The following is a 57,671-nucleotide window of genomic DNA, read 5'->3' as shown; positions in this document are numbered from 1 at the left end:
CCTGGCGGAGCCAGCGGATCGTCGACCGGCTGCGCGGAGTGCGCAGTGACGACCCGGACCCGTCGTTCGTCGAATGGTCGGCCAAGCTGCCGCTCGACGAAACGGCGGTGTGAGCCGTGAAGGACTTGGACATCGCTGTGGTGGGCGGCGGCATCATCGGCTGCCTGACCGCCCGGGAGGCCGTACGGCGGGCCCCCGGGGCATCGGTCGCCGTGCTGGAGGGGGACGCCGTCGGCTCCGGGGCCAGCCGCCGTTCGGCGGGGCTGCACTTCCCGCGCGGCGCCTCGGAGCGCGTACGCCGCATGTCGGCCTACAGCGAGCGGTTCTACGGCGGTCTGCGGGCGGCCGAACCCGGCCTGCCGGTCCATCCGGTCGGCCTCTCGGTGCTCGCGAAGGAGTCGGCGGGCGCCGAGATCCAGGAGCTCTACCTCGAAGGGGCCCGGCCCCGGCGCACGGACGCGCCGCCCGCCCCGCTGACCGTGCTGCCCGACGGGCACGCGGCGTGGACCTGTGACGGTGCCCAGTACGCGTACGTCGGCGCACTGGCCCAGGAGCTGGCGCGCGGCCTGCGCCCGGCGGTCTCGTTCCGCGAGGGCAACGGCGTCACCTCGCTGGAGCCGAAGGGGGACGGCTATCTGCTGGGCCTGGGCACCGGCGAGCGGTTGTACGCCGGTTCCGTGGTGATCGCGCCGGGGCCGTGGCTCGCCGCCCCGGCCTGGCGGTCGTACGTGGCTCCGCTGGGTGCCCGGGTGAAGAAGGTCGTCGCCCTCCACGTCGAGCAGGCGCCCGCCCCCGGGGACGGGGTGGTCGTCTTCCACGAGGAGGACGCGTTCCTGCTCCCGCTGCACGAACGGGGGCACTGGCTCTTCAGCTACACGTGCCAGGAGTGGGACGTCGACCCGGACCGGCTGTCCGGGGCGCTGACCGCCGGCGAACTCGCCGAGGCACGGGCGGCGCTGGCCTCGTGGGCGCCCGGAATGGCCGAACGGGCCGTCGGGGGGCGGGTGTTCTGCGACGCGTACAGCGAGAACCGGGAGCCGCTGGTCCGCGCGCTCGACCCGGACGGCGGGCTGGTGTTCGCCGGCGCGGCCAATGGCTCCGGTTACCGGCTCGGTCCCGCGATCGCCGCCGAGGCCGTCGATCTGCTCAGCGCCGCTCGCGGCGTTTTCCGCGCACAGGGGGACCAGGGGGATCACGCGTGATCATCAACACCTATTCGGCCGGAGAGCTGCACAGCGCCTTCGGCATCGAGATGAGTTCGATCGACGGGACGAGTGTCGGTACGGGCTGGGGGCGGGTCGTGCCCGGGGGGGCGTCGGACCCGCACCAGCACGACGAGACCGAGATGTTCGTCGTCGTGGCGGGCAGCGGGGAGATCGTGGCAGACGGCCGCCGCCACCCCGTACGGCCCGGCACCATCTGCCAGTTCGAGCCCTTCGAGACGCATGTCATCGAGAACACCGGCGACACCGACCTGCTCTTCTTCGACCTGTACTGGCGCGACCCGGACCTGGCGGCACGGGCCGCCGTGCCGGTTCCCACCCGCCGCCGGTTCCACGAGCGCCCGGTGTTCGTCTTCTCCACCCCGCCCACGCCCAACGGCGACCTGCACCTCGGCCACCTGTCCGGGCCGTACCTGGGCGCCGACGTGTTCGTACGCCACCAGCGGATGCGCGGGGTGGCGGCCTGGCACCTGACCGGCAGCGACGACTACCAGAGCTACGTGGCGGAGTGCGCGCGCCGCGAGGGCCGGGAGCCGGCCGACACGGCCGCGCACTACAGCGCCGAGATCGCCGAGACCCTGCGGCTGCTGGGCGTCGAGCCCGACCAGTACACCGTGACCGACCAGGACGAGGAGTACCGCGACGGGCTGCGCGGCTACTTCTCCCGGCTGGTGGACTCGGGAGGCGTACGGGCCCGCTCGACGCCCGCGCTCGTGGACGGCGAATCCGGCGACTACCTCTACGAGGTCGACGTGTCCGGCGGCTGCCCCGGCTGCGGTGCGGGCACCAACGGAAACATCTGCGAGGAGTGCGGCGAGCCGAACCTCTGCACCGACCTGACCGCCCCCCGCGCCCGCCGCTCCGACGCGCAGCCCCAACAGGAGGGCCTGACCCGGTTCGTGCTGCCCCTGCACGAGTACTCCAAGGAGGTCGCCGAGCACCACCGGCTCGGCCGCGTCCCGGCCCGGCTGCGGGAACTCGCGGACCGGGTCTTCGGGGGAGAGCGCCTCGACGTGCCGGTCAGCCACCCCGCCGCGTGGGGGGTGCCGCCGGCCGAGCAGGACGTGGACGGCCAGGTGATCTGGGTCTGGCCCGAGATGAGTTACGGATTCCTGCACGGCATCGAGCGGCTGGGCCGCCGGCTCGGGAAGGGCTGGCGGGCGGACGCCCCGGAGCAGGACTGGAAGGTGGTGCACTTCTTCGGCTACGACAACACCTTCTACCACGCGGTGCTCTACCCGGTCCTCTACCGGCTCGCGCACCCGCGGTGGAGCCCGGACATCGACTACCACGTCAACGAGTTCTATCTGCTGGACGGTTCCAAGTTCTCCACCAGCCGCCGCCACGCGGTCTGGGGCAAGGACATCCTCGCCCCGGAGACCGTCGACGCGGTGCGCTACTACCTGGCGCTGACCCGGCCCGAGACGGAGCGCACGAACTTCGAACCCGACGCGTACCGGGAGGCCGTCGAGACCGTACTCATCGGCGGCTGGGAGTCCTGGCTCGACGATCTGGGAACCCGGATCGACCGCGACTACGACGGGTGCGCCCCGGACGCGGGCGTGTGGACGCCGGAGCACACGGCGTTCCTGGACCGGCTGAACGCACGGCTGGCGGCGGTCTCCAACAGCCTGGGCCAGGACGGGTTCTCGCTGAACCGGGCTGCCGCGGCCCTGAGCGGGATCGTGGCGGACACCCGTGAGTTCGCGGCGGTCGAGTCCCGTACCGCCGGGATCGGCAACTGGAAGGACGAGGCCCGCACCGCGGTGGCCCTGGAACTGGCCGCGGCCCTGCTGCTGGCCCGCTGCGCGGCGCCCGTCATGCCGGGTTTCGCGGGCCGGCTGGCCGAAGCGCTCGGTGCGCCCGATCTGTCGCGGTGGCCGGGGACGACGGAGCTCGTGGCAGCGGGCACGACGGTCCGGCTGGCGGGGCGCAGGTACTTCAGCGCCCTTCCCGCGCAGCCCCGTCAGGCGCGGGACGCGTCCGAGGTGGCCGGTGACGACGGCGGGGCCGGACCGCTGGCCGGCTGGCTCGCCGACCGGGTGCGGGAGACCCTGCGGCTGCCGGACGGTGAACCGGTCGCGCACCGGACCCCGGCGGAGCTCGGGATGTCCTCGCTCCAGGCCGTCGCGCTCCAGTACCAGATCCTCGAACACACCGAGGTCGACCTGACCATGGACGAACTGCTGGGCGGCGGTGACGTGAACGCCCTGGCCGCGGTGCTGGCCGAGCGGGCACCGGAAGCCGACGCGGCGACGGCGGAGGTGTCGCGCATATGAGCAGCACGGAGGTACTGCGGGACATCGAGTCACGCGGTCTGAGCCTGACCGCCGAGGGCGAGAACCTGCGTCTGCAGGGCCCCAAGGAGCGGGTGGATCCCGGCCTGGTGGCCCGGATCAGGGAGCACAAGGCCGGGCTGCTGGCCCACCTGGCCGAGACGGCGGACACGGACGGCACCGCGTTCGCCCTCACCCCGCTCCAGCAGAGCTATCTGTTCGGGCGCAGCGACATCTTCGAGATCGGGAACGTCGGCAGCCACACCTTCCACGAGATCGAGGGCTGCTGGGACATCGACCGGCTGGAGGAGGCGCTGCGCGGCGTCGTCGCGCGGCACGGCGCCCTGCGTACGGCGTTCACCGCGTCGGGTGCCCAGGTCGAGCGGCCGGCGGCGCGGGTGGCCATCGGGCGGCTCGACCTGCGGTCACGGAACGCGGAGGAGGCCGCCGAGCAGCTGATCGCGCTGCGCGAGGAGCGCTCGCACCGCGTCCTGGCGGCGGACCTGGCCCCGCTCCTCGCGGTCGACGTGACCGTGCTCGACGACACGCGCATGGTGATGCACGTCGGCCATGACGGCCTGGTGATGGACGGGATCAGCATGTTCCTGTTCTTCCGCGCCTGGTGGACGCTGTACGAGGAGGGGCCGGACCCGGACGCTCCGGAGGAGACCCCGTTCCCCACCTATGTGGAGGCGCTGGAGAAGGCCCGGACCAGGGCGCCCGCCGAACGTTCGCGCCGCTACTGGGAACAGCGTCTGGACACGCTCCCCGGCTGCCCGGAACTGCCCCTGGCCGCCGATCCGGCGACCGTCGCACAGCCCCGGTTCATCCGGCGCGAGATCCGGCTCGACCCCACCGCCTGGGAACAGCTCCGCAAGCGGGCCGCCGCGGCGGGGGTGACCCCGTCCTGTCTGCTGCTGGCTGCGTACGGGGAGACGCTGGCGACCTGGGGGGCGGGGCCGCGCTTCACCGTGGTGACCACCGTCGCCAACCGGCCGCCGGTCCACCCCCGGATCGACCGGGCCATCGGCAACTACTCCGACACCCTGCTGGTCGAGCTGGACACCGACCGGTCCCGCCCCTTCGAGGACCGGGTGGCGGCCCTCGGCGGACAGCTGCGCCGCGACCTCGACCACCGTCACCACTCGGGCATCGACGTGATGCGCGAACTGGCCAGGCGCCGGGGCGGCACGGCGCGGGCCCGGATGCCGTTCACCTTCAACAGCGCGATCGACTACGTGGACGACGAGCTGGACGGCACGTACACGGAGGCCTTCGGCAAGCAGACGTACGCCGTGAGCCAGACCCCGCAGGTGTGGCTGAACGTCTTCGTGATGCAGCGGCACGGCGGGCTCGTCATCCAGCTCGACGGGGTCGAACAGCTCTTCCCGGACGCCCTGCTGACCGATCTGGCCGAGGGGTACCGGACCCTGCTCACCGCTCTGCTCGACCCGGAGAGCCGGCAGCGCCGGGACTTCGACCTGCTGCCGCCGGCCCAGCGGGCCCGACGTGCCGCGGCCAACGACACGGCCGGGCCGGTCCCGGACGGGTTCCTCCAGGACCGGTTCCTGGACCGGGCGGCCCAGAATCCGGACGCCCCCGCGATCATCACGGCGGACCGCACGATGAGTTACGGCGAGCTGCTCCGGCGGGCCACGCGGGCCGCGGTGTGGCTGCGGGAACAGGGCGTGGAACGCCAGGAACTCGTCGGACTCGTCATGACCCGCGGTCCCGAGCAGGTCATCGGGGTGCTCGCGACGGCGCTGGCCGGCGCGGCCTACCTGCCGGTCGACGCGTCGCTGCCCGAGGCCCGGCAGGAGTACATGCTGGACGACGGCCGGGTCCGTCACGTGCTGACCAACTCCGGTCACCGCCCGGCCGGGGGGCGTGCCGTCCTCGCGCTGGACGCCACCGCGGAGGCGGGCACCGGACCGGTGGAGCGCCTGGCCGCGCTGCCGGGCGCGCACCCCGACGACCTGGCCTATGTGATCTACACGTCGGGGACCACGGGGAAGCCCAAGGGCGTGATGGCCACGCACCGCGGGGTCCTCAACATCGTGGACGACTGCAACAGCCGGTTCTCCGTCACGGCGGCGGACCGCTTCTTCGGGATCAGCGCGTTCAACTTCGACCTGTCCGTGTACGACTTCTTCGGCGCCCTCGCCGTCGGCGCGGCCGTGGTGCTGCCCGATGCCGAGCACGCCGCGGACCCGCGGCACTGGCTGGCCCTGTGCGAACAGGCCCGCGTCAGCGTGTGGAACTCGGTGCCGGCCATCGCCTCCCTGCTGCAGGACCAGGCGGCCACCGACGGCGGCGCGGTGCCGGACTCCCTCCGGCTGGTCATGATGAGCGGCGACACGGTGCCCTCGGCACTGCCCGGCAAGCTCCGCGCGCTCTGGCCGGAGCTGGACGTGTACTCGCTGGGCGGAGCGACCGAGACCACGATCTGGAGCATCCTGCACCCGATCGACCCGGGCGCGGACCCGGGCGAGCCGGTCCCGTACGGGCGGCCCAGCCTCAACAACCGGGTGTACGTGCGCGACCGCGACGGGCTGGACGCCCCGGACGGGGTGGTCGGCGAGATCTGTTTCGCCGGCGTGGGCACGGTGCCCGGGTACTGGGGCGACGCGGAACGGACCGCCGAGCGGTTCGTCGACGACGCCCGCAGGGGCGAGCGGCTCTACCGCACCGGTGACCTCGGGCGCTTCCTGCCGGACGGGAACGTGGCGATCCTGGGCCGCAGCGACGACCAGTTCAAGGTCAACGGCTTCCGCATAGAGGCCGGGGAGGTGGAGACCCGACTCGTCGCACTCCCCGAGGTGGCGGAGGCATCCGTCGTACGCCACCGGGGCGACGGGGGCGACCGGCTGGTGGCCCACGCGGTTCCCTCGGGCGAGGACCGGCCGGGCATGGCACGGATCCGCGAGGCGCTGAGCGGCGAACTGCCCGGCTACATGATTCCGTCCGCGGTCGTCTGGCACGAGACCCTGCCGCTCACCGGGAACGGCAAGGTCGACCGGGGCAGGCTGGCCGCCGTCGCCCCCGCCGAGGCGGCCCCCGCCCTCGCGGGCGCGGCGGGCGCGGCACCCGGAAGCGAGACGGAGAAGGCGGTCGCCGCGATCTGGGCGGGTGTCCTGGAGACGGCGGACGTACCCGTCGGCACCCCGCTCTACGACCTGGGCGGCACCTCCATCGGAGCGGCCCGCATCTTCACCGCCATCCGCAAGCGGTTCGGCGTCACGTTGCAGCTGAACCGGCTTCCCGAGGTGGAGACGGTCCGGCTGATGGCGGCGCACATCGACGCGCACGCGCCGAAGGAGGCGGGCCGGTCATGAGCGACTCCGTGATCAACACGGTGGTGGGCGGACCGCCCGCCACCGGCCACCGCATCTCCTTCGCCCGGCTGGGCGGCTCCCGCACGATGGACCTGACCGAGCTCTACGCGATGTCCGGGCGGGTCGCCGCCCGGCTGCGGGAGCTGGGGGCAGGGCCGGGCGACCGGATCGGCATCCTGGCCGCCAACTGCCTGGAATGGGTGCTCCTGGACCTGGCCGCCCTCCGGATCAAGGCCGTCACGGCCGGATTCGAACCGGGCAAGTTCCTCGAACCGCAGGGCCTGATGGAGCAGTACGGCCTGACCCTGCTGTTCACCGACCGGGCACCGGAGCAGCCCGTGCCGGGGGTGCTGCCGCTCACCGAGGTCATGGAGGCGGCCGGCCGCGAGGACGTGGAGCAACCGCTTCCGGTCCGCTACGCGCCGGACGAGGTGACCACGGTCAAGTTCACCTCGGGGAGCACGGGCGTACCCAAGGGGCTGGCCGCCACGGTCGGCAGCATCGACTCCTCGATGAACGCGGTCCAGGAGATGTTCGACCACGGCAGGGACGACGACCTCTTCGTCTTCCTGCCGCTGTCCCTGCTTCAGCAGCGCTACTGGATCTACTCGGCGCTGTGCTTCGGGCACGACGTCACCGTCAGCACGTACGAGGCGGCGTTCGCGACCCTGGGCCGGTCGCGGCCGACCGTCGTCATGGGCGTCCCCGCCTTCTTCGAGGCGGCGAAGAAGCAGATCCAGCGCCACGCGGAACGTGCCGCCGGGCCGGACCCGCAGGAGGACCGGCGGGCCGCCGGCCGGAAGGTGTTCGGGGACCGGATCCGCTACATGTGGACCGGCTCCGCCCCGGCCGACCCCACGGTTCTGCGCTACCTCACCGAGTCCGGACTGCCCGTCTACGAGGGCTACGGGCTGAACGAGACGTGCATCGTCAGCAAGAACCACCCCGGTGCCCATCGCGAGGGCAGCGTGGGCCGGGTGCTGCGGGGCAAGGAGGTGCTGTTCGACGACGACGGCGTGGTGCTGGTGCGCAGCGACCATCCGGTCAACCACGCCTACGAGTTCGCCCGGCCCGGCGACTCCGAGCGCATCTTCGTCGGTGACGGCGTGGTGCGCACCGGCGACATCGGCCACATCGACGAGGACGGCTTCCTGTTCATCCAGGGCCGGGCCGACGACGTGATCGTGCTGGGCAACGGCAAGAAGGTGATCGTGCGCCCCGTCGAGGAACGGATGCGGGCCGCCGCCGCGATCGAGGAGTGCGTGGTGTTCTGCCCCGCGCAGACCCACCTGGTGGCGCTGGTCTCACCGGCCCGCGAACCGGCCGACCTGGACGCCATCGAGGACCAGCTCAACCGGGTCAACGCCGGGTCCACCCCCGACGAACGCATCAGCAGGGTCGTCGTCGCCGACGAGCGGCTGAGCATCGAGAACGGCCTGCTCACCTCGCAGTTCAAACCCAGACGCGCCCGGATCCTCGCCGCCTACGAGGCCCGGATCCACGACAACAAGGAGGGCATCCATGCCCAGTGACATCGAACAAGCGGCACGCCAGGGCCTCGCGGCCGTACTCGAGGACGGCCCCGCCGCAAAGGACTTCGCCCTCGACGGAGAACTCGCGGGGGAGTACGGACTCTCCTCGCTCAACAAGGTCCTCTTCCTGACCTCGCTCTGCGGCGATCTGGACATCGACCTGTCCCGGCTCACCGAGCGGGACGTGGCCGCCATGCAGACCCTGCGCCAGGTCGTCGACCTCCTCGCCCCCCACTTCGGAAAGGTCGCCTGATGAGCTGGACGGACGCGGCAGGACGGGTGCTGGAGAACGACCGGGTGCGGATGCGCCCCCTGGTCGCCACCGACCGGGAGTCGGTGCACGCCGTCGCCATGGACTCCTCCATCTGGCGTTACTTCGTCACGGCGGTCGAGTCCGAGGAGGACTTCGACACGTTCTACGAAGCGATGCTGGCCGACCAGGCGTCGGGCAAGCGCGTCGTCTTCCACATCACCGACAAGGACAGCGGCCGGTGCGCGGGGAGCATGAGCTTCGGCAACCTCTCCGAGGCGGACCTGCGTCTGGAGATCGGCTGGTCGTGGCTGGGCACCGACTTCCAGGGCAAGGGCGTCAACCGCTGGGCCAAGTACCTGCTCCTGGAGCACGCCTTCGAGCGGCTCGGCGCGGAGCGGGTGGAGTTCAAGACGGACCAGCGCAACAAGCAGGCCCGGCAGGGACTGCTGAACATCGGGGCCCGCGAGGAGGGCATCCTGCGCAGCTTCAACCCGATGCCCGACGGCACCCGCCGGGACGCGGTGTACTACAGCGTCCTGCGCGCCGAGTGGCCCGCGGTGAAGGCGGAGCTGGCGGCCCGGCCGAAGGTGGTCCGGGGCGCAGGGGTGTGACCGGGACCGACCTCGCGTACCTGCGACTCTCCGGCAGCCCGTACGCGATCGGCCGCGGCCACGGCGAGGCGCGCGCCCGTGAACTGCGGGCGTTCGTCGACGACTCGCTGTGCCGGCTGAACCTGCTGCTGCCCGAGCCGGTCACCCGGGCCGGGCTGGCCCCGGTCGTCGAGGCGTACGACCGGGAGATCACGGCAGCCGTGCCCCGGCTGGCCGAGGAGATCACCGGGCTCGCCGACGGCATCGGGATCGACCGGGACCTGGCGGTGCTGCTCCAGCTGCGCCGCGAGGTGCTGGGCTACCGGCGGATACCGACGGCCGGCGACTGCACCACGTACGCGATACCGGGACCGGCCGGGGTGCTGGCGCAGACGGTGGATCTCAACGGGAACCTCGACGATCTGATCAGTGTGCTCGACGTGACCCCGGAGGGCTCCGGCCGCCGGGTGCTGCTGCTGAGCTTCGCCGGGCTGCTCGGCTACCTCGGGGTGAACAGCGACGGCCTCGCCGTGGGGCTGAACCTGGTCCTCGGCGGCGACTGGCACCCCGGGGTGCCGCCGTACCTGGCCATCCGGCACGTGCTGGAGAGCGCGGGGACGGTCGACGAGGCGGTACGGGTCCTGGAAGGACTGCCGCTGGCCAGTTCGCGTTCGTTCACCCTGTGCGACGCGACGCAGGCGGTCTGGGTCGAGGCGCTGGACGGCGAGCTGCGGTGCGTGCGGGCCGAACGGAGCGTCCACACCAACCACTTCCTGCACGAGGACTTCCAACCGCGCGACGCGATCAACGTGTTCGCGGGCAACTCCTCGCGCCGGAGGCTGGAGGCCTGCCGGGCCGGCCTCGACGCACTGGGCGAAGGGGCGCCCGCGCAGGAGCACTTCGCGCTGCTCTCCGCCCCGCCCATCTGTGTCACCGGCACCGGGGACATCCGCCAGGAGCGGACGGTCGCCGCCGTCGTCCTGGTGCCCGGGCGGGGCGAGCTGTACATCCGGCCGGGCGATCCGTCGACGAACGCCACCCGGCGGTTCTCGATGACGGACGCGGACCCGGCCCCCGACGAGGAGAAGGAGGCTTTTGCCGCATGACGAAGAGCAAGACCGGCGCGGAGGCCGCGGTCTGGTCCACTTTCCGTGAGGCGCCGCTCGCCGCGAAGACCGTACTGGCGGGCATCTTCATCAGCCGCCTGGCCGGGTTCCTCAACATCTTCCTGGTGCTCTACCTGACGTCACAGGGGTACTCCTCCACACAGGCGTCGATCGCGCTGGGCGTCTACGGGGGCGGGGTGGTCCTCGGTGTGCTGATCGGCGGCACCCTCTCCGAACGCCTCGGTGCCCGTAACACCACCGTGGTCAGCATGGCGAGCTCCAGCCTGATGCTCGCCGGGCTGCTGTACCTGCCGAACTACGGGTCGATCCTGGTGGCGGTCGCCCTGGCCGGTCTGGCCGGGCAGATGTTCCGGCCGGCGGCCACGGCCCTGCTGTCGCAGCTGACCGACGACGACCGGCAGGTGATGATCTTCGCGATCTACCGGTTCGGGCTGAACCTCGGCGCCATGGCGGCACCGCTCATCGGCTACGCCCTGTACAACGCGGGGGGCGACAGCTACACCCTGCTGTTCTGGGGCGAGGCGTGCGCCGCGCTGGCGTACGCGGTCCTGGCCTGGACGACCCTCCCCGCCCGGGCCGCGTCCGGCGAGGCGGACGAGGAGGAACGCGGCAGCTACGCCGCCATGCTGGGCGACCGCCGCTACGTGTTCTACCTGATCGCGATCCTGGTGCACTCGGCCGTGTACGTGCAGTACCTGTCGACCCTGCCGCTCAACGTCACCGAGGCCGGGGTGTCGGTCTTCTGGTACACCCTGGCCGTCGCGCTCAACGGCTTCATGGTGATCGCCTTCGAACTGCCGCTGACCAAACGGACCCAGACCTGGCCCTTCCGGCTGACGATCGGCATCGCCTTCCTGACCCTGGCCGGCGGTGTGGCGTTCTACGGGCTGCCGATGGGACCGGCCGTCATCATGGCGGGCACCCTGATCTGGTCGCTGGGCGAGATCATCGGCGGGCCCGCGATCTTCGCCTACCCGGCGGTCTCGGCTCCGGCCCACCTGAAGAGCCGGTACATCGCCGGTTTCCACTTCGTGTTCGCGCTCGGCTCGGCCCTGGGCCCGATGGCCGGGGGCTGGCTCTTCGCGGAGCTGGGCCACCGGGTGTGGCCGGTACTGGCCCTGGGCTCCCTGATCGCCACCACCTTCGCCATGGTCGCCGTACGCAGCCCCAAGGGCGTGCCCGATCCGGCGGGCGAGAGCCGGAGCGAACCCGCGGCCGACGCGTCGGCCGCCTGATCCCGCACCGGGCGGCGGACGCCCGGAGAGCAGCACCGCACTCACTCCACTCACCGCACTCACAGCAGGAGTACTCATGCAGCAGGAGAAGCCCCAGGCGTTCATCCTCACCGGCGCGTTCTGGGTGGTGTGCCGCAACCCCCTCTACCTGACCGAGCTCGCCGACCGGGGCATCAAGATCCTGGTGATCACGGCGGCGATATGGCGGGAACAGGCCCTGGCCTGTATGAGCGAGGAGGGGCATCCGGCGGCGTCGATCCATGACATCGCGTTCGTCGACGGCGAGCTGAACGTCGAGGGCTCGTTCACCGCGGGCACGGTGTCGGCCACCCGCCGGTGGCAGGACACGTACACGATCGTCGGCGTCCACTCGGTGGGCGAGACGCTGGTGGAGCCCACCGGGCTGCTCGCCGACGCGCTGGACCTGCCGTCGCCCGGTCTGCGGGCCACCCGGGCCTGCCGCAGCAAGTACCTCCAGCGCTGGTACATGCCCGACCTCAGCCCGTGGTCGGTGGTCGTACCGGCCGCGGACCGCCCGACGTTCGACTGGTCGGTCGTGCCCTACCCGTGCGTGGTGAAGCCGGCCAGCCGGCACTCCAGCTCCGGAGTGGTGACCGTGCACGACGCGCAGGGGCTGCGCGAGCAGATCACGACCTACCCGGAGCACGAGATCATCCTGGTCGAGCAGAAGGTCATCGGCCAGGAGTACTCCGTGGAGACCCTGGTGCAGAACGGCAAGCCGGTGTTCGCCTCCGCCACCCGCAAGGAGACGACGGACTCCTACGCCCACACCTTCGTGGAGCTGGTGCACGCGGTGCCCTGCGAGGACCCCGGACCGACCGCCACGCTGCTCGCCGCCAACCAGCGCATGCTCGACCTGCTCGCCTTCGAGAACGGGATCGCCCACTCGGAATGGCGCATCGACGCGTCGGGCCGGGCCTTCCTGATGGAGGTCGCCGCCCGCACGCCGGGCGACGGCCTGATGGCGCTGTACCAGCAGGCGACCGGGCGGGCGGTGGAGCCCGAGATCGTCCGGGTCGCCCTCGGTGAGAGCGCCACGTACCCGGAGGCGCGGCGGTTCGCCCGCCAGGTGTACGTGGAGCACAAGCCCGGCACGCTCCAGGACGTCACGGTCGACTGGCCGGACGTCGAGGTGAGCTGGGTCGGCGAGAAGGGCCTGTGGCCGGAGATCGAGTCGGGTCCGGCGGACGCCCCGCCCGCCCTGCGCGCGGTCCTCGTGCTCAAGGACCGGGGAGCGAAGCTCTCCGAACTCGCCAGCTCCGACGACCGCGCGGTGGCCTTCTTCATCGACGCGGCGACGGCCGAGGAACTGGACACCCTGGAACAGCAGGTGCGGTCGGCCCTCACGGTCCGCACGGAGCCGCTGCCGGTCTGATCCCGCCCGTCCGCCCCCACCACTCCGGGGGCCGCCTCCCGAGGAGGCCCCCGGAGCGGTGGAGCCGCACCCGCACCGAGAGGGAGCGGCCGGTGCCGCCCCCGCACCGAGAGGGAACGGCCGGAACCGCACCCGCACCCGCACCGAGACGAGGAGCACGTGGTGACCACACTGCACGCGTACGAGACCGAGGTGACCTGGACCGGGAACCTCGGCGAGGGCACCAGCCACTATCTGGCGTACGAACGCGACCACGAGGTGACCGCCGCCGGACCGCCCCCGATCGCGGGGAGCGCGGACCCGGCGTTCCGCGGCGATCCGGAGCGCTGGAATCCGGAGCAGCTGCTGCTGGCCTCGCTCTCCCAGTGCCATCTGCTCTGGTACCTGCACCTGTGTTCCGTGAACGAGGTCGTGGTGACCGGGTACCGGGACCGGGCAGGGGCCGTCCTGTCGGAGGACGGGAGCGGTGGCCGGATGACCGAGGCGGTGCTGCGGCCGCGGGTCGAGGTCGCGGACGCCGGGATGGTGGAGAAGGCGATGGCCCTGCACGCGGACGCGAACCGGGCCTGCTTCATCGCCAACTCGGTGAACTTTCCCGTGCGGCACGAGCCGGCCGTGAGCGTGCGCGAGGCGGAGGATTCATGAGCGGGACCGGGACGACGCGGGCCGGCTCGGGTGAGAGCGCCGAGAGCGAGGTCGTCGACCTCTGTCGTGACCTGATCCGGATCGACACCAGCAACTACGGGGACCACTCGGGGCCGGGCGAGCGGGCGGCCGCCGAGTACATCGCGGAGAAGCTTTCCGAGGTCGGTCTGGAGCCGCGGATCTTCGAGTCCCACAAGGGGCGTGCGTCGACGGTGGCGCGGATCGAGGGTGAGGACTCCTCCAAGCCGGCTCTGCTGATCCACGGCCACACCGACGTCGTCCCGGCCAACGCCCATGACTGGACGCACCACCCCTTTTCCGGGGAGATCGCCGACGGGTGTGTGTGGGGCCGGGGTGCGGTCGACATGAAGGACATGGACGCGATGACCCTCGCGGTCGTCCGCGACCGGATGCGCAGCGGGCGCAAGCCCCCGCGCGACATCGTGCTCGCCTTCCTCGCGGATGAGGAGGCCGGCGGGACGTACGGTGCCCGCTACCTCGTCGACAAGCACCCTGACCTGTTCGAGGGCGTCACCGAGGCCATCGGGGAGACGGGCGGCTTCTCCTTCACCGTCGACGAACGGCTGCGGCTGTATCTGATCCAGACGGCCGAGAAGGGCATGCACTGGATGCGGCTGACCGTGGACGGCACGGCCGGGCACGGTTCGATGACCAACGACGACAATGCCGTCACCGAGCTGTGTGAAGCCGTAGGCCGGCTCGGCAGGCACACCTGGCCGGTGCGGGTGACCAAGACCGTGCGCTCGTTCCTGGACGAGCTGTCGGACGCGCTGGGCACCCCGCTCGACCCGGAGGACATGGACGCCACACTGGCCAAGCTGGGCGGCATCGCCAAGATGGTCGGCGCGACCCTGCGCAACTCCGCGGCCCCCACCATGCTCGGCGCGGGCTACAAGGTGAACGTGATCCCCGGGCAGGCGACCGCCCACGTCGACGGCCGCTTCCTGCCGGGGTACGAGGAGGAGTTCCTGGCCGACCTGGACCGGGTCCTCGGCCCGCGCGTGCGGCGCGAGATCCTGCACCGGGGCCGGGCCCTGGAGACCGGGTTCGACGGCCACCTCGTGGAGGCGATGCGCCTCGCCCTGATGGCGGAGGACCCGATCGCGCGCGCGGTCCCGTACATGCTGTCCGGCGGCACGGACGCCAAGTTCTTCGACGACCTGGGCATCCGCTGCTTCGGCTTCTCGCCGCTGCGGCTTCCGCCGGAGCTCGACTTCGCGGGTATGTTCCACGGTGTGGACGAGCGCGTTCCGGTGGAGGGTCTGAAGTTCGGGGTGCGGGTACTCGACCGCTTCATCGACGCCTGTTAGCTCACGCGTTCGGGGCAAAAGGTGTGATGTGGGCGCCGCACCGTAAAATTTGAGCCATGAGCACCACTTTGCGCCTCAGCGCCGTCATTCTGCCCGTCCGCCCCTGGCACGAGGGCGGACGCGCGCAGTGGCAGCGCGCCGAGGAACTGGGCCTGCACGCCGCGTACACGTACGACCACCTGGCCTGGCGGGCCTTCCGCGACCGGCCGTGGTTCGGCGCCCTCCCCACCCTGACGGCGGCCGCGTGTGCCACCTCGCGTCTGCGGCTGGGGACGCTCGTGACCTCGCCCAACTTCCGGCACCCGGTCACGCTGGCCAAGGAACTCATCTCGCTCGACGACATCTCGGGCGGCCGCATCACGCTGGGCATCGGGGCCGGTGGCAGCGGTTTCGACGCGACGACGCTCCGGCGGGGCGATGAGCCGCCGTGGACCCCGCGCGAGCGGGCGGACCGGTTCGGTGAGTTCCTGCCGCTGCTGGACGAACTGCTCCGCGAGCCGGCCGGGCTGACGCGTGAGGGCGAGTACTACGCGGCAACCGAGGCCCGGAACGTTCCGGGCTGCGCGCAGCTGCCGCGACTGCCCTTCGCCGTCGCGGCGACGGGGCCGCGCGGGCTCGGCCTCGCCGCACGGTACGGGCAGGCGTGGGTGACCACGGGGAATCCGAAGCTGTACGACACGGGCACTGCGGCGGAGTCGCTCGACGCGGTCCACGATCAGGTCGCCAGGCTGGGCAAGGCCTGTGCCGAGAACGACAGGGACGTGGACGATCTCGACAAGATCCTGCTCACCGGCTTCACGCCGGAGTTCAACCCGGACCTCACCGGCGACCGGGGCGGGCCGTTCGCATCCGTGGACGCGTTCGTGGACTTCGCGGGCAGGTATGCGGAGATCGGCTTCACCGAGATCGTGATCCACGCACCGGTGCCCGACGGCAGCCCGGCGTTCCCTGCTGCGGTGGCCGACGAGAAGCGCTTCGAGCAGATCATGACGCAGGGCCTGGCCCAGCTCGCGGCCTGAGGGCCGAGGGGCTGGAGGGCTGAGAGCTGAAGGGCTGAGGCCGGGGGCTGGGGCGGCGGGCCGGGATCGGCAGGGGTGATGGGCGGGCCGGGCGGCCGTGTCAGCCCGGCAGCCGGAGGAATTCCGGGGGTACGGCGGCGGTGAGCCAGACCCCGTTGGCGCTGACGTGGAAGACGTGTCCCGCCCGGTGCATGGCCCCGGCGTCCACGGACAGGACGACAGGACGGCCGCGCCGGGCCCCGACACGGGTCGCGGTCTCGCGATCGGGCGAGAGGTGGACGTGGTTGCGGTTCATCGGACGCAGCCCCTCACCGCGGATCGCGTCCAGGGACCGGCCGACCGTGCCGTGGTAGAGGAACGCGGGCGGGTCGGCGGGCGGTAGATCGAGGTCGACCTCGATGGTGTGCCCCTGGCTGGCCCGGATGCGGTCGCCCTCGACGGCGAAGCGCTGCTTGTCGTTGGCCGCGACGACATGGTCGAGCTCGTCACGGGTGAGCGGGAAGCGGTGGCGGGCGGCGGCCCGCAGCAGCTCGTCAATCGCCACCCAGCCGTAGGCGTCCAGCGTGAGACCGATCCGTTCGGGCTGATGCCGGAGATGTTTCGAGAGGTATTTGGACACCTTGACGGCGCGTCTTTCATCCATCCCGACAGCCTGCCCGTGGCACCCTCTGCGGCGCATCCGCATTTGGCTCTCATTCTCCTCCAGCAATTTCTGCCCACAGGTTTGATCCACAGCCAACTCGGGTTATCCACAGGCAATTTGACGATTCTGTGGACAACGGCTGTGCGTGTTAGTCGATTTGGCCAACTATAGGAGTGTTTGGGCGAGATGTGGTGAGTGCCTCCAATGTGCGTGTCTGCACCTCTCGTTCGACGGCAGCCGCGATGAAGGCTCCGGTGTTCGCCCGTCCAACCAGGCGCTGCACAGACCTGATCGTGTCCGTCGGGAGCGTGACGGGGGTGGTCGGGGGCGTGGGCGGCCGCGCGGTGCCCGGCCCTTCGACGGCGAGATGGTGTTCCAGGTGACGAGTCGCGAACGTCCGCATCGCACGGGCGAGTTCCGCGTCCACCGACTGCTGGGCCAGCGGTCGGAGCCGCCGGACCATGGACGCCGCCTCGGCCGCGTCCGCGTCGGTCGGCGGGTGGTGGCCGAGGTAGCGGGCGAAGACGTGCTCGGTGGTGAACTCCAGGAAGCGGCAGGCTATCTGCTCGACCTGACCGCGAAGTTCCCGCAGGTGCCCCGAAATCGCGCTCAGCGGGACACCCGCTGCGTGCAACTCGACGGCGACCGCGAGCTCCTGTGGGCTCGGCACCAGGAACTCGTCGTCACGGCCCGGGACGGGCTCGAGCACCCCCAACTCCAGCGCCTCGGTGACCGCCTCGTCGTCGGGGCGCCCGCCGAACCGCACGCGTAGTTCCGCTCGGGTGATGCGGTCGGCGCGCTCGTCCGTCCACGGGCCGTGCACCTCGGCGACGAGCCCGAGTACACCGCCGAGACCACGCCCCGAGTCCCAGGCCTCCAGCAACTCCTTGATGCTGGCCAGGGTGTAGCCCCGGTCCAGCAGGTCCGCGATCTGCCGGAGCCGGGCGAGATGGGTGTCCCGGTACACGTTGGCCCGGCCCCGTCGCTCCGGGGTGGGCAGCAGCCCGCGGTCCTGATAGGCGCGGATGGTGCGGACCGTCGCGCCGCTGGCGTGGGCGAGATCCTCGATCCGGTACTCGGCGGCTGCCCGGCCGCCCACCGGCTCGGCCGCGCTCACAGCGGTGGCTTCAGCCGGGCGACCACGCGCAGCGCTCCCGGGCTGATCCGGTGCAGGAACCGGGCGGTGTGGGACTCCGGCGTCACCGGAACGACGGCCTGGTTGCGCACGACCGCCTTGAGGATCGCGTCGGCGACCTTCTCCGGTGGATAGTTACGCATCCCGTACAGCTTGCCCGTCCGCTTCCGCAGCCGCTCCTCCTCCGCCGCGTCCGCCCCGGCGAAGCGCGCGGTCGCGGTGATGTTCGTCTTGACGATGCCCGGGCAGATGGCGCTGACCCCGATCGACTTCTCGGCGAGTTCGGCGCGCAGGCACTCGCTGAGCATGAGGACAGCGGCCTTCGACGTGCTGTACGCGGGCAGTGCGCGGGACGGCTGATATGCCGCCGCGGAAGCCGTGTTGACGATGTGGCCGCCCTGCCCGCGGTCTGCCATCTGCTTGCCGAAGAGCCGGCAGCCATGGATGACGCCCCACAGATTCACGTCGAGGACGCGCTTCCACTCCTCGGCGGTCGTGTCCAGGAAGGACCCGGAGAGCCCGATGCCGGCGTTGTTGACCAGCACGTCGACGATGCCGTACTCGGCGGCGACCTTCTCGGCGAGTTTCTCCATGGCCTGGGCGTCGCTGACGTCCACGGTTTCCGCCCAGGCGGCCGGGGCGCCGATCAGCCGGGCGAGCTCCGCCGTCCTGCTCGCCCCCTCCGCGTCCCGGTCCACCGCCACCACACGGGCGCCGGACTCGGCGAACGCGAAGGCGGTGGCCCGTCCGATCCCGGCGGCCGCGCCCGTCACCAGGACGAGCTGGCCGCCGAACCGGTCCGCGTACGCCCCCGTCGCCGCGGTGTCCCGCACCGGACCGCCGCCCAGCCGAGCCGCCTCGGTGACCGCGGCGAACTCGCCGATCCAGGAGGCCAGCTGGTCCGGCCTGGTGCGCGGGACCCAGTGCTTGGCGGGCAGCGAGCGCCGCGTCAACTGCGGCACCCAGGCGTCGAGTCCGTCGTAGAGCTGTTCCGAGAGGAATATGTCGCCGGTCGGAGTGATCAGCTGTACCGGTACGTGTGCGAACGCGTCGGTGCGCGGCCTGCGCAGCCGGGCACGGACGTTGTCCCGGTAGAGCCAGGCCCCGTGCGCCGCGTCGTCGGGCAGGGACGGTGTCGGGTAGTCGCCCGGGGGCACCTTCTCCAGCCGCTCCAGGATGCGGGGCCACCTCTTGCCGAGCGGCCCCCGCCAGGCGAGCTCCGGCAGCACCGGGGTGTGCAGCATGTACACGTACCAGGACTTGGCGCCCTGCCCCAGCAGTTGGCCGACCCGGCGCGGGGTGGGCCGGGACATCCGCTGCTTGATCCAGTGCCCGAAATGGTCCAGCGACGGGCCGGACATCGAGGTGAAGGAGGCGATCCGGCCCTTGGTGCGGCTGACCGTGGCGAACTCCCAGGCCTGCACCGAACCCCAGTCGTGCCCGACCACGTGCACCGGGTGGTCCGGGCTCACCGCGTCGGCCACGGCCAGGAAGTCGTCGGTCAGCTTCTCCAGCGTGAATCCGCCCCGCAGCGGTATGGGCGCCGTGGACCGGCCGTGACCGCGCACGTCGTACAGCACGACGTGCCACTGCTCGGCGAGCTGCCGGGCGACCTGCGTCCAGACCTCCTTGCTGTCCGGATACCCGTGCACCAGCACGATCGTGGGCAGTGCCGCGTCACCCAACTCGACGACACACAGGTCGATCCCGCCCGTGACCACCCGGCGCTCGCGCGCCCCCGGCAAATCTCGCAGGCTCATGCCGCCACCCTTTCCTCGGCCCAGCGCCGCACATGCGGCAGATCGTCGTCCAGCCCGAAGGCATTCTGCTCGGGATCCCGTGAGTCGGTGACCACCGGGATCTCCCCGAACTCCGCACCCGGGCCCCGGAATCCGATGCGGCTCGACCGTCCCGTACGTCCTTGACGCGGGGGAGGTCATGCCACCGTCCGTTCCCTGCCGTGTGCGGTACGTGCCCGTAACGTGACACTGATGAATGTGACAATGCCCGGCGGCTACGTCAAGGGGTGTTCCCGGCCTGTGGAAAACTCCGCCGACGGCCCGCCCGGACAACGCCGCCGCGACGCGTGGTCCTCCTTCAAGGGGTCCCCCTACGGGTCCGTACATCTGGAGTCTGACGGGAATCCAGCCGTCAGGTCTGACGACCGGTGTGGCGCGCACCACTACCGTCGATGACGTGACTGTCATTGCGACCGAAAGCCTGAGCAAGCGGTTCCCCCGGGTGACCGCGCTTGACCGGCTCTCCTTGGACATCGGCCCCGGTGTGACCGGGCTGGTGGGCGCCAACGGAGCCGGCAAGTCCACGTTGATCAAGATCCTGCTGGGTCTGTCCCCCGCGACCGAAGGCCGGGCCGCGGTGCTCGGGCTCGACGTGTCGACCAGCGGCGCCGCCATCCGGGAACGGGTCGGCTACATGCCCGAACACGACTGTCTGCCGCCAGACGTCTCGGCCACCGAGTTCGTCGTCCACATGGCGCGGATGTCCGGACTGCCGCCGACCGCGGCCCGTGAACGCACCGCGGACACCCTGCGGCACGTCGGGCTGTACGAGGAGCGCTACCGGCCCATCGGCGGCTACTCGACCGGGATGAAACAGCGGGTGAAGCTGGCCCAGGCGCTGGTCCACGACCCGCAGCTGGTCCTCCTCGACGAGCCGACCAACGGACTGGACCCGGTCGGCCGGGACGAGATGCTCGGCCTGATCCGCCGGATCCACACCGACTTCGGGATCTCGGTCCTCGTCACCTCGCACCTCCTGGGCGAACTGGAACGCACCTGCGACCACGTCGTCGTCATCGACGGCGGAGCGCTGCTGCGCTCCAGCTCCACCAGCGACTTCACCCAGACCACCACGACCCTCGCGGTCGAGGTCACCGACAGCGACACCCACCCCGACGGGACCGACGCCCTGCGCAAGGCCCTCACCGGAGCGGGGATCAAGCTGGTGGGGCTCGACGGGCTCGACGCCGAGGGCCTGCCCGGGGCGGGCCACATCCTGCTGATCGAGGCGACCGGCGAGGAGACGTACGACCTCGTCCGCGACAGCGTCGCCGGCCTCGGCCTCGGCCTCGTCCGGATGGAACAGCGCCGCCACCACATCGCCGAGGTCTTCCGTACCGAAGAGGCACCGGCAGCGCACCCCGAGGCGCTGACCGCGTCCGTGGCCGCGGGGGCCGTACAGCAGAAGGGGAGCGGTCGCGATGAGCACTGAGACCGGCGCCGCGACCGGGAGCGAGACCTCCCGGATCCACAACATCGGCTACCGCGCCTACGACGGCCCACGTCTCGGCCGCGCCTACGCCCGCCGCTCGCTCTACTCGCAGTCCCTGCGCGGTTCCTTCGGACTCGGCCGCTCGGCCAAGTCCAAGGTGCTGCCCATGCTGTTGTTCGGCGTGATGTGCCTGGTCGCGGCGATCATCGTGGCGGTGGCCATCAACATCCCCAACTCGACGAAGCTGCCGATCGAGTACACCTCGTACGCCGTCTATCTCCAGGCGGTCATCGGACTGTTCCTGGCCTCCCAGGCACCGCAGTCGGTGTCCAGGGACCTTCGCTTCAAGAGTGTGCCGCTGTATTTCTCCCGGCCGATCGAGCGGGGCGACTACGTCGCCGCCAAGTTCGCCGCCATGGTCTCCGCGCTCTTCGTCCTCACCGGGGCGCCGCTCGTGATCCTGTACGTGGGCGCGCTGCTGGGGAAGTTCGACTTCGCCGACCAGACCAAGTGGTTCGCCCAGGGGATGGTCTCGGTGGCCCTGCTGTCCGTGCTCTTCGCCGGTCTCGGCCTCGTGATGGCCGCCCTCACCCCGCGGCGCGGCTTCGGTGTCGCCGCGGTGATCGCCGTGCTGACGATCACGTACGGCGCGGTCAGCACGCTCCAGGGCATCGCCTGGTCCACCGGGTCCGGCGGCGCCGTGCCGTGGCTCGGGCTCTTCTCCCCGATCACGCTCATCGACGGTGTGCAGACCGCCTTCCTCGGAGCCACGTCCGCCTTCCCCGGAGGGGAAGGCCCTGGGGCCGGTGCCGGCGTGGTCTATCTGATCGTTGTTCTCGCGCTCGTCGCCGGCTCGTACGCCGTACTCATGCGCCGCTACCGGAGGGTCGGGCTGTGACCACCATCGAGATCGACCACACGTCCCGCTGGTTCGGCAACGTGGTCGCCGTCAACGACGTGAGCATGACCGTGGGTCCGGGGGTGACCGGTCTGCTCGGCCCCAACGGCGCCGGCAAGTCCACGCTGATCAACATGATGGCCGGATTCCTCGCCCCCTCGACGGGCACGGTCGCGCTCGACGGCAAGCCGATCTGGCGCAACGAGGCCGTCTACCGGCAGATCGGCATCGTGCCGGAGCGGGAGGGGATGTACGACTTCCTGACCGGTCGCGAGTTCGTCGTGGCCAACTCCGAACTGCACGGCCTCGGCGACGCCGAGGCGGCCGCCGCGCTGGCCACGGTCCAGATGGAGTACGCGCAGGACCGCAAGATCTCCACGTACAGCAAGGGCATGCGCCAGCGCGTGAAGATGGCGTCCGCCCTGGTCCACGACCCGTCCGTGCTGCTGCTCGACGAGCCGTTCAACGGGATGGACCCGCGCCAGCGGATGCAGCTGATGGAACTGCTGCGACGCATGGGGGCGGAGGGCCGCACGGTTCTCTTCTCCTCCCACATCCTCGAAGAGGTCGAGCAGCTCGCCTCGCACATCGAGGTGATCGTGGCGGGGCGGCACGCCGCGTCCGGTGACTTCCGGAAGATCCGCCGGCTGATGACGGACCGGCCGCACCGCTATCTCGTACGGTCCAGCGACGACCGCGCCCTCGCCGCCGCGCTCATCGCCGACCCGTCGACGGCCGGGATCGAGGTCGACCTGAGCGAGAACGCGCTGCGCATCCAGGCCGTCGATTTCGGACGCTTCACCACACTGCTGCCGAAGGTGGCACGCGATCAGGGCATTCGCCTTCTGACCGTTTCGCCGTCCGACGAGTCCCTCGAATCGGTCTTTTCCTATCTCGTAGCGGCCTGAGTAGTGGCCTGAAAGGAGCTGTGACGTCATGTACGACCCCACAGTCGCCCGGCTCACCTACCGGGCCCTGCTCGGCCGGCGCCGGGCCGCCATCCTCTTCGTCCTGCCCGCGCTCCTGATCGTCATCGCGGTGGCGGTGCGGATGTTCGCGGGCGCCGACGACCAGGTGGCCTCGGACGTGCTGGGCGGATTCGCCATCGCCACCATGGTCCCGCTGATCGGTGTGATCGCCGGGACCGGGGCGATCGGACCCGAGATCGACGACGGTTCGATCGTCTACCTGCTGGCCAAGCCGGTGACCCGGCCCACGATCATCTTCACCAAGCTGATCGTGGCCATCGCGGTGACGATGGTCTTCTCGGCGGTGCCGACCCTGATCGCGGGGCTGATCCTCAACGGCAACGGCCAGCAGATCGCGGTGGCGTACACGATCGCGGCGCTGGTCGCGTCGATCGCCTACAGCGCGCTGTTCCTGCTGCTGGGCACGGTCAGCCGCCACGCGGTGGTCCTCGGCCTCGTCTACGCGCTCGTGTGGGAGGCCCTCTTCGGCAGCCTCGTACCCGGTGCGCGCACGCTCAGCGTGCAGCAGTGGTCCCTCGCGCTGGCGGAGAAGACCGGCGGGGGTGGCGCGATCACCTCCGACGTCGGTCTTCCGGTCGCGACGGTGCTGCTGGTGGCGGTCACCGTGGTGGCCACCTGGTACGCCGGTCAGAAGCTGCGGACGCTGAAGCTCGCCGGCGAGGAGTGACCACGAGCTTCTGTCATGCGATGACCCCCGTCCGTCGGACGGGGATCATCGCATTCCGGACAATCGCATGCGTGACTGTACGGTTATCGGTTCGTTCTCCCCTGTGCGTGGAGGCAACTGGAATCTGTGGCGTCGTAGCTTTCGTGAAATCCGGATAGCCGATGCGACGGGGCGTCACCCCGTCGGTCGGTCCTTGAGTGAGTGGCAACCGTGAGCGTCCTCCGCCCCCTGAAGCCCGGGGAGAGGGCCGTCCGCATCCAGCTTTCATTCACGATCGGAAGGCATGCTCGTGCCCACGGAAGTCGCCCTACTCGAATCACGCGCCCTGCGCGTCGAACAGATGGGGCGCGTCGACGCCCTGGACAAGGTGAAGAGCCTTGTCATGCTCCCGGACGGAGTTCACGTTCGCACCGAGGACGTGGCCCGCTACTTCGAAGTATCCACAGGTGCCGTGAGGAGGCTGACGGACCGCCATCAGGGCGAGCTCACGCAGAATGGGATGCGCGTGCTTCGGGGATCTGACCTGCGAACATTCCATAGCGACATGCTGTCGCTATGGGGTAGTGAAGCCGCCGAAAGTTATCCACAGGCAGCGACTCAACTCCGCCTCTACACCCGCAGAACCGTCCTCAACGTCGCGATGCTTCTTCGCGACAGCGACATCGCGCGATGCGTCCGTACGTATCTCCTCGACGCCGAGCAGGATCTGCGCGCGGGATACGCCTCGCTCGAACACCGCGTCACCCGGGTCGAAAGCTGCCTGGCGGGAGTCGGCAGCGCCCTCCAGGAACTCGGGCCGGTCCTCAACCGGATGTCGCACCGGCTCGACAGCCTCGACCGCAGGATGGAGGACACGCATCAAGTGGTCGGTGCCATGAGCGTGCGGCTGGGCGGGGTGTCCGAGGACATCGCCCGGCTCGACGGACGCATGGACGATCTGGCGCGGAATCTCAAGGACCTGAGCCGCCGCAACAGGAACCGCTGACGCAGAAGCGCTGACGAGGAACCACTGACGAAGGCCCGTGCCCGGTGCCGCCCGTAAAGGAGTGGCACCGGGCGACGGGGGCACGGCACAGTAGGTGATACGGCACCCGCCGGGAACGGCACCACAGACCGGGAGAGGAGCGCGGCGATGACCTACAGTCCGAGTCCGTCGAGCTCCCAGCAGGGCGCTCCCGAGCCCGCGCCGGAGTAGTCAGCGACTGCTCCGCCGCGCCGCTACGGGCAGCAGGCCCGGGCGGCCGTCCTTGCGCATCGCGCGCGGCCGCCTCCCGGAGGATTGGCCGAGTGGTAAGGCAGCGGCTTGCTAAGCCGTCGTCGGGGTCAAGAACCCCGCGCGCGTTCGATCCGCGCATCCTCCGCCGCAGCCCCAGCACCCTGAGCCGGCCCGATCCGGACGAAAGACCCTAGAGCAGCTGCTCCAGCACCACGGCGATCCCGTCGTTCTCGTTCGACGCGGTGATCTCCTGAGCGACTGCCTTCAGATCCTCGTGCGCGTTGGCCATGGCCACACCGTGCCGCGCCCAGGCGAACATCGGGATGTCGTTCGGCATGTCACCGAAGGCGATCGTGTCCGCGGCCTTCACGCCCAGCCTGCGCGCGGCCAGCGAGAGGCCGGTGGCCTTGCTGAGTCCCAGCGGCAGGATCTCCACCACGCCCGGACCCGCCATGACCACGTCGACCAGGTTGCCGACCGCTGCCCGCGCGGCCTTCGCCAGCGCGTCGTCGTCCAGATCGGGGTGCTGTATGTAGACCTTGTTCAGCGGCGCCGACCACATCTCGGCCGGGTCCTGCACGAGGACGGACGGAAGCGGTCCCTCCTGAACGCGGTAGCCGGGGCCGACAAGTACTTCGCCATCGAGTCCGTCGCGGCTCGCGGCCAGCGCCAGCGGACCGACCTCGGCCTCGACCTTGGAGAGCGCGAGGCCGGCCAGCTGCCGGTCCAGCGTCAGCGACGTCAGCAGCTTGTGCTCGCCCGCGTGGTAGACCTGCGCACCCTGGCCGCAGACCGCCAGGCCCTCGTAGCCCAGGTCGTCCAGGATGTGCCGGGTCCAGGGGACGGCGCGGCCGGTGACGATGATGTGCGCCGCACCGGCCGCGGTGACCGCGGCCAGTGCCTCGCGCGTGCGCCCGGAGACCGTGTCGTCGTCACGCAGCAGCGTGCCGTCGAGGTCGGTCGCGACGAGCTTGTAGGGAAAGCTCACTTGGCGACCGGCTCCAGGACCTCGCGCCCGCCCAGGTACGGGCGGAGCACCTCGGGCACCCGCACCGAACCGTCGGCGAGCTGGTGGTTCTCCAGGATCGCCACGATGGTGCGCGGTACGGCGCACAGGGTGCCGTTCAGCGTGGACAGCGGCTGGAGCACCTTCTTGCCGTCACGGTTGTCCCGCATCCGGACGGACAGCCGGCGCGCCTGGAAGCTGTCGCAGTTGGACGCGGAGGTCAGCTCGCGGTACTTGCCCTGGGTCGGGATCCAGGCCTCGCAGTCGAACTTCCTGGAGGCCGAGGCGCCCAGGTCGCCGGTGGCGACGTCGATCACCTGGAAGGGCAGCCCGAGAGCGGTCAGCCACTGCTTCTCCCAGTCGAGGAGGCGCTGGTGCTCCGCCTCCGCTTCCGCCGGGTCGACGTACGAGAACATCTCGACCTTGTCGAACTGGTGGACCCGGAAGATGCCACGGGTGTCCTTGCCGTACGTACCCGCCTCGCGGCGGAAGCACGGGGAGAAGCCCGCGTAGCGCAGGGGCAGCTTGTCCGCGTCGATGATCTCGTCCATGTGGTACGCGGCGAGCGGTACCTCGGAGGTGCCGACCAGGTAGTAGTCGTCCTTCTCCAGGTGGTAGACGTTCTCCGCGGCCTGGCCGAGGAAGCCGGTGCCCTCCATGGCGCGCGGGCGGACCAGCGCGGGGGTGAGCATCGGGATGAAACCGGCCTCGGTGGCCTGGGCGATCGCCGCGTTGACCAGGGCGAGCTCCAGCAGCGCTCCGACGCCCGTCAGGTAGTAGAAGCGCGACCCGGACACCTTGGCCCCGCGCTCCATGTCGATCGCGCCCAGCGCCTCGCCGAGCTCCAGGTGGTCCTTGGGCTCGAAGCCCTCGGCGCCGAAGTCACGGATGGTGCCGTGCGTCTCCAGGACGACGAAGTCCTCCTCGCCGCCGACCGGGACGTCCGTGTGGACGATGTTGCCGAGCCGCAGCAGCAGGCTCCGGGTCTCCTCGTCGGCCTCGCCCTGCGCCGCGTCGGCCGCCTTGACGTCGGCCTTGAGCTGCTCGGCCTTCTTCAGGAGTTCGGCGCGCTCCTCCGGGGAGGCCTTGGGGATGAGCTTGCCGAGCGATTTCTGCTCGGAACGGAGCTCGTCGAACCGGACCCCGGACGACCTGCGCCGTTCGTCGGCGGAGAGAAGGGCGTCGACGAGGGCGACGTCCTCTCCACGGGCGCGCTGGGAGGCGCGAACACGGTCGGGGTCCTCACGAAGCAGGCGAAGGTCAATCACCCCTCCAGGCTACCGGTGTCGGCTTCGCTAGTTCGAACCGATATCGCCAAGCGTGTCACTTTGCCCGAATTGCCGGTATTGGTAATGCTGGGGGTGGAATCTGCGGCAGGTGGGGGCCCAGGGCTTCGAGAAAGAGGCCCTATTCCCCTAAAAGGGGCAGAAGGGTTATGTGCCTTGACGCATTGGCCTTGCCGGGGCGGGGAGTTGGTTGCCGCTTGTCCACAGGAACGGGTGGTCCGTCAAAGTTATCCACAGGCTGTGAGGAAGATCTGTGGACATGGAGGAGATCATTCCGAAAGCCGCATGCTGACATGTGGATTCGCGGTTCAAACCCCCTTCACACGCTCGTTCGGGTGGGAATTCCTCGCCCTAAAGAGTTGATCAATGGAATTGAGCTGACAACGGGCGACCCGCCGACCTGTGGGCGGATCTGGGAGAGGTGGGCAGATTTGTCGACCATGTCGCATTGCGGTGTCGACTTGTCCCCAGGTCGAGCCGTACGCCTGTGGATAACTTTTTTCTGATGACAATCGGCTGATCGCACCGGTTGGGCGGGCGCGGACAGGTGCGGGACAGCAGAGGAAGGCTCAGGACAGGCAGAGGAAGGCTCGGGACAGGCGTCCCTCGTCGGGGCCGATGTGGGCGGGGTGGTCAGGCCCGGCCGTCCTGATTCCGTGCCAGCCAGTCGTAGGCCGCGGTGAACTCGGCGTCCGACGTGCCCGCCCGCAGGGGCCGTACGTCCCCCGGCTCCACACCGGCCCGCGGATAGGAGCCGAGGAACCGTACGTTCGGGCAGATCCGCTTCAGGCCCATCAACGCCTCGCCGACCCGACGGTCGGAGATATGCCCTTCGGCGTCCAGCGCGAAGCAGTAGTTCCCGATCCCCGCACCCGTCGGCCGGGACTGGATCAGCATCAGGTTCACCCCGCGCACCGCGAACTCCTGCAGCAGTTCGAGCAGCGCACCGGGACGGTCGTCCCCGAGCCAGATGACCACGGAGGTCTTGTCCGCACCGGTCGGCGCCGCCGGCCGGGCCGGCCGGCCCACCAGCACGAAGCGGGTCTGGGCGTTCTCCGCGTCGTGGATCTCGGTCACCAGTGGTTCGAGGCCGTAGGTCGCCGCCGCGAACTCCCCGGCGAACGCGGCGTCGTACCGCCCCTCCTGCACGAGCCGGGCCCCGTCCGCGTTGGACGCCGCCGACTCCCATACGGCTTCGGGGAGATGGGCCGCCATCCAGTTCCGCACCTGCGGCTGCGCGGCCGGATGTGCGGTGACCGTCTTGACGTCGGACAGCTTGGTGCCGGGACGTACGAGCAGCGCGAAGGTGATGGAGAGCAGCACTTCGCGGTAGATCATCAGCGGTTCGCCGCTGGTCAGCTGGTCGAGCGTGGTGGTGATGCCGCCCTCGACGGAGTTCTCGATCGGTACGAGCGCCGCGGCCGCCGTGCCGTTGCGCACCGCGTCCAGTGCCGCCGGTACGGAGACCATCGGGACGAGTTCGCGGGTGGCGGCTTCCGGGAGCGTACGGAGGGCGACTTCGGTGAAGGTGCCCTCGGGGCCGAGATAGGCGTAGCGCGTGGCGGACATACCGTCACCCTAATGTGCCGGGTGCCGCTCGGAGGCCTCGTTCCCGGCCCCGCGACGGCTCCCGGCCCCATCCGCCCGGACTGCGGCGGGCGGCTCAGGATTCCAGCAGCCGCTGCCCCACGTACTCACCGGCGGCCGCACCGCCCGGAACCGCGAACAGTCCGCTCGCCTCGTGACGGAGGAACGGTGACAGGGCGTCGCCCCGGTCGAGTTTGCGCTGCACGGTGACGAAGCCGCGCAGCGGATCCGCCTGCCAGCAGATGAACAGCAGCCCGGCGTCCGGTGTGCCGTCCGACGAGATGCCGTCGTGGTACGAGAACGGGCGGCGCAGCATGGCGGCGCCGCTGTTGCGCTCGGGGGAGGAGATGCGGGCGTGGGCGTTGTCGGGGATCAACAGTTTGCCGTCGGGGCCCGCCTTGTCGAGGTCCATCGCGGTGGTCTCGGTGCCGCCGCTGAGCGGGGCGCCGTCCGACTTGCGCCGCCCGATGACCCGTTCCTGATGTTCCACCGGGAGCTTCTCCCAGTCGTCGAGCAGCATTCTGATCCGTCGGACGACCGCGTACGAACCGCCGGCCAGCCACTCGTAGGCGTCATCTCCGCCCGCCGGCACGAAGACGCGCTGGTCGAAGTCGCTGTCGGCCGGCTTCGGGTTGCCGGTGCCGTCGATCTGGCCCATGAGGTTGCGGGCCGTCAACGGCTTCGCGGTGGCGCCGGGGGTGCGGTTGAAGCCGTCCATCTGCCAGCGCACGGTGGCCGTCGAGGCGGCCTCCTTCTGTACGGCCCGCAGCGCGTGAAACGCGACGAGCGCGTCGTCGGCGCCGATCTGCACCCAGAGGTCCCCGTTGGACCGGCCGGCATCGAGGTGATCGGCGGAGAACGGCGGCAGTGCGTCGAGGCCGGGCGGACGGTGATCCGTCAGACCCGTCCGTGCGAAGAAGGTGGCGCCGAAGCCGAAGGTGATGGTCAGTGAGGACGGTCCGGCGTCCAGTGCGATGCCGGTGTCGTGCCCCGTGCCGCCGGTGGTGGGTTCGCCGGCCATCAGCCGCTGGGCCGCGGACGACCAGCGGCGCATCAGGGCCGCCGCCTCCTTGCGTCCGGCCCCGGGGGCCAGGTCGAAGGCGACGAGGTGGCCGCGGGCCTGAAGCGGAGTGGTGATCCCCGGTTGATGTTTCCCGTGAAACATCACCTCGGTGGAGCCGACCGCGGTGAGTGCGGCCGGCGCCTCGTCCCGGGTCGCGGCATATCCGGTTGCGCCGCCGGCCGCCCCGATGACGAGGCCCGTGGCACCGGCCGCTCCGGCGGTGCCGAGCAGCCGCCGCCGGGAGATCCCGCCGGCCGCCGGAGCGGCAGGGGCGTCGCCGCCGCCGCGTTTGCTCCTGCCGCGCGCACTGTTCGACGTGTCAGTGCTGTCTGTGTGGTGTCCGCTCACGATCCTGCTCAGCCGATCTTCACGTTCTTGTCGACGGTGGTCTGGTCGATGTCCGAGGTCCGCACGGTGACCGCGACGTTCCAGTCGCCCGCGATGGGGATCTGGACTCCGGTGGAGGTCCAGTGGCCCTCGGTCAGCCGGACGGGGACGGCCGGCAGGGGCCCGATGTCCTTGGACTTCAGGGTGAAGGCGAGCTTCACCTCGGGGACGTCCATGGCCTTGCCGTCGATGTCGTCGATCCAGAGGTGCACCACGTTGGCTCCGACGTGCCCGGGGTCCAGGTCCATACGGACCGTGCCCTTGCCCTTCGTGCCGCCGGTGTCGAAGGGGAGGGTGAGGTTGACGGGTCCGCTCGCCAGCGGCGCGGCCGCGGGTGCGGTCGAGCGCGCCGCCTCCTCCTCGGTGCGGCCCGGCTCGGTCGAGGTCAGGATGGTGGTCACCGCCAGCAGAACCACCGCGACGCCGACCTCGGCGAGTACGGAGCGGCGCAGGCCTGACCGGTCGGGGTCGGCGTCACGTATCCGCTTCTTCTCCGCGGTTGCCACGGCGACCTGCTGCCGGGCGAGCTGGGCGGCTCGCGCGGGATCCTCGGGGGCGGCCGCGTCCAACGGGGCTGCGCCGGTGCCTTCGGGGGCGGCTCGCGCGGGATCCTCGGGGGCGGCTGTCTCCGCAGTGGATGCGGCGGCGCCCTCCTCCCCTTCGTCCGCAGCCGGTCCGGTGGTCGTCGGGCCGGGCGCGGATGCGTCCGCGCCCCCACCCGTCGCCAGCCGGGCGGTCCACCGGCGCGAGATCCCGGCGATCCCGACGAGGACGGCGACGAGCCCCACCTTCACGAGCAGCAGCTGCCCGTAGCCGGTACCGGTCAGCGCGGACCACGAGCCGACCTGGCGCCAGGACTGGTAGATCCCGGTCGCGGTGAGCACGAGCACGCTGACGAACGCGATCCGCGAGAAGCGCCGGACCGCGGCGGCGGTGATGTCGGGGGTGCGGTACAGCGCGATCAGCAGGGCCGTGAGGCCGCCCAGCCAGGCCGCGACGGCCAGCAGGTGGAGCACGTCGACCGGCATCGCGATGCCCGGCTGGATCCCGGTCGAGGCGTGTTCGGCCAGCGCCCAGGTCCCGGCGATCCCGGCGGCGATGACCCCACCGCCGAGGGCGAGACCGAAGGTGAGGTCCTTCTTCTCGCGTTCGTCCTCGCGCTTCGCGTAAGCCCCGAACAGCACCGCGATGAACAGCGCACTGGCGCCGAGCAACAGCAGCCGGGAGACGAGCGCGGCGCCGGGCTTGGTGTCCAGGACCGCCTTCAGACCGTCGAGGTCGAAGGCGTCGCCGAGCTTCCCGGAACCGGTGTACGGGCTGCGCAGCAGGAGCATCGCGATCGTGGCCGCGGTGAGGGTCGTCCAGCCGCGGACGACGAGGCGCTGCAGCGGCCGGGAGCCCGCCCCGCGCTGCCAGCAGGCCAGCACGAACGCGGCGCCGCCCACGAGCACGATGAAGCCGGCGTACGCGGCGTAGCGGGCGATGCCGTAGAGCGTGCCGACCAGGCCGCCGCCGGCCTCGTTGTCAGGGAGCGCGACGGTGGTCTCGGAGGGCGCGCCGATGGAGAAGGTGAAGGCTCCGGAGACGGGGTGGCTGTCCGCGGAGACGGCCTGCCAGGCGACGGTGTATGTACCGTCCGGCAGTCCGGTGTGCAGGGAGACGCCGTACTTCACGGTGGAGCCGCTGTGCAGATCGCGCGGGGCGTCCTCGGTGTCCGCGCGCTTCCCGGCGGGGTCCAGGACCCGGATGGACCCCTCACCCATGGCAACCTGCTCGGAGAAGGTGAGCGTCACTGCCTCGGGCGCGGTGTCGACCACCGCCCCGTCCTGCGGATCGCTCCCGGTGAGCGCGGCATGCGCCGACGCGGGGCCCGCGACGGCCAGCAGCAGACCGAACACCACGCCGACCAAGGCGGCGAGGAGCCCGGCGACGGCGAGTGGCCGGCGCCGGGCGGATGCGGACGGGGAGGGTCCGAAGGGCGGGGCGGTGGCTGTCATGGTGTGTCAGTCCCTCACTGCTTCTTCGGGTTGTGGGTGGTCTCCTTCACGGGAAGGTCGACCTCGATGGGACCGGCCTTCTCGAAGTGCAGTCGCACGGACACCGTCTCGCCCTGCTTGGGCTGCTGCTTGAGTTTCATGAACATGATGTGGTTTCCACCGCGTTCCAGATCAAGCTCACCGCCCGCGGGTACGTCGAAGGACGAGACCATGCGCATGGCCTGGTTCTTCGTCTCGTGGATCGTGACGTCGTCCGAGAGCGGACTGGTGACCGAGGTGAGCCGGTCGGAGCTGCCGCCGTCGTTCCGTACGACGAGGAAGGCCGCGGCCATGTCGTTGATGGGCTGCGGCATGAACGCGCCCATCACCTTCAGCTCCGGTTCGCCGTCCGAGGAGGAGCACCCCGCCAGCGTCAGACCCGTGGAGAGGGCCAGGACGCCGGCGAGGGTGGTGCGGCGGTTCACGGGTTCTCCCCCTTGACGATCTTGGGGAGGTCCTTGGTGTAGTCCTCGGGCGTGGTGTCCTCGCTGTACAGCACGTACCCCTTGTCGGTCTTCGGGGAGAACGCGATGACCTGCGAGCCGTGCATCGAGACGACCGTGCCGTCCTTCTCCTTCTTCGGTGCGTCGATACCGATGCCGATCTGCCGGGCCCCCGCCTGGATGGTCGGGAAGTCACCGGTGAGGCCGATGAAGGAGGGGTCCTGGGACTTGAGCCACGTTCCCAGTGAGGCCGGGGTGTCCCGCTCCGGGTCCGTGGTGACGAAGACGACCTGGAGCCTGTCCTGATCGGCCTGGGGCAGGGACTTCTTGGCGATCGCGATGTTGCTCATGATGAGCGGGCAGACGTCGGGACAGTTGGTGTAGCCGAAGTAGATGAGCGTCGGCTTGCCCTTGGTCTGCTCGCGCAGGTCGTACTTCTTGCCGTGAGTGTCGGTCAGGACGAGATTCGGCTTCGTGAACGGCTGGTCGAGCACCGTCGCGGCCTGGGTCTTCGCCTCCACCGAGACGTCGGCGATCGGCTTCTTGCTGTCGTTGTCACTGCCGCCGCAGGCGGACAGGGTGAGTGCGGCCGCGGCGACGAGCGCCGCGGCCAGCACAGACTTCTTAACCATGGAGCACTGTTTCCTGATGGGTCGGTGTAACGGGTGGGACTCTGGGGTGATCAGGCGGTACGGCGACGGCCGGCCAGGACTCCGAAGGCGACGCCCGCGACACCGATGACGATGCCGACGATGCCGAGCACGCGGGCCGTGGTGTCACTGGAGGAGGAAGAGGCCGAAGCCGTGGTCTGCTCGTCCTTCGCGTGCTCGGCCGTGGCGTCCTTGTCGGCGGAGTCCGAGCCGGAGGCGGCGGTGGCGCCGTGCGCGTCACCGGTGGCCGCGGTCAGCTTGAGGACCGGGGCGGGGCTCTCGGGCTCCTCCGCGCCGTCCTTCTGCTCCTCGATCCAGCGCACGACCTCCTTGTTGTCGTACGTCTGGACGGCCTTGAAGACCAGCTGGTCGGCGTCCTCCGGGAGCTGCCCGACCGAGAGCGGGAACTGCTGGAAGCGGCCGGGCTCGATCTTGCTGCCGGCCGCGGTCCAGGTGACCTTGGAGACGGCCTCGTTGATCTTCTTGCCGTGCATGTCCAGCGGCTTGGCCAGCTTGCTCGTGGTGACCTTGATGTCCCAGCCGGGCACGGGCTGCGGCATGACGGACGCCAGCGGGTGGTCGGTCGGGAAGTTGACTTCGAGCTTCGTCGTCGACGCGTTGTCGCGCTCGTTGGGGACCTTGAAGTTGATGACGGCGTAACCGCCCTTGGCGGCCTCGCCCTGGGGCTGGACGCTGACGTGGGCGGAGGCCGTACCGGCGAGGATCAGCACGGTGGACGCGGCGACGCCGGCGGCGAGGGCGATGCGGGAAACGTTCATGTCAGGGATCACTCCACAGATGCACGAAGGAAGGTGCTCCGCCGCGCGGGTGCGCGACGGGACCGCGACACCTCCTCCTCACGAGTGGCTGCGCGCCAAGGACCCGTACCGGCACCGCTGGGGTGCGTGGCTTGGGTCGCGCGGGCAGTCGTGTGGAGGGTGTCGCGTCAGGCTGCGAGGGTGAATACGGGAGGCGGCCCGCGCCTGATCACCATGTGCTGCAAGGGATCCCCGGTCGCGGGCGCCGGCGCGTCCACGGCGGTACGGGGGATGCGCGGCCCGGCCGTCGGCCCGCCGGGGAGGCCGGCGCGCAGCGCGGCCACGAGGACGAGCGCGGCCCGCAACGCCCGCAGCCGGGCCCCGGCCGCCACCTGCTGGGCGCCGTGCAGCGACAGCCGGGCGAGGCGGAACAGGGCCACCTCGCCGCGTCGCAGCAGCCAGCCGGCGGCCAGCGCGGCCAGCAGGTGGCCGAGGACCATGGGAAGGTCCGGCAGCATCCCGGCAAGGCCTGCCGTGCCGTCGGAGGGGGCAGCCGCCAGGTGCTGATGGGCCTGTCCGGTCACCGTCGCCGGGTCGACGCCCGCGGTGGTGACGATGCGGTGGGCGTCGGCCGCGTTCAGCCGGTCGGGCCCGGCGCCGCAGACGAGGTGCGCCGCGAAGCGGATCAGCGCGTCCTCACCGGCCGGGCCCCGGGGCGAGGCGGAGGCGGTGTGCGTGCCCACGCCGAAGAGTGTGTGCAGGACGAGCTGTCCACCGGCCAGGGCGGCCGCGATGGACGGCAGCGAGCGCTCGCGTCCGGCGAGGGGAACCGCCACGGCGAGGATCCCGAGGAATCCCGCGAGCAGGGTCCACCAGGGAACGGTCGCGCAGGCGGCCAGCGCGTGCCCGGCTGCGGACAACGCGACGCAGACCGCGGCGAACACCGCGGCCCTCAGCAGCCGCATACCGGCTCCGGCGCGTCCCACAGACGTAGTCATGGCCGAGACATCATCCCACTGCGCCCCCCGTCTCCGTACGGCAGGTCCGGAAGGTCGTCTTCCGCCCGAATGGGTGGGAGCGGGGGCGTTCGAACCGGTTACCGGTGGGGCAGAACGGCTCTGTGAGCAGGGGATGCACAGGTGCGGTGAGCGAGGGAATCCGCCGAATGAGCGGTCTCACACGCCGTCCGTGCTTACAAACGGCCTCGGGCGGCAATACGTATCGGTAGTCGAGCCGCAGCCAGGAGGCTGGAGCATGAGCATCTGGTGGTCACTCCACTTGCGGCGCGAAGCTGCGAGCGTTCCGCTCGCCCGTCGGTTCCTGCTCGGCACGATGGAATCCGCGGGCGTGGACCCGGACATCTCCTTCGACCTGTCCCTCGCCCTGAGCGAGGCCTGTGCCAACGCCGTCGAGCACGGCGGGGCCCTTGGCGGTCCGGGCGATGCCACGGAGAACCGGGACGCCTGGGAGGAGCCGTCCGGCGCTGCCTGTGGGCAGTACCGGGTCACCGCGTATCTGGACGGCGAGAAATGCCGTATCGAAGTCGCCGATTCCGGACCGGGCTTCCCCGCCAGGCGCGTACTTCGCACCGCCGCACAGCAGCACGAGCCAGAGCAGTCGTACGAGTTCGATCAGCAGTCGAACGAATCCGGGCAGCAGTCGTACGAGTCCGGGCCGCCGTACGAACCCAAGCAGCAGCAGTACGACACCAAGCAGCAGCAGTACCCACCGCAGTACGCCGAACTCCCGTCGCTCACCGCCGAGGACGGGCGAGGGCTCTGCCTCATCGAGCAGCTCGCCGATCACGTCCACTTCGGCAACCGGCCGGGGCGCGGCGGCGCGGTGGTGCGCTTCGACAAGATCCTTAAATGGCGGGAGGGCGCCCTGCTCATGGTGTCCTGAGTAGGGCGCCCTCCGGCGCGTGGGACGGGGCGGACGGTCAGCCCTTGAGCCGGGCCATCCACGCCTCGACCTCGTCGGCCTGCCGCGGCAGCTTGTCCGAGAGGTTCCGGTTGCCGTCCTCGGTGACGAGGATGTCGTCCTCGATCCGGACGCCGATGCCGCGGTACTCCTCGGGAACGGTCAGGTCGTCGGCCTGGAAGTAGAGACCGGGCTCCACGGTGAGGCACACACCGGGCTCCAGCGTTCCGTCGACGTACGACTCCGTGCGCGCGGCGGCGCAGTCGTGGACGTCCATGCCGAGCATGTGCCCGGTGCCGTGCAGCGTCCAGCGGCGCTGCAGCCCCAGCTCCAGCACCTCGTCCACGGTCCGGTCACCGAACAGACCCCACGCGACGAGCTTCTCGGTGAGCACGCGCTGCGCGGCGTCGTGGAAGTCGCGGAAGCCGGCGCCGGGCTTCACCGCGGCGATGCCGGCTTCCTGCGCCTCGTACACCGCGTCGTAGACCTTCCGCTGCAGCGGCGTGAACGTGCCGTTGATGGGAAGCGTGCGGGTCACGTCGGCGGTGTAGAGGTCGTTGGTCTCCACGCCGGCGTCGAGCAGCAGCAGTTCGCCGGAGCGCACCGCGCCGTCGTTGCGCACCCAGTGCAGGGTGGTGGCGTGCGGGCCGGCGGCGCAGATCGAGCCGTAGCCGATGTCGTTGCCCTCGATGCGGGCGCGGAGGAAGAACGTTCCCTCGATGTAGCGCTCGCTCGTCGCCTCGGCCTTGTCGAGGACCTTGACGACGTCCTCGAAGCCCCGCGCGGTGATGTCGCAGGCCTTCGCCAGCTCGGCGATCTCGAAGGCGTCCTTGACCAGGCGTGCCTCGGAGAGGAAGACGCGCAGCTCCTCGTCGCGCTCCGCGGTGACCTTGTCGGTGAGCGCGGCCTCGATGCCGGCGTCGTGCCCGCGGACGTTGCGGACCGGGCCGGTGGCCTCGGTCAGTGCGGCGGGCAGCTCGCGGACGTCCTTGGCCGGGATGCCGAGCAGCGTCTCCGCCTCGGTCAGGGAGTGCCGGCGGCCGACCCACAGCTCGCCCTGGCCGTCGAGCCAGAACTCGCCGTTCTCCCGGTCGGAGCGCGGCAGCAGGTAGACGGTCGCCTCGTGGCCCTCGTCCTTCGGCTCCAGGACGAGAACGCCGTCCTGGGTCTGGTCGCCGGTGAGGTACGCGTACTCGGTGGAGGCGCGGAAGGCGTACTCGGTGTCGTTCGACCGGGTCTTCAGCCGGCCGGCCGGGATGACCAGCCGCTCGCCGGGAAAGCGCGCGGACAGTGCGGCGCGGCGGTCGGCGGTGTGCCCGGCCTGGGCGATCGGCTCCAGGCCGTGCAGCTCGGTGTCGGCCCAACCGGACTTCATGCTCGCGGCGAGCTCATCGGAGACGCCCGGGTACAGGCCGTTCTTCCGCTGCTTGACCGGCTCTGTCTCTTCGGTCTCCGGGTTCTCCGGGGTGAGCTCCTCAGACACGACTTGTCTCTCCTTGGTACGACACTGGGCCCCCTCCATCGTACGGGCGTACGGAAGGGGGCCCAGGGCCGGAAGACCTCTTACACAGGGTGGCCCGCCGCTACCGGCGGGTGCGGGGTGCGGCTCAGTCGAAGCGTGCGGCGAGCAGGACCACGTCCTCGGTGTCGGCGCCCCGGTCGATCCCGTCCGGCAGCACGGTGCGCACCACGTGGTCGGCGACCGACCCGGCGTCGTGGCGCAGCGCCTTCGGGACGCTCGCCGCCGCCGAGTGGAGCCGCGCGAACGCCCGGTCCATCGAGTCACCGGCGCGGCGCAGCAGACCGTCGGTGTACAGCAGGACCGTCTCGCCCGGAGCCGGGACGATCTCCACGCTCGGCGCCTCCCAGCAGGCCAGCATGCCCAGTGGGGCGGACAGGGTGGTTTCGACGAACTCGGTGCGCCGGTCGCCGACGATCAGCGGCGGGGTGTGCCCGGCGCCGGCCAGCAGGATCTTGCGACGGGCGGGCTCGCAGTAGGCGAAGAGCGCGGTCGCGGAACGGGCCGGCTCCGTCAGCCGCATCAGGAGTTCGAGATCGGAGAGCACGGCGACCGGGTCCTCGCCCTCCATCACCGCGTACGCCCGCAGGCCCGCGCGCAGCCGCCCCATGGCGGCCAGGGCGCTGGGCCCGGAGCCGCCGACCGAGCCCACGGCGAGACCGAGTGCTCCCTCCGGCAGGGCCAGCGCGTCGTACCAGTCGCTGCCGCCCTGCGGCGCGGCGTGATGGCGTACGGCCAGTTGTACGCCGGGGACGCGGGGCAGCCGGCTGGGCAGGAGCTCCTCGGCGATGGTGGCGACATCGGTCCTGGCACGCTCCAGTTCCAGCAGCCGGGCCAGGTGCTCGGAGGCGTACCCGGCGTAGAGCCCGATGAGATGGCGCTGGCGCTCCAGCGGCTCGGCGGGTTCGTCGTAGAGCCAGACCGCGGCCGCGAGCCGTCCGGTCCGCTCGGTGGTGATCGGCAGTGCGTAGCTGGCGGCGTAGCCCAGGCGGGCGGCGACCTCACGCCTGCGGGGGTCCAGGCTGGTGTCGCCGAGCAGATCGGGGGTGGTCAGCGGGCCGTCGGCGTTCGGCAGGCCCTCCAGGATGCGGCCGTAGGAGGTGGCACTCCGCGGCACCGTCTCGATCTGGCCGAGCTCCGCGTGGGCCAGTCCGAGACCGATGGTGCTGACGGGGCCCCGCAGGTCGGACGGTTCGAAGACGATCAGTCCGCGACGGGCGCCGACCAGCGCGGCCCCGGCGTCGAGCAGTTCGTGCAGGGCGTCGTCGAGGGTGCTGGTTCTGGCCAGCCGCTCGGTGAGCTCGTGCAGTGTGGTGAGGTCGGAGACCCAGCCCGCGAGGCGGTCCTGGATGAAGGCTCCGGGCGCGGCCGGTACCTCGGCGAGAGGCCCGGCAGTGTGCGCCGAAACCGGAACTGTGGGATCGATTCCAGCCACTTTCGGCAGGTGTGGGGCGCTCATGGTCGCCGGCTTTCCGACTGGATTGTTTCGTCGAATAGCATCGCAAACCCCCATGTCATTCTGCGCCGCTATCAGTGCATCCACATGTACACGCACAAGTAAGGCGATGTCCAGCATTGTCCCCACGGGATTTATGGTGTCCATGGGGCGAGTAACTTGGCCAAAAAATGCACCCTGCGGAACCCATTCGCGGTCGACTGGGTCTGCTCGACCGGGGGTTGCCCTCGGGCGAAGTCCCATGGGGAGCGTCATTCCGGGCATGCTGGGTACGTGAATCCGTAGATGGACCAGGGGTGGCTCCGACCGTCCCCGGAACCTGGCAGCGGGCCCGGACGTCCTCACCTGTGACGGCCACGCCCCACCCCCGAGTGGCGAGGTCGAACGACGGACGGCAGGCGCGGTACGCGCCCTGCACCTCGACACGTACTCGACTGGAACCGGCTCGATTCGGATCGGCACAGCTCACGCTCGGTACCGACGATCAACCCGTACCGCAGGTTTCAACGGGCATGTACACACAGTGAAGATCCGCACACGTGTTGTGACGCGCGCGTGGTGTGATGTGGACCCTCGGCGTTCAACGGAAAGGAACGAGCGCTCATGCGCGAGATCCTCGGAAGGCGACGCAGGCTCCGGTTCGGGCGCAGGGGCGGGACCGCCCGGCTCGACGCGGCCCTGACCTGCGCCACCGCCTGGCAGTGGCCCGTTCTCCCGGGGGCGGGCCTCCGGGTGGCCGGAGGCGGTGATGAGCGCGGCTGCGCCTGCCCCGACCCCGAGTGTGCGGTGCCTGGCGCACACCCCTTCGAGCCCGGGCTGCTCGCCGCGACCACCGACGCCCGGATGGTGCGCTGGTGGTGGACGAACCGGCCCACCGCACCGGTCCTGCTGGCCACGGGAGGGCGGGCGCCGTGCGCCCTGAGCCTGCCGGCCGTGGCGGGTGCCCGCGCACTGGCCGAGCTCGACCGGATGGGCATGCGGCTGGGCCCGGTGGTGGCGACCCCGACCCGGTGGTCGCTGCTCGTCGCTCCGTACACCCTCGAACGGCTCGGTGAACTGCTGCACGCCCAGGACTGGGTGCCCAGCTCGCTGCGATTCCACGGCGAGGGCGGCTATCTCGTCCTTCCGCCGTCCGAGATCGGCACGGGCCCGGTGCGCTGGGAGCGGGCGCCGGAGCGGAACACCCGGCCGGGCGCCGGTGGCGGAGCGCCGGTCCCGGCAGTGGCGTCGCCGTGGCTGCCGGACGTGGGGGCGGTTCTGGACGCGCTGGTCGAGGCGAGCAACAGCGCCCCGGACGGCGGAAGCCGGCTCGCGTACTGACGGGCGGACCGCCGGCCGGTGGGCTCGCCGGCCGGCCGGTGGGCGTGCGGGGGCTGTGGTGTCCGCCTCGCAGGACGAGGCGCTGTCCGCCTCACCGGGCGTTCGGTGGGCCGCTTCCGCTCTTGATCCGTATCTGTTCTCTTCGGGCCGCCTTCATTACCGAGCGCTGCCGGATTCCTCTCGGATTCCTGTCGTATCACTTCCGAGTGAGGTGATCGGTGGGGGGCGTTTCAGTCATTTCCTGGGGCCCGTTTCAGTCATGCAAAGTCTGCCGATGCAAAGCCCGCCGGTGGTCGACTTTCTGACGCGCTTTCCGGAAACCGTTCGAACCGTCTTCGAAGATCTCTTCGGGCGCTGCTTCGCGACGTAATCGAGGAAGGGGCCGGCCGGTGACTTCTGTCCGATACCGAGCGGTCCGGTGGGCGTGGGCGCCGTGGTCGGAGCCGCGTTCAACGGGACTGTGTGGGCAGCGGGTTGACGCCGGGCCACCGTTGCAGTCGTCTCAAGGCGTCGGAAGGCCGCAAGGACGAGGCGGGGCGGGCGGGGTTCCGAGGGGCGCGGCCCGGGTCCTGCGCAGGGGCTGTGCGCGGTGTGCGCGCCGTATCGCGCGCTGGGGTGAGCCGTGCCCGGACATGAGGATGCCCGATCGCTGGCGACGGGGGATGCACCAGCGACCGGGCTTCTAGAACGGTAACAAGAGATCTGCCGTTCGCAAATTCGATCTCGCGTATTCGGACAGCGATTTACCTGTCAGTACGGCGAGTTGTGACGGGCGTCACCGTACGGTCCGGGTGATGGTCACTGTCAGCTGAGGGTCACTTGGCGGTTGGTGAGCCCGCCACGTGCCCGGCGCTCCTCGGTGGTGAGCGGCGCGTCCGACGCGAGCGCGGTCGCGAGCCGCTCCGCGAACGCCACGGCGGGCTTCTCGCACTCGTCGGCGCCCATCGTGGTCGGCAGGTCCCAGACCGGGACCATCAGGCCGTGCGCACGGAAGGAGCCGACCAGCCTGGTCCCCTCGCCGAGTGACGAGGTACCGGCCGCGTGCAGCCGGGCGAGCGCGTCGAGGAGCCGCTCCTCTGGGTGCGGCATGACCCAGCGCAGGTGGTTCTTCTCGGGGGTCTCGCACCAGTAGGCGGCATCCACCCCGGCGAGCAGGACGGTCGGGAGCGCCGCGGCGTTGGCGCGCTCCAGGGAAGCGGAGACCTCCGCCGTGGCGTTCTCCGCGTCCGGCACCCAGAACTCGAAGCCCGAGTGAACGACGGGCTCGAACGGAGCCTCGGCGTCCAGGAGGTCCTGGAGCCGCGGCCCTTCGGCCGGTACGCGCCGGGCGGCGACGGGCGAGCCGGGCTCGGCCTCCAGCGCGCGCTGGAGCGTGTCGGCGAGGTCGCGGCCGAGGTCGCCGGAAGAGGTGTCGTTCTGCAGCGCGAGCAGGACCGAACCGTCGTCGCGGCGGAGAGCGGGCCACGCCATCGGGAGGACGGTCGCGAGCGTCACCGACGGCACGCCCTCGGGCAGTCCGCCCTTCAGCGTCAGTTCGACCGTGGCGGCGGGCACCAGCTCGCGCAGCGCGACCCAGTCGCATTCGCCGGCCAGCCCCTCGAAGGGGCGCTGGACGAGTTCGACCACGGCCTGGGCGGCGGCGCGGCCGTGGCAGGCCTTGTAACGGCGGCCCGAACCGCACGGGCAGGGCTCGCGAGCCCCGACCACCGGGATCTCGCGGTCGTCGAGCTGCTGCTTCCCGGCCTTGGTCTGAGGGCGCTTCTTCGCCATGGTGGGCTTTCTCCCGATTGCGACAGTGCGGTCTGGGCCGCGAGCCTAGCCGCCCCTGCACTTTCCGGGGGCACAGGCGGCACGGCGGGAAGCTTCCCAGGAGCCGCGCTGCCAGCAGTCAGCACTCCCCGGCAGTCAGCTCTCCCCGGCAGCACAGCGCTCCCCGGTAGTCGGCACTCTCGGCGGGCAGCTTCCTCGGCGCGGCTTGCCCGGGGCAGCACTCCCCGCGCGGGCGACCGCACTGTGCGGTCGGCTCAGCCCGCGTCGTCGAAGGCGTCGGCGAAGTCCAGCCCGTCGAGGCCCGCCGCACCCGCCAGTCCCGCGCAGCCACCCGGCAGCCCCGCCACTTCGGGGCCACCACCCGGCAGCCCCGCCACACCGCGAGCCCGTCCGTTGCCCCGTGCGTCAGGCCGTTCACCGGGACGGCCGTGCCCCTCGTTGACCAGGACCCAGACCGTGACCTCGCCGGACGAGTCGTCACGTACGCCCCACTCCTCGGCGAGGGCGCTGATGATGTTGAGCCCCCGACCGCCACGGGCGGTCACCGAGGGAGTGGCAGGAACCGGCCTGGTCGGGCCGCCTCCGTCCGTCACCTCGACGGTCAGTCCACCTGTTCTGTCGACGCGCCAGGCGGCGCGCACGTCGCCGTCCCCCACATCGGTGTGCCGGCCCAGTGGCCTGCCGTGCCGACAGGCATTGCTGAGCAGTTCGGAAAGGATCAATACAGCATCGTCGACGACCGCGTCCGACACCCCGTGGCTGCGCAACTGCTCACGCATCCGGTGTCGCGCCTGACCCACGCCCGCAGGGCCATGGGGAACGGCCATGCTCGACGACGTGGGCACTTCCTGTGCCACCACCAACGCCACCCCCGAGACCTCCTTTGCCCCACGCCACGGGTTGGATGCCCCCCTGGACTCGACCGGAAACCGGCCAATGGCCTGCGAGTGACGCACTCGTGACGATCGAGTACGCGCCGAATGCGCCGGTGTACTCCCTGTGATCGACCGTGAGAGGGGTCACGCACCCGTCGTGGACGGACCGGACCTAACCCCGCCCCAGCTGCGCCAGAACCTGTTTCGGGCGGTTCGTGATGATCGCCTCGACTCCCAGCCGGACGCAGAGCTCGACGTCGCCCGGCTCGTTGACCGTCCAGACGTGGGCCCGGTGACCGGCGCGGTGGAGGCGTTCGATGTACCCGGGGTGGCTGCGTACGATCCGCATCCCCGGCCCCGCGACCAGGGCACCGGCCGGCAGCCGCCCGTCGCGCAGCCGCGGCGAGACGAACTGCATCAGGTAGACGGTGGGCAGCTCCGGCGCGGCGTCCTGGATGCGATGGAGCGAGCGGGCCGAGAAGCTCATGACGCGGACCGGTGAGGGAGCGTCGGACGGCGGCACGTCGAGCTCGAAGCGCTTGAGCAGGTGCAGCAGCCGCTCCTCGACCTGGCCCGCCCAGCGCGTCGGGTGCTTGGTCTCGATGGCCAGCTGCAGAGGGCGTCCGGCGGCCCGCGTCTCGACGAGGAGCTCGAGGAGCCGTTCCAGGGTGAGTACGGAGGTGAGCTCGCCCGGCACCGGGTCCCAGTCCGGGGACTCCGCCTCCTCACGGTCCTTCCACGAGCCGAAGTCGAGGGCCGCGAGCTCGTTGAGCTCCAGGGCGGAGACGGCGCCGCGGCCGTTCGAGGTGCGGTTCACCCGGCGGTCGTGTACGCATACGAGATGGCCGTCAGCCGTGAGCCGTACGTCGCATTCGAGGGCGTCGGCGCCGTCCTCGATCGCCTTCCGGTACGCGGCCAGGGTGTGCTCGGGGGCGTCGTCGGACGCGCCCCGGTGCGCGATGACCTGGATGGGATGCTGGCTGGGGCGCTGCTGCCGTGCTTGGGTCACCCGCATCATGGTGTCACCGGGAGACCATGGACGCGCGCACCTTGGGGCGCGAGACCGTTTTGTCCGGTGTAAAGGCCCGTGCGCAGATGCACAGGTCCTGCTTACAGTGGCCTGACGTGCTGTGGGAAAAGCTGACTCCAGACACGTACACAGCGGATCTCTTGCCGAATCATGATGTGGAACCGAGGAGTAAAGAGCTGTGAGCACAGAGAACGAGGGCAACGAGGGCAACGCCGCCGAGGCCGGCCCGTCCGTTCCGTCCGCACCTCCAGTGCCGGCCGACGCTCCCCAGAAACTCCCTGAGAGCGCGCCCGCCGCCCCGTCGTACCCGGACGCGACGGCCACACAGCAGCAGCCGGCCTCTCCCGCCCAGGACCCGGCGACCACCCCCATGGCCCCGGTCCCGGCGGCCGCGCCGCAGTACGCGCCGCCGCCCCCGCCGCAGCCCGCCGCGGACGCCGGCTGGCCCCCGCCCCCGCCTGCTGTCCCGGCGTACGCCCACGGGGCGCACGGCGGTGGCCCGGCGTGGGGCCCGCCCGGCCAGATCCAGACACCCGACGCGCCGCGCAAGCGAGGTGCGGGCGGCCTGGTGGCCGCGGTGGTCGTGGCGGCGCTGGTCGCGGGCGGCGTCGGTGGAGCCCTCGGCTTCTGGGCCGCCGACAACAACGACTCGGGTTCGTCCGGTTCGACCACGGTCGCCGCGTCGGGCACCCCCCAGGACCTCAAGCGCGACCCGGGCACGGTCGCGGGCGTCGCGGCCAAGGCGCTCCCCAGCGTGGTCACGATCGACGCGCAGGGCGGTGACGGCGAGGGCGGCACGGGCACCGGTTTCGTGTACGACAAGGAAGGCCACATCCTCACGAACAACCACGTGGTGGCCTCCGCGGCGGACAACGGCCAGCTCACGGCGACGTTCTCCAACGGCAAGAAGTACGACGCCGAGGTGGTCGGCCGGGCCCAGGGCTACGACGTGGCGGTCCTGAAGCTCAAGAACCCGCCGCAGGGGCTCACCCCGCTGCCTCTGGGCAATTCGGACCAGGTCGCGGTGGGCGATTCCACGATCGCGATCGGCGCCCCGTTCGGCCTGTCCAACACGGTCACCACGGGCATCATCAGCGCCAAGAACCGACCGGTCGCGTCCGGCGACGGATCGGGCGGCAGCAACTCGTACATGAGCGCGCTGCAGACCGACGCCTCGATCAACCCGGGCAACTCGGGCGGTCCGCTGCTCAGCGCCAACGGCGCGGTCATCGGTATCAACTCGGCGATCCAGTCCGCCGGAAGCAGCGGCCAGAGCCAGGCCGGCTCCATCGGCCTCGGCTTCGCGATCCCGATCAACCAGGCGAAGAACGTCGCCCAGCAGCTGATCAAGACCGGCCAGCCGGTCTACCCGGTCATCGGCGCCACGGTGACGATGGACGAGAAGACCGGCGGCGCCGTCATCTCGGACCAGGGCGCGAGCGGCACGGAAGCGGTCACGAAGGACGGCCCCGCCGCCCGGGCCGGTCTGAAGGCGGGCGACGTGATCACGAAGTTCAACGACACCGTCGTCGACAGCGGCCCGACCCTGATCGGCGAGATCTGGACCCACAAGCCGGGCGACAAGGTCGAGCTGACCTACAAGCGCGACGGCAAGACGTCCACGGTGGAAGTCACCCTGGGCGAGCGCAAGGGCGACAGCTGACCGGCTAGGCTGTCCCCCGCGCCGACACCGGTCTCACCGGCGGTCGGTGCGGGGTGGGTTGCCCGAGCGGCCTAAGGGAACGGTCTTGAAAACCGTCGTGGCAGCGATGTCACCGTGGGTTCAAATCCCACACCCACCGCAGGCGAACGGCCCCTGACCAGTACGTTTGGTCAGGGGCCGTTGCCATGCCCGGTGCCTGCCGGTCACCGCTGTTCCCCCTGGTTTCCCTGGAAGAGGGCCGCTGGCTCGGCCCCGCCGAGGGGCGGGCCACCGTCCGCGACTGGTCGGCGCGCTCGCTCGTCGCCGTCTCCCCGCAGCTGAAGCGCGTCGCGCACGCAGACTCACTGGACGGGGGTGCTGCTCGATATTGTCAGATCTGATCGCGCTTCCTTGTGAAGCACGTTGAGCGCCTCTACCAAGGGAATCGGGCGGAGTTCGGCTACGCCGCTGGATGGGGCCCGGGTCGCGCTGAGCAACTCCCCGGTCCGCTGATTGACCGCGTGGGCGGCGGTGGCGGCCTTCTCGTTGCTCAGCAGAACGAAGGTCTCGAAGAGGATCGATCTCTTGTTCTCGCTCTCCTCCATCTCGTTCAACGCGTCCGTTGCGTCCATTCCCTGGTCGCGGGCCCGCCCGGCAGCCATGGCGGCCCTTTGGATTTCTTTGATGCACGTCAAGTATTCGATGTACGTGTCAAGCTTCCGCGCGTCCCATCGCGTGGCCATTTCCCGGCGGAACCTGGCCCGTTCAGCCACAGTGGTTGCGAAGTAGGAGGTCAGGGCGCCGATGAGGACGCCTGCCAAGGTGAAGATCTGGGTGGCCATGATTGACAACGTACCGTCGCGCGAGGCTGCGGTCCGGGGCATTGAAGAGGCCGCTCTCCGGCTCAGCGGGCACCATTGCGTCCGCGGGGCACGCAGCGGGCATGACAACGTTGATGATGGCCCCCTTGAGGCGCTCATGCCCTTCTGAGCTGCAGGGGAGGCCGCATGTCTTTCGCATGCCCGGGTGCCGAGGCCGTCGGGCGGGACTCGTCAGGCCGGCGGCTCGCAGCGGGTCGCTGTGAGCCGGGCGGCGGAGGTGATGGTGGCGCGGGCCTCGTGCTCGGGGAGGCCGGTGCGGACGGCGGCTCGGGTGAGGGCGTCGGCGAGGGCGTCGCCGAAGCCGTGTTCGTAGGCGCGGCAGGCCGCCCAGAAGAGCCGGGTGTTGCGCTGGCCCTCGTCCGCGGCAAGGACGAACTGCACGAGGCCGCGGCCTTGGTCCGGCCGGCCGTGCTGGTGGTGGCGGGGGCGGGCCGGGGGTGTCAGCAGGTGGAGGAGGGCACTTGGGCACGGCGCCGGCGGGAGGGTGCCGGTGCCGGGAACGAGGCGGTACGTGCCGTGGGCGGTGACCGAGCCCGGGCCGACCAGGTAGCCGCCGGCGCCGCGGATGTCGATGCCGGGGGCGAGGCGGCCGGCGGAGTTGGGCACGGACACGTCGGGAGGCCCCGAGAGCCAGAGGTGTCGGCCGCCGCTCGGGGTGAGGACCGTGACGGTCGGCGGGAGGGTGAACAGGTGCTGCAGGGCGAGCTGTTGCAGGGCCGCCACGGAGTCGGTCCGGCCGTGGGTGTCGATGTCGAGGTCGACGCCGATGAGGTGGTGCGGGGCGCGTCCGCAGGCGATGCCGTAACCGGTGGCCCAGGGGGCGGCGGCGAAGAGGGCGCGTACGGCGGTGGGGTCGGTGGTGGCGTCGTGGACGCCATGCCCGGGCAGGCCGCAGGCGCCCCGGCAGCCGGAGGGACGTGTCTCTCCATGGTGCGGGGAGCGCAGCGCGGGGAGCTTGGTGGCGGACAGCGGGATGACGGGGAGCCCGTGCTCGGCGGCGGAGAGCGCGTGGGCCAGGGCCAGGGTGGCGGTGCGCCGATCGGTGGTGGCCATGGTTCTATGTTCGTATGAATGTTCGAATAAGGGAAGAGGGGGTGTCCGGGTCCGGCGGCCGGGGGTGGTGGCGGAACGCTTCTTCTCCCGCAGGGCGGGGATCTCTTCGTGGAGGGCTGGCTGACCTGGGAGTTTGTGACATCTGCGGGTTTATCTTCGCTTCCTCATACTTGCGGGGGAATCGGAAAGCGTGGGTGGTTCGCCGGTACGGAGCTGGGCAACTTTGATCTCGCGACGTCGTGACCATCGCCGGGGCGGTCGGCCAACCAGCCCGGGTTTCTGCCCTACTTTCGGTTCCTGGAGGAATAGACATGGCAAGCATCCGTACCGCTCGTGCCTTCGCCGTCGTGGCCGCCCTGCCTCTCGCCGCCGTTCTCTTCAGCGGCGTGGCCCAGGCCGACAACGGCTCGTTCGCGAACGACGGCTCGAATGCGGGCGTGGCCACGATCAGCGGCAGCGGGGTCGGTGGGGACAACTTCGGGAATTCGTCCACCTCGCAGCAGCAGGCCACCGGCTCCGGGGCGTCGAACCAGAGCAACTCCGCCCAGGTGAACGGCTCCGCGTTCACGGACATCGACCAGTCCACCCACAACCTCGCGGTGAACTTCACCAACCTCTGGTGATCCGGGGCCTGCCGCGGCCCGGTCGGGGGGTCGGACCGCGGTCGGGGGGGATGACGGCCCGCGTGCCGCCACTGCGGTGGCGGGCGCGGGCCGCTCGTTCTCAAGGGTGGGGCGCTGTGAGGAAGCGGGGCGGGTCCGGTCGTCCGGCACCTTGACAGTCGAACAGGATCTGACGGACAGTCAGAAACCCTGATCCTCGTCCCCGTCCCGGGAGGCAGTCGACGTGCATCTGGCCCCGACCGAGCGCCAGCAGGAGCTGCGCGCCGAACTCCGCGCCTATTTCGGTGACGTGATGCCCGGGGGAGGCGGGCATACCGGACCCTCCCCCCAGGGTCAGGACGCACAGCGGCGGCTGTTGCGTCGTATCGGAGCCGACGGGATGCTCGGTCTCGGCTGGCCCGTCGAGTACGGGGGGCAGGGGCGCGGCGCGGACGAGCAGTTCGTCTTCTTCGACGAGGCCTACCGGGCAGGCGCCCCGGTCTCCATGGTCACTCTCAACACGGTCGGCCCCACGCTCATGAAGTACGGGACCGAGGCGCAGAAGGACTACTTCCTGCCGCGCATCCTGGCCGGCGAGCTCGTGTTCGCCATCGGCTACAGCGAGCCGGAAGCCGGGACCGACCTCGCCGCGCTGCGCACCAGGGCCGTACGTGACGGCGACTCCTGGGTCATCGACGGGCAGAAGATCTTCACGAGTAACGCGCAGAACGCGGACTGGATCTGGCTCGCCTGCCGTACGGATCCGGACGTACCCAAGCACCGGGGCATCTCGATCGTCCTCGTACCGACGGACGCGCCCGGCTTCTCCTGGACGCCGATCGAGACAGTGGGCGGCCTGACCACCACCGCCACGTACTACGACGGCGTGCGGGTGCCCGCGACCGCACTGGTCGGAGAGGAGAACGGCGGCTGGGGGCTGATCACCAATCAGCTCAACCATGAACGGGTGGCACTTGCCGCGATCGGCATGCAGGCCGAGGACTTCTACGAGGCGGCGCTCGCCTTCGCCCGCACCCCCGACGCTGTGACGGGGAGGCGGCCGGCGGAGGAGCCGTGGGTCCGTTCGAGGCTGGCCGAGGCGTATGCCCGCCTCGCGGCGACGCGCCTTCTCAACTGGCGTCTGGTGGGGGCCGTGGGGGCGGGAGCGCTGGCTCCGGGCGATGCGAGCGGCGTGAAGTTCGCGGGGACCGAAAGCGCCGTGGAGGTCTACCGGATGTGCCAGGAGGTCACGGGCGACGCCGGAACGGTCCGGGGCGGATCGCCCGGCGCCTTCGGGGACGGGGAGCTGGAACGGATGAACAGGGCGGCACAGATCAACACCTTCGGGGGCGGGGTGAGCGAGGTGCAGCGGGAGATCGTCGCGACGATGCGGCTCGGAATGAAGAGGGGGAAGCAGTGACCGCCGTCCCGGGTGCCCGGGACGAGCTGTACGAGCGGCTCAGGGGGTACGAGGGCCGGGCGGCCGCCACGGCGGGTGCCGGCAGGGACCTGGTCAACGAACCGATGATCAGGCACTGGTGCGAGGCGATGGGCGATACGCACGCCGCCTACCGCGGGCCGGATGCCGTCGCCCCGCCGACGATGCTCCAGGCATGGACGATGGGCGGGCTGTCGGGGCACACGGACCGGAGCGGTGCCTACGACGAGCTTTCCGGTCTCCTTGACGGAGCCGGGTACACCTCCGTGGTGGCGACCGACTGCGAGCAGGAGTATCTGCGTCCGCTGCGTCCCGGGGACCGGATCACCTTCGACGCGGTGATCGAGTCGGTGTCGGAACGCAAGACGACGAAGCTGGGGACGGGCTACTTCGTCACCACGCGGATGGACATCCGGGCGCAGGACGAACCCGCCGGGACGCACCGCTTCCGGATCCTCAAGTACCGCCCTGCGAACCCGAACCCGAACCCGAACCCGATGACGATGACGACACCGGAGGCGAAGCCGAGACCGGAGGCGAACGCGGAGTCCGGACCGGCGGCAGGGATCTCGCTGCGGTCCAGGCCTGTGGTCAACCGGGACAACGCCGGATTCTGGGAGGGAGTCGCCGCGCACCGCCTGCTGATCCAGCGCTGCACGGCGTGCGGCACCCTGCGCTTCCCCTGGCTGCCCGGATGCAACGCCTGCGGATCGTCCGAGTGGGACACGGCCGAGGCATCGGGCGAGGGCACCGTGTTCAGCCATGTCGTGATGCACCACCCGCGCTTCCCCGCGTTCAGCGAGAACGGCGAGGGAGGACCGTTCGCGGTGGCGCTGATCGAGCTCTCGGAGGGCGTCCGGATGGTCAGCAACGTCATCGGGGTGCCGTGCGACAAAGTGCGGGTGGGCATGCCGGTGTATCTGGAGTTCCTGCGTGCGGACCCCGAGTTGGTCCTGCCGGTCTTCCGGGGGAGTGAGGGCTGACGTGGATTTCACGCCGAACGAGGAACAGACCGCAGCGCAGGGTCTGGCCGCCCGGATCTTCGCGGACCTGTCGACGCATGACCGTCTGGTCGCGGCGGGCAGCGGTATGGACGCCGGGCTCTGGAAGGAACTGTGCGCGGCCGGTCTGCCCGGCGCGGTGGAGGAGACCGGTCTCCTCGGGCTGGTGCTGCTGGCGGAGGAGCAGGGGCGGACGACGGCACAGGTGCCGTTCGTGGCGAGCTGTGTGTACGGGCTCCTCGCCGTGGCCGAGCACGGTACGGACGAGCAGCGCGGGCGCCTGCTGCCGTCGTTCCGGGACGGTACGGCCGTGGCGGCGGGGGCCTTCCCGGCCCGCGCCACCGTGCGTGCGGAGGCGGGCGGACGGCTGAGCGGCGGTGTTCCGCTGGTGCCGTGGCTGCGTGACGCCACCCACGTCCTGGTCGCTGCGGCGGACCGGAGCCTGTGGATCGTACGGACCACGGACCCCGGGGTGGTGACCGAACCCGTCGAGACCACGGCCCCGTGGTCGGCCGGCCGGCTCGTGCTGGACGGGGCGTCCGCGGAGCGGCTGGGCGGCTCGGGGGCGTACGAGGAGGTGCTGGCCACCGCCCGGACGGCGTTCGCAGGAGTGCAGGCGGGTGTGTGCGCCGGTTCGCTGGCCCGTGCGGTCGAACACACCGGCACACGCGAGCAGTTCGGGCGCCCCCTCTCCACCAACCAGGCGGTGCTGCTGCGGGCGGCCGACGCGTACATGGACACCGAGGCGATACGCGTCACGGCGTACGAAGCGGCCTGGCGGCACGACGAGGGGCTGCCGTACGGGGAGCAGGCGCTGACCGCCGCGTGGTGGGCGTCCGAGGGCGGAAGCCGGGTCGTCCACGCGGGACAGCACCTGCACGGCGGTACGGGCGCCGACCTCGACCACCCCGTGCACCGCCACTTCCTCTGGGGCCGCCAGCTCGACGCCCATCTCGGCGGCAGCGGCACAGTGCTTCAGGAGCTCGGCGAACTGCTGGTGAAGGAGGGACCGGAGTGAAGACCGGTGAGGAACTGGCGCCGCTGGAGATCGCGGTGACCCGCACCCTGATCGTGGCGGGCGCGATCGCCTCCCGCGACTACCAGGACGTGCACCACGATGCCGAGCTGGCGCGGGAGAAGGGCTCCCCGGACATCTTCATGAACATCCTGACGACGAACGGCCTGGTCGGGCGGTACGTCACCGACCACTTCGGGCCCGCGGCCGTGCTCAGGAAGGTCGCCATCCGGCTCGGTGCCCCGAACTATCCCGGCGACACCATGGTGCTGAGCGGCACGGTCACCGCGGTGGGCGACGACGGGACGGCCGAGGTGTCGGTCGTCGGCGTCAACGGGATCGGCAGGCATGTGACCGGCACGGTGACCGTGCACGTGACGGGCATGGTGACCCCAGGCGTTCCGGAGGAGTCCGCATGAGCGTGCGCAGGGCCGATTCGCTCGGCGGCAGGGCGGCGGTGGCCGGGATCGGGGCGACCGAGTTCTCCAAGGACTCCGGCCGCAGCGAACTCAAACTGGCCGTCGAGGCGGTGCACGCGGCCCTCGACGACGCGGGGCTCGCGCCCGCGGACGTCGATGGACTGGTGACGTTCACCATGGACACCAGCCCCGAGATCACCGTCGCACAGGCGGCCGGCATCGGAGAGCTGTCGTTCTTCTCGCGCATCCACTACGGCGGCGGTGCGGCCTGCGCCACCGTCCAGCAGGCGGCCCTCGCGGTCGCCTGCGGGGTGGCGGACGTGGTCGTCTGCTACCGGGCGTTCAACGAGCGGTCGGGGCGCCGCTTCGGCTCCGGCGTGCAGCGGCGGGAGCCCACGGCCGAGGGGGCCGCGCTCGGGTGGAACCTGCCCTTCGGGCTGCTCACGCCCGCCTCCTGGGTGGCCATGGCGGCCCAGCGGTACCTGCACACGTACGGGCTGACACCGGAGGCATTCGGCCATGTCGCGGTCACCGACCGGCGCCATGCCGCCAGCAACCCGGCGGCGTACTTCTACGGCAAGCCGATCACCCTCGCCGACCACGCCGCCTCCCGGTGGATCGTCGAACCCCTGCGGCTGCTCGACTGCTGTCAGGAGACCGACGGAGGGCAGGCGATCGTCGTCACCAGCGCGGAACGGGCCCGGGACCTGCGGCAGCCGCCCGCGGTGATCGTGGCCGCCGCCCAGGGTGCCGGACGGGCGCAGGAGCAGATGACGAGCTTCTACCGCGACGATCTGACCGGGCTGCCGGAGATGGGCGTCGTCGCCCGCCAGCTGTGGCGCAACGCGCGGATGACCCCCTCCGACATCGATGTGGCGATCCTCTACGACCACTTCACCCCCTTCGTGCTGATGCAACTGGAGGAGTTCGGCTTCTGCGGTCCGGGTGAGGCCACGGATTTCGTGGCTGCCGACGCGCTGCCCCTGAACACCCACGGCGGCCAGCTGGGGGAGGCCTATCTGCACGGGATGAACGGCATCGCGGAGGCGGTCCGGCAGATCCGGGGGACGTCGGTGAACCAGATACCCGGAGCGGCCACGTCCCTGGTCACCGCCGGCACAGGGGTCCCGACCTCGGGCCTCGTGCTGGGCCGGGAGGGGTGAGCGGCGGGGTCCGCCCGGAGGGAGCGGGCCCGAGCCGGTTCGGCGCTCTGGGTGGCCGACCCTGAGTGCGGGAGGACGGCACCTCCACCTACAGGAGGTGGAGGCAGCCCCACCCCTACACCCTGAGGCGGACGCCGTTTCGGGACCTGGGGCCGATCCCGGCGGCGGCGCCCGCTCCTAGCGTGGGGTTATGACCACGCCAGTCTGCACGGGCGCCTCCAGGGGAGCCGCTGCCACCGCCCAGGCCGTCCCACGGAGCCATGCCGTCCCGCGCGCCCACGCCGCCCCGCGCACGCCGGCCCCCGCCCGGGCCCCGGCCGTCACCCGCGCCCCGGCCGCCGCGCGTACCCCGGCCGTCACCCGCACGGCGCCCGCCCCTGCGCGATCGCCGTACGGTGTGCGTGCGCCGTACGTCCCGTACCCGTCGTTCACGTCCTTCGTGAAGGCCCGCGGGCCGGTGCTGCTGCGTGCCGCCCGCTCGCTCACCGCGAACCCCAGCGACGCCGAGGACCTGCTGCAGACCGCGCTGACCAAGACGTACGTCGCCTGGGAGCGGATCGAGGACCACCGGGCGCTCGACGGCTATGTCCGCAGGGCCCTGCTGAACACCCGTACCTCGCAGTGGCGCAAGCGCAAGGTCGACGAGTTCGCCTGCGACGAGCTGCCCGAGCAGGAATCCGCACCCGGCCCCGACCCGGCCGAGCAGCAGTCGCTGCACGACGCCATGTGGCGGGCCGTGCTGAAGCTTCCCGACCGCCAGCGGGCCATGGTCGTCCTGCGCTACTACGAGGACCTCAGCGAGGCCCAGACCGCCGAGGTCCTCGGGGTGTCCGTCGGCACGGTCAAGAGCGCGGTGTCCCGGGCGCTCGGCAAACTCCGCCAGGACCCGGAGCTGACCCCCGTGCGGTGACGCGCCCCGATCGCGGTGAACGAACGCGCTGTCACTTGGCACGCGCACGACGTCTTGTCACGCGCACGACGTCTTGTCACGCACACGACGTCTGTCACGCACACGACGTCACTTGTCTGTCACGCACACGACGTCTGTCACGTGCAGGCCTCTGTCACCCACCCAGGTCGTGGAGCACGCACCGCCTGCCCGGCTGGTGTGAATTTGCCGGACGACACCGATTCGTACCCCCGGGAGTAGTGACATACCGAGCGGTATGTGCGCAGAATCAGCGGAACCTTACTGCCGCGTAGCGCCCACCGGGAGGACGCCGTGCTCAGCACCATGCAGGACGTACCGCTGACTGTCACCCGCATCCTGACCCATGGGATGACCATCCACGGGAAGTCGCAGGTCACGACCTGGACCGGAGAGCCCGAGCCGCACCGGCGCAGCTTCGCCGAGATCGGCCGGCGGGCCACCCAGCTCGCCCACGCCCTGCACGACGAGCTCGGCATCGACGGGGACCAGAGGGTCGCGACCCTCATGTGGAACAACGCCGAGCACGTGGAGGCGTATCTCGCCATCCCGTCGATGGGCGCCGTGCTCCACACCCTCAATCTCCGGCTCCCGGCCGAGCAGCTGGTCTGGATCGTCAAGCACGCCGACGACAAGGCCGTGCTCGTCAACGGTTCCCTGCTGCCGCTGCTCGCCCCGCTGCTCCCCCAGCTGACCTCGCTGGAGCACGTGGTCGTCTCGGGCCCCGGTGACCGTTCCGTCCTGGACGGCGCGGCGGTGCGGGTGCACGAGTACGAGGAACTGATCGCCGGCCGCCCCACCAGCTACGACTGGCCCGAGCTGGACGAACGCCAGGCCGCCGCCATGTGCTACACCTCCGGCACCACCGGGGACCCCAAGGGCGTCGTCTACTCCCACCGTTCGATCTACCTGCACTCCATGCAGGTCAACATGTCCGAGTCGATGGGCCTGACGGACAAGGACACCACCCTGGTGGTCGTTCCGCAGTTCCACGTCAACGCCTGGGGCCTGCCGCACGCCACGTTCATGTCGGGCGTCAACATGCTGATGCCCGACCGCTTCCTGCAGCCCGCCCCGCTCGCGGACATGATCGAGCGCGAGCGGCCGAGCCACGCCGCCGCCGTCCCCACGATCTGGCAGGGGCTGCTGGCCGAGGTCACGGCCAACCCCCGCGACCTCACGTCGATGGCCAACGTCACCATCGGCGGCGCCGCCTGCCCTCCCTCCCTCATGGAGGCGTACGACAAGCTCGGCGTCCGCCTCTGCCACGCCTGGGGCATGACGGAGACCTCGCCGCTCGGCACGATGGCCAACCCGCCCGCCGGGCTGACCGAGGAGCAGGAGTGGCCGTACCGCATCACGCAGGGCCGCTTCCCGGCCGGTGTCGAGGCGCGGCTGGTCGGCCCGGCCGGCGAGCACCTGCCGTGGGACGGCGATTCGGCCGGTGAGCTGGAGGTGCGCGGCGCCTGGATCGCCGGTGCGTACTACGGCGGTGCCGACGGCGAGGCGCTGCGGCCCGAGGACAAGTTCAGCGAGGACGGCTGGCTGAAGACCGGCGACGTCGGCGTGATCAGCCCCGACGGCTTCCTCACGCTGACGGACCGGGCCAAGGACGTCATCAAGTCCGGTGGTGAATGGATCTCCAGCGTCGAGCTGGAGAACGCGCTGATGGCGCACCCGGATGTGGCCGAGGCCGCGGTCGTGGCCGTTCCGGACGACAAGTGGGGCGAGCGTCCGCTCGCGACCGTCGTCCTCAAGGAGGGCGCCACCGCCGACTACGAGGCGCTGAAGGCGTTCCTCGCCGAGTCGGGCATCGCCAAGTGGCAGCTGCCGGAGCGCTGGTCGGTCATCGCGTCCGTACCGAAGACGAGCGTCGGGAAGTTCGACAAGAAGGTCATCCGCAAGCAGTACGCGGCGGGCGAGCTGGACATCACCCAGCTCTGAACCCCGCGCGGGGTAACGGCGAGGGCGGTACGGGATCACTCCCGTACCGCCCTCGCCGTCTTCGTGGCCCGCCGCGAGGCGGTCAGTTGGTGCCGATCTTCGCGAGCAGGTCGACGATGCGGGCCTGCACCTCGTCGCTCGTCGAGCGCTCGGCCAGGAAGAGGACCGTCTCGCCCGAGCTCAGCTTCGGCAGCTCGGAGCGGTTCATGTCGGCCGAGGTGTAGACGACCAGCGGGGTGCGGTTCAGCCGGCCGTTGGCGCGCAGCCAGTCGACGATCCCGGCGCGGCGGCGGCGTACCTGCATCAGGTCCATCACCACCAGGTTCGGCCGCATCCGGGTCGCGAGCGAGACCGCCTCGCTGTCCGTCGCGGCGCAGGCGACCTGCATGCCGCGCCGCTCCAGCGTCTGCGTCAGCGCGAGCGCGATCTCCTCGTGCTCCTCGATCAGCAGGACGCGGGGCGGATGCTGTTCGCTGTCGCGCGGGGCGAGGGCCTTCAGGAGCACGGCCGGGTCGGCACCGTACGCCGCCTCCCGCGACGCCTGCCCCAGACCGGCGGTCACCAGGACCGGCACCTCGGCCGCCACGGCCGCCTGGCGCAGCGACTGCAGGGCCTTGCGGGTGATGGGGCCGGTCAGCGGGTCCACGAAGAGCGCGGCGGGGAACGCCGCGATCTGCGCGTCCACCTCCTCGCGCGAATGCACGATCACCGGCCGGTAGCCGCGGTCGCTCAGGGCCTGCTGGGTGGAGACGTCGGGGGCCGGCCAGACGAGGAGCCGGCGCGGGTTGTCCAGCGGCTCCGGGGGCAGCTCGTCGTCGATGGGCTGCGGGGACGGGCGGTTGGCGACCTCGACGGCCCCGCCGGGCCCGTCCAGCGGCTCCGGCCCCTCGGCGGCACCTTCGTCGGGCGCCCCTATGGCGTACGCGCGCCCTTCGGCCGCCGGGGCGGCGAGCAACTGACCCGAAGCCTGGCCCTGCCCGGTACCGGCCGTGCCGCCGGGGCCGGTCTGCGGGGCAGGCGGCTGCGGGGCGGTGGCGGGGGGCGCGGTGGTGGCGGCAGGCGGCAGGGCGGCGCGTTCGCCGCGGTCGTCGCCCTCCGGTGGTGCGGCGAGCTTGCGACGCCGGCCGGCCCCTCCGGCGCCTCCGAGCGTCTGGTTCTGCTGGTGCGCGAGGTGCTGGGCGAACGGCACGCCCTGCCCCAGCGTCCGCACGCTGAACGCGCGCCCCTGCGTCGAGTCCGGCGAGCCGGGCATCGGCGCCTCGGCGGGCAGCGGCTGCCGCCGCGCGTCCGGACCGGGCGAGAGCGTCCGCGGCCGGCTGCCGTCGGGGGCGGGCAGGTCCGACGCGGGACCGGGCGGGCCGTCGGCGCCCTCGGGAGCGGCGCCCCGGGCGTTGCCGGCCGCGGTCGTACCGGTGGTGTGCGTGGTCATGCCGGTAGCGGGAATGGCGGGGCCTTCGGGGCCCTCCGGGACGGCGGGGCCCTGACCGGAGGTGTCGTCCATCCCCCAGCCGCCGGGCTGGACGGGCGGTGAGGGCTGGTCGGACGGGCCGACCGGACCACCACCCGGCCCGGGCAGGGCGAACGGCGCGGCCTGCTCCTCCTGCGGAGGCCGGGGCGCATCGGCGTGCCGGGCCCGGCGTCGCCCGGTCGGGAGCGGGTGCGCCTGCGGCGGGGTGTGGTCGTCCTCCGGCGCGCCGGACACCGCGTCATGGCGCCCGGGCAGCGAAGCGTCCGCCTC

49 protein-coding genes, 2 tRNA genes and 1 pseudogene (2 of these 52 running past the window's edge) are annotated in these 57,671 nt (G+C 71.1%); 31 read left to right on the top strand and 21 right to left on the bottom strand.

What is annotated here, in order from left to right; all coding sequences use genetic code 11:
• From ACFYPA_RS20655 to ACFYPA_RS20595, 13 genes are all read left to right on the top strand, one after another.
• Positions 1 to 113, top strand: the final stretch of a protein-coding gene (locus ACFYPA_RS20655) for a lysine N(6)-hydroxylase/L-ornithine N(5)-oxygenase family protein (protein ID WP_389133382.1). 1,192 nt of this gene lie to the left of the window's left edge; only the last 113 of its 1,305 coding nucleotides appear in the window; the start codon falls outside the window, past its left edge; it ends in the stop codon at positions 111 to 113.
• Between the two features lie 3 nt (positions 114 to 116).
• Positions 117 to 1,202 carry an NAD(P)/FAD-dependent oxidoreductase gene (locus ACFYPA_RS20650; RefSeq protein WP_389133379.1) on the top strand — a complete coding sequence of 362 codons (1,086 nt, stop codon included), beginning with the start codon at positions 117 to 119 and terminating at the stop codon, positions 1,200 to 1,202.
• Positions 1,199 to 3,502, top strand: a complete 2,304-nt coding sequence (locus ACFYPA_RS20645) for a class I tRNA ligase family protein (protein ID WP_359348588.1) — start codon at positions 1,199 to 1,201, stop codon at positions 3,500 to 3,502. Before ACFYPA_RS20650 ends, ACFYPA_RS20645 begins: the two co-directional genes overlap by 4 nt.
• The gene (locus ACFYPA_RS20640; RefSeq protein WP_389133374.1) at positions 3,499 to 6,834 is read left to right on the top strand and encodes an amino acid adenylation domain-containing protein; all 3,336 of its coding nucleotides are present in this window, start codon (positions 3,499 to 3,501) and stop codon (positions 6,832 to 6,834) included. The genes ACFYPA_RS20645 and ACFYPA_RS20640 overlap by 4 nt, the downstream gene beginning before the upstream one ends.
• Positions 6,831 to 8,366, top strand: a complete 1,536-nt coding sequence (locus tag ACFYPA_RS20635; RefSeq protein WP_359312980.1) for an AMP-binding protein — start codon at positions 6,831 to 6,833, stop codon at positions 8,364 to 8,366. Before ACFYPA_RS20640 ends, ACFYPA_RS20635 begins: the two co-directional genes overlap by 4 nt.
• Entirely contained in the window at positions 8,356 to 8,619 is a 264-nt protein-coding gene (locus tag ACFYPA_RS20630; RefSeq protein ID WP_359082644.1) for an acyl carrier protein, read from the top strand. The genes ACFYPA_RS20635 and ACFYPA_RS20630 overlap by 11 nt, the downstream gene beginning before the upstream one ends.
• Positions 8,619 to 9,230: a GNAT family N-acetyltransferase gene (locus ACFYPA_RS20625; RefSeq protein WP_359082645.1), complete on the top strand. Its 612-nt coding sequence runs from the start codon at positions 8,619 to 8,621 to the stop codon at positions 9,228 to 9,230. The genes ACFYPA_RS20630 and ACFYPA_RS20625 overlap by 1 nt, the downstream gene beginning before the upstream one ends.
• Positions 9,227 to 10,315: a C45 family peptidase gene (locus ACFYPA_RS20620; RefSeq protein WP_359082646.1), complete on the top strand. Its 1,089-nt coding sequence runs from the start codon at positions 9,227 to 9,229 to the stop codon at positions 10,313 to 10,315. Before ACFYPA_RS20625 ends, ACFYPA_RS20620 begins: the two co-directional genes overlap by 4 nt.
• A complete protein-coding gene (locus ACFYPA_RS20615; RefSeq protein ID WP_359082647.1) occupies positions 10,312 to 11,571 on the top strand; it encodes an MFS transporter in 1,260 nt (419 codons plus the stop codon). The genes ACFYPA_RS20620 and ACFYPA_RS20615 overlap by 4 nt, the downstream gene beginning before the upstream one ends.
• 76 nt (positions 11,572 to 11,647) lie before the next feature.
• The gene (locus tag ACFYPA_RS20610) at positions 11,648 to 12,967 is read left to right on the top strand and encodes an ATP-grasp domain-containing protein (RefSeq protein WP_359082648.1); all 1,320 of its coding nucleotides are present in this window, start codon (positions 11,648 to 11,650) and stop codon (positions 12,965 to 12,967) included.
• Positions 12,968 to 13,129: 162 nt separating this feature from the next.
• Positions 13,130 to 13,612 (top strand): OsmC family protein, encoded by a 483-nt coding sequence (locus ACFYPA_RS20605; protein WP_359082649.1) that lies wholly within the window; start codon positions 13,130 to 13,132, stop codon positions 13,610 to 13,612.
• Complete coding sequence (locus tag ACFYPA_RS20600) at positions 13,609 to 14,943, top strand: M20/M25/M40 family metallo-hydrolase (protein WP_359082651.1); 1,335 nt, start codon at positions 13,609 to 13,611, stop codon at positions 14,941 to 14,943. Before ACFYPA_RS20605 ends, ACFYPA_RS20600 begins: the two co-directional genes overlap by 4 nt.
• A 56-nt stretch (positions 14,944 to 14,999) precedes the next feature.
• Complete coding sequence (locus tag ACFYPA_RS20595; RefSeq protein ID WP_359082653.1) at positions 15,000 to 15,962, top strand: LLM class flavin-dependent oxidoreductase; 963 nt, start codon at positions 15,000 to 15,002, stop codon at positions 15,960 to 15,962.
• Positions 15,963 to 16,062: 100 nt separating this feature from the next.
• Here ACFYPA_RS20595 and ACFYPA_RS20590 read toward each other — a convergent pair whose 3' ends face one another.
• The 4 genes and pseudogenes from ACFYPA_RS20590 to ACFYPA_RS20575 all read right to left on the bottom strand — a co-directional run.
• Positions 16,063 to 16,605: an RNA 2'-phosphotransferase gene (locus ACFYPA_RS20590; RefSeq protein ID WP_359082654.1), complete on the bottom strand. Its 543-nt coding sequence runs from the start codon at positions 16,603 to 16,605 to the stop codon at positions 16,063 to 16,065.
• Positions 16,606 to 16,753: 148 nt separating this feature from the next.
• The gene (locus ACFYPA_RS20585; protein WP_389133367.1) at positions 16,754 to 17,722 is read right to left on the bottom strand and encodes a MerR family transcriptional regulator; all 969 of its coding nucleotides are present in this window, start codon (positions 17,720 to 17,722) and stop codon (positions 16,754 to 16,756) included.
• On the bottom strand, positions 17,719 to 19,500 hold the full coding sequence (locus tag ACFYPA_RS20580; protein ID WP_389133364.1) for an SDR family oxidoreductase: 1,782 nt from the start codon (positions 19,498 to 19,500) through the stop codon (positions 17,719 to 17,721). The genes ACFYPA_RS20585 and ACFYPA_RS20580 overlap by 4 nt, the downstream gene beginning before the upstream one ends.
• Positions 19,497 to 19,637 (bottom strand): annotated as a pseudogene (locus tag ACFYPA_RS20575) (Xaa-Pro aminopeptidase); the annotation flags it as partial. The gene ACFYPA_RS20580 and the pseudogene ACFYPA_RS20575, both read right to left, overlap by 4 nt.
• Positions 19,638 to 19,936: 299 nt before the next feature.
• Here ACFYPA_RS20575 and ACFYPA_RS20570 point away from each other — a divergent pair.
• From ACFYPA_RS20570 to ACFYPA_RS20545, 6 genes are all read left to right on the top strand, one after another.
• A complete protein-coding gene (locus tag ACFYPA_RS20570; RefSeq protein WP_359082657.1) occupies positions 19,937 to 20,971 on the top strand; it encodes an ABC transporter ATP-binding protein in 1,035 nt (344 codons plus the stop codon).
• Positions 20,961 to 21,869 carry an ABC transporter permease gene (locus ACFYPA_RS20565; RefSeq protein WP_359082659.1) on the top strand — a complete coding sequence of 303 codons (909 nt, stop codon included), beginning with the start codon at positions 20,961 to 20,963 and terminating at the stop codon, positions 21,867 to 21,869. The genes ACFYPA_RS20570 and ACFYPA_RS20565 overlap by 11 nt, the downstream gene beginning before the upstream one ends.
• Entirely contained in the window at positions 21,866 to 22,777 is a 912-nt protein-coding gene (locus tag ACFYPA_RS20560) for an ABC transporter ATP-binding protein (RefSeq protein ID WP_359082661.1), read from the top strand. The genes ACFYPA_RS20565 and ACFYPA_RS20560 overlap by 4 nt, the downstream gene beginning before the upstream one ends.
• Before the next feature lie 28 nt (positions 22,778 to 22,805).
• Positions 22,806 to 23,525, top strand: a complete 720-nt coding sequence (locus tag ACFYPA_RS20555) for an ABC transporter permease (RefSeq protein WP_359082663.1) — start codon at positions 22,806 to 22,808, stop codon at positions 23,523 to 23,525.
• A 289-nt stretch (positions 23,526 to 23,814) separates the two neighbouring features.
• Positions 23,815 to 24,510, top strand: coding sequence for a hypothetical protein (locus ACFYPA_RS20550; RefSeq protein WP_389133457.1), 696 nt, complete (start codon positions 23,815 to 23,817; stop codon positions 24,508 to 24,510).
• Between the two features lie 288 nt (positions 24,511 to 24,798).
• A tRNA-Ser gene (locus ACFYPA_RS20545) sits at positions 24,799 to 24,886 on the top strand.
• A 45-nt stretch (positions 24,887 to 24,931) separates the two neighbouring features.
• On the opposite strand, the gene ACFYPA_RS20540 is transcribed toward ACFYPA_RS20545, so the two are convergent.
• From ACFYPA_RS20540 to ACFYPA_RS20500, 9 genes are all read right to left on the bottom strand, one after another.
• The gene (locus ACFYPA_RS20540; protein WP_359082664.1) at positions 24,932 to 25,729 is read right to left on the bottom strand and encodes an HAD family hydrolase; all 798 of its coding nucleotides are present in this window, start codon (positions 25,727 to 25,729) and stop codon (positions 24,932 to 24,934) included.
• Positions 25,726 to 27,015: a serine--tRNA ligase gene (gene serS / locus ACFYPA_RS20535; protein WP_359082665.1), complete on the bottom strand. Its 1,290-nt coding sequence runs from the start codon at positions 27,013 to 27,015 to the stop codon at positions 25,726 to 25,728. The genes ACFYPA_RS20540 and serS overlap by 4 nt, the downstream gene beginning before the upstream one ends.
• A 651-nt stretch (positions 27,016 to 27,666) precedes the next feature.
• Entirely contained in the window at positions 27,667 to 28,602 is a 936-nt protein-coding gene (gene pheA / locus ACFYPA_RS20530; RefSeq protein WP_359313008.1) for a prephenate dehydratase, read from the bottom strand.
• Positions 28,603 to 28,696: 94 nt separating this feature from the next.
• Entirely contained in the window at positions 28,697 to 29,929 is a 1,233-nt protein-coding gene (gene efeB, locus ACFYPA_RS20525; protein WP_389133454.1) for an iron uptake transporter deferrochelatase/peroxidase subunit, read from the bottom strand.
• Positions 29,930 to 30,039: 110 nt separating this feature from the next.
• Positions 30,040 to 32,067: a copper resistance CopC/CopD family protein gene (locus ACFYPA_RS20520; RefSeq protein ID WP_389133358.1), complete on the bottom strand. Its 2,028-nt coding sequence runs from the start codon at positions 32,065 to 32,067 to the stop codon at positions 30,040 to 30,042.
• A 14-nt stretch (positions 32,068 to 32,081) separates the two neighbouring features.
• On the bottom strand, positions 32,082 to 32,531 hold the full coding sequence (locus tag ACFYPA_RS20515; protein ID WP_359082668.1) for a copper chaperone PCu(A)C: 450 nt from the start codon (positions 32,529 to 32,531) through the stop codon (positions 32,082 to 32,084).
• Positions 32,528 to 33,181 carry an SCO family protein gene (locus ACFYPA_RS20510; protein WP_389133355.1) on the bottom strand — a complete coding sequence of 218 codons (654 nt, stop codon included), beginning with the start codon at positions 33,179 to 33,181 and terminating at the stop codon, positions 32,528 to 32,530. The genes ACFYPA_RS20515 and ACFYPA_RS20510 overlap by 4 nt, the downstream gene beginning before the upstream one ends.
• Before the next feature lie 50 nt (positions 33,182 to 33,231).
• Positions 33,232 to 33,978: a YcnI family protein gene (locus ACFYPA_RS20505; RefSeq protein ID WP_359082670.1), complete on the bottom strand. Its 747-nt coding sequence runs from the start codon at positions 33,976 to 33,978 to the stop codon at positions 33,232 to 33,234.
• Between the two features lie 167 nt (positions 33,979 to 34,145).
• Positions 34,146 to 34,955, bottom strand: coding sequence for a hypothetical protein (locus ACFYPA_RS20500; protein WP_359313016.1), 810 nt, complete (start codon positions 34,953 to 34,955; stop codon positions 34,146 to 34,148).
• A 256-nt stretch (positions 34,956 to 35,211) separates the two neighbouring features.
• Here ACFYPA_RS20500 and ACFYPA_RS20495 point away from each other — a divergent pair, with 256 nt between their 5' ends.
• Positions 35,212 to 35,859 (top strand): ATP-binding protein, encoded by a 648-nt coding sequence (locus ACFYPA_RS20495; RefSeq protein ID WP_359313019.1) that lies wholly within the window; start codon positions 35,212 to 35,214, stop codon positions 35,857 to 35,859.
• Positions 35,860 to 35,896: 37 nt separating this feature from the next.
• On the opposite strand, the gene ACFYPA_RS20490 is transcribed toward ACFYPA_RS20495, so the two are convergent.
• Complete coding sequence (locus tag ACFYPA_RS20490; RefSeq protein ID WP_359313022.1) at positions 35,897 to 37,360, bottom strand: aminopeptidase P family protein; 1,464 nt, start codon at positions 37,358 to 37,360, stop codon at positions 35,897 to 35,899.
• Between the two features lie 124 nt (positions 37,361 to 37,484).
• Positions 37,485 to 38,831, bottom strand: a complete 1,347-nt coding sequence (locus tag ACFYPA_RS20485) for a PP2C family protein-serine/threonine phosphatase (protein WP_359313024.1) — start codon at positions 38,829 to 38,831, stop codon at positions 37,485 to 37,487.
• Between the two features lie 624 nt (positions 38,832 to 39,455).
• Between ACFYPA_RS20485 and ACFYPA_RS20480 the strand changes: the two genes are divergently transcribed.
• Positions 39,456 to 40,172 (top strand): bifunctional DNA primase/polymerase, encoded by a 717-nt coding sequence (locus tag ACFYPA_RS20480; RefSeq protein ID WP_359313027.1) that lies wholly within the window; start codon positions 39,456 to 39,458, stop codon positions 40,170 to 40,172.
• A gap of 804 nt (positions 40,173 to 40,976) precedes the next feature.
• Here the strand turns inward: ACFYPA_RS20480 and ACFYPA_RS20475 are convergent.
• The 3 genes from ACFYPA_RS20475 to ACFYPA_RS20465 form a co-directional block, all read right to left on the bottom strand.
• Complete coding sequence (locus ACFYPA_RS20475) at positions 40,977 to 41,942, bottom strand: DUF5926 family protein (protein ID WP_359313030.1); 966 nt, start codon at positions 41,940 to 41,942, stop codon at positions 40,977 to 40,979.
• Between the two features lie 254 nt (positions 41,943 to 42,196).
• Positions 42,197 to 42,898 carry an ATP-binding protein gene (locus tag ACFYPA_RS20470; RefSeq protein ID WP_359082677.1) on the bottom strand — a complete coding sequence of 234 codons (702 nt, stop codon included), beginning with the start codon at positions 42,896 to 42,898 and terminating at the stop codon, positions 42,197 to 42,199.
• A 91-nt stretch (positions 42,899 to 42,989) separates the two neighbouring features.
• Positions 42,990 to 43,835 (bottom strand): glycerophosphodiester phosphodiesterase family protein, encoded by an 846-nt coding sequence (locus ACFYPA_RS20465; RefSeq protein WP_359313033.1) that lies wholly within the window; start codon positions 43,833 to 43,835, stop codon positions 42,990 to 42,992.
• 190 nt (positions 43,836 to 44,025) lie between these two features.
• Here ACFYPA_RS20465 and ACFYPA_RS20460 point away from each other — a divergent pair, with 190 nt between their 5' ends.
• Complete coding sequence (locus tag ACFYPA_RS20460; protein WP_359313036.1) at positions 44,026 to 45,510, top strand: trypsin-like peptidase domain-containing protein; 1,485 nt, start codon at positions 44,026 to 44,028, stop codon at positions 45,508 to 45,510.
• 52 nt (positions 45,511 to 45,562) lie between these two features.
• A tRNA-Ser gene (locus ACFYPA_RS20455) sits at positions 45,563 to 45,649 on the top strand.
• Between the two features lie 202 nt (positions 45,650 to 45,851).
• Here the strand turns inward: ACFYPA_RS20455 and ACFYPA_RS20450 are convergent.
• A complete protein-coding gene (locus tag ACFYPA_RS20450; protein WP_359313039.1) occupies positions 45,852 to 46,331 on the bottom strand; it encodes a hypothetical protein in 480 nt (159 codons plus the stop codon).
• A 210-nt stretch (positions 46,332 to 46,541) separates the two neighbouring features.
• The gene (locus ACFYPA_RS20445; RefSeq protein WP_359313042.1) at positions 46,542 to 47,423 is read right to left on the bottom strand and encodes a bifunctional DNA primase/polymerase; all 882 of its coding nucleotides are present in this window, start codon (positions 47,421 to 47,423) and stop codon (positions 46,542 to 46,544) included.
• 311 nt (positions 47,424 to 47,734) lie between these two features.
• Between ACFYPA_RS20445 and ACFYPA_RS20440 the strand changes: the two genes are divergently transcribed.
• From ACFYPA_RS20440 to ACFYPA_RS20405, 8 genes are all read left to right on the top strand, one after another.
• Positions 47,735 to 48,046: a hypothetical protein gene (locus ACFYPA_RS20440; protein ID WP_359082683.1), complete on the top strand. Its 312-nt coding sequence runs from the start codon at positions 47,735 to 47,737 to the stop codon at positions 48,044 to 48,046.
• A gap of 223 nt (positions 48,047 to 48,269) precedes the next feature.
• The gene (locus tag ACFYPA_RS20435; protein WP_389133345.1) at positions 48,270 to 49,445 is read left to right on the top strand and encodes an acyl-CoA dehydrogenase family protein; all 1,176 of its coding nucleotides are present in this window, start codon (positions 48,270 to 48,272) and stop codon (positions 49,443 to 49,445) included.
• A complete protein-coding gene (locus ACFYPA_RS20430) occupies positions 49,442 to 50,446 on the top strand; it encodes an OB-fold domain-containing protein (RefSeq protein ID WP_359313044.1) in 1,005 nt (334 codons plus the stop codon). The genes ACFYPA_RS20435 and ACFYPA_RS20430 overlap by 4 nt, the downstream gene beginning before the upstream one ends.
• 1 nt (position 50,447) lies before the next feature.
• Positions 50,448 to 51,482 carry an acyl-CoA dehydrogenase family protein gene (locus tag ACFYPA_RS20425; protein ID WP_359313047.1) on the top strand — a complete coding sequence of 345 codons (1,035 nt, stop codon included), beginning with the start codon at positions 50,448 to 50,450 and terminating at the stop codon, positions 51,480 to 51,482.
• On the top strand, positions 51,479 to 51,898 hold the full coding sequence (locus ACFYPA_RS20420; RefSeq protein WP_359082688.1) for a MaoC family dehydratase: 420 nt from the start codon (positions 51,479 to 51,481) through the stop codon (positions 51,896 to 51,898). The genes ACFYPA_RS20425 and ACFYPA_RS20420 overlap by 4 nt, the downstream gene beginning before the upstream one ends.
• On the top strand, positions 51,895 to 53,061 hold the full coding sequence (locus ACFYPA_RS20415; protein ID WP_359348529.1) for a lipid-transfer protein: 1,167 nt from the start codon (positions 51,895 to 51,897) through the stop codon (positions 53,059 to 53,061). The genes ACFYPA_RS20420 and ACFYPA_RS20415 overlap by 4 nt, the downstream gene beginning before the upstream one ends.
• Before the next feature lie 397 nt (positions 53,062 to 53,458).
• Entirely contained in the window at positions 53,459 to 53,971 is a 513-nt protein-coding gene (locus tag ACFYPA_RS20410; protein ID WP_359348761.1) for a SigE family RNA polymerase sigma factor, read from the top strand.
• A 312-nt stretch (positions 53,972 to 54,283) separates the two neighbouring features.
• Entirely contained in the window at positions 54,284 to 55,933 is a 1,650-nt protein-coding gene (locus tag ACFYPA_RS20405) for a long-chain fatty acid--CoA ligase (protein WP_359082690.1), read from the top strand.
• Positions 55,934 to 56,015: 82 nt separating this feature from the next.
• Here ACFYPA_RS20405 and ACFYPA_RS20400 read toward each other — a convergent pair whose 3' ends face one another.
• A protein-coding gene (locus ACFYPA_RS20400; RefSeq protein WP_389133340.1) for a PAS domain-containing protein crosses the window boundary here: on the bottom strand, positions 56,016 to 57,671 show its 3' portion. The gene runs 2,667 nt beyond the window's last position; the window shows 1,656 of its 4,323 coding nt (coding positions 2,668-4,323); its start codon lies off the right edge, out of view; its stop codon occupies positions 56,016 to 56,018.

Source organism: Streptomyces sp. NPDC005775, from assembly GCF_042871565.1.
In the GTDB taxonomy this organism is placed as follows: Bacteria; Actinomycetota; Actinomycetes; order Streptomycetales; family Streptomycetaceae; genus Streptomyces.
Note: the sequence above shows the minus strand (reverse complement) of the source record. Positions and strands in the feature narration are given on the sequence as shown.

Coding starts and splice junctions, on each gene's coding strand:
- ACFYPA_RS20510 (WP_389133355.1), bottom strand. CDS start 33,181: ATGGTTAAGAAGTCTGTGCTGGCCGCGGCGCTCGTCGCCGCGGCCGCA.
- ACFYPA_RS20625 (WP_359082645.1), top strand. CDS start 8,619: ATGAGCTGGACGGACGCGGCAGGACGGGTGCTGGAGAACGACCGGGTG.
- ACFYPA_RS20475 (WP_359313030.1), bottom strand. CDS start 41,942: ATGGCGAAGAAGCGCCCTCAGACCAAGGCCGGGAAGCAGCAGCTCGAC.
- ACFYPA_RS20600 (WP_359082651.1), top strand. CDS start 13,609: ATGAGCGGGACCGGGACGACGCGGGCCGGCTCGGGTGAGAGCGCCGAG.
- ACFYPA_RS20440 (WP_359082683.1), top strand. CDS start 47,735: ATGGCAAGCATCCGTACCGCTCGTGCCTTCGCCGTCGTGGCCGCCCTG.
- ACFYPA_RS20520 (WP_389133358.1), bottom strand. CDS start 32,067: ATGACAGCCACCGCCCCGCCCTTCGGACCCTCCCCGTCCGCATCCGCC.
- ACFYPA_RS20630 (WP_359082644.1), top strand. CDS start 8,356: ATGCCCAGTGACATCGAACAAGCGGCACGCCAGGGCCTCGCGGCCGTA.
- ACFYPA_RS20580 (WP_389133364.1), bottom strand. CDS start 19,500: ATGAGCCTGCGAGATTTGCCGGGGGCGCGCGAGCGCCGGGTGGTCACG.
- ACFYPA_RS20635 (WP_359312980.1), top strand. CDS start 6,831: ATGAGCGACTCCGTGATCAACACGGTGGTGGGCGGACCGCCCGCCACC.
- ACFYPA_RS20590 (WP_359082654.1), bottom strand. CDS start 16,605: ATGGATGAAAGACGCGCCGTCAAGGTGTCCAAATACCTCTCGAAACAT.
- pheA (WP_359313008.1), bottom strand. CDS start 28,602: ATGTCCGCCACGCGCTACGCCTATCTCGGCCCCGAGGGCACCTTCACC.
- ACFYPA_RS20615 (WP_359082647.1), top strand. CDS start 10,312: ATGACGAAGAGCAAGACCGGCGCGGAGGCCGCGGTCTGGTCCACTTTC.
- ACFYPA_RS20480 (WP_359313027.1), top strand. CDS start 39,456: ATGCGCGAGATCCTCGGAAGGCGACGCAGGCTCCGGTTCGGGCGCAGG.
- ACFYPA_RS20445 (WP_359313042.1), bottom strand. CDS start 47,423: ATGGCCACCACCGATCGGCGCACCGCCACCCTGGCCCTGGCCCACGCG.
- ACFYPA_RS20415 (WP_359348529.1), top strand. CDS start 51,895: ATGAGCGTGCGCAGGGCCGATTCGCTCGGCGGCAGGGCGGCGGTGGCC.
- ACFYPA_RS20565 (WP_359082659.1), top strand. CDS start 20,961: ATGAGCACTGAGACCGGCGCCGCGACCGGGAGCGAGACCTCCCGGATC.
- ACFYPA_RS20495 (WP_359313019.1), top strand. CDS start 35,212: ATGAGCATCTGGTGGTCACTCCACTTGCGGCGCGAAGCTGCGAGCGTT.
- ACFYPA_RS20595 (WP_359082653.1), top strand. CDS start 15,000: ATGAGCACCACTTTGCGCCTCAGCGCCGTCATTCTGCCCGTCCGCCCC.
- ACFYPA_RS20505 (WP_359082670.1), bottom strand. CDS start 33,978: ATGAACGTTTCCCGCATCGCCCTCGCCGCCGGCGTCGCCGCGTCCACC.
- ACFYPA_RS20465 (WP_359313033.1), bottom strand. CDS start 43,835: ATGATGCGGGTGACCCAAGCACGGCAGCAGCGCCCCAGCCAGCATCCC.
- ACFYPA_RS20555 (WP_359082663.1), top strand. CDS start 22,806: ATGTACGACCCCACAGTCGCCCGGCTCACCTACCGGGCCCTGCTCGGC.
- ACFYPA_RS20610 (WP_359082648.1), top strand. CDS start 11,648: ATGCAGCAGGAGAAGCCCCAGGCGTTCATCCTCACCGGCGCGTTCTGG.
- ACFYPA_RS20450 (WP_359313039.1), bottom strand. CDS start 46,331: ATGGCCACCCAGATCTTCACCTTGGCAGGCGTCCTCATCGGCGCCCTG.
- ACFYPA_RS20640 (WP_389133374.1), top strand. CDS start 3,499: ATGAGCAGCACGGAGGTACTGCGGGACATCGAGTCACGCGGTCTGAGC.
- ACFYPA_RS20500 (WP_359313016.1), bottom strand. CDS start 34,955: ATGACTACGTCTGTGGGACGCGCCGGAGCCGGTATGCGGCTGCTGAGG.